Source organism: Priestia koreensis, from assembly GCF_001274935.1.
GTDB lineage: Bacteria > Bacillota > Bacilli > Bacillales > Bacillaceae_H > Bacillus_AG > Bacillus_AG koreensis.
In genome coordinates, this window is the sequence record NZ_LILC01000002.1 from 115,344 (window position 1) to 173,014 (window position 57,671).

Below are 57,671 nucleotides of genomic sequence, written 5' to 3' on the forward strand. Positions count from 1 at the left end.
GTGAAGGTCCACAAGATCAAAAAGAGTACCATATTTTATCACCAGCTCCCGTGACGATGACGGGTCTAACAAGAAAAGAACGTCAGCTTAAACAGCTGTTGTTCATGGCGCTAGATCAGCTTCATTCGTCTAATAATGCATCTCAAGTGCGCTATTGGTACACAGAATGGAATCCGAAAAATTACTCGGAAGTGCAGCGAATGGATTTTGAAGACGTTTGGCAAAAGCTTTATGATGAGACAACGAGCGGATGGTCACGGAAACATATTACGCTTTGTGAAAATCTCATCAAAGGACAGCCGTTTTTCGAAAAGCTGTGGGAGATGGAACAGGAACCAAAAGTGAATTGAAAAAAGACACCGTCATCGGTGTCTTTTTTTCTTATCGCTTGCGGCCAATTCCCATGGCATTTCGCATTTTGCGAAGCATATTTCCTGCTACTTTATTGGCTTTTTCAGCACCTTGGTCAAGTATATCGTCTAGTTCTGTCGAGTCAATAAGCTCATAATAACGTTCCTGAATAGGAGTAAGCGCATCAATGACTACCTGAGTTAAATCTGATTTGAAATCACCGTAGCCTTTTCCATCATACATCGTTTCAATTTCTTCTAAGGTTTTTCCGCTTAGAATCGAGTAGATGCCCATAAGATTAGAAATACCGGCTTTATTTTCTTTGTCATAACGGACAATTCCTTCTGAATCCGTCACGGCACTCTTAATTTTCTTTTCAATCGTTTTGGCATCATCAAGCATTGTAATAAATGATTTTTGATTTGGATCTGATTTGCTCATTTTTCTCGTTGGATCTGCAAGGGACATCACACGTGCACCAACTTTAGGAATGCGTACTTCCGGAACCGTAAAGATATCGTTGAACTTTTTATTAAAACGATCTGCTAAATCACGTGTTAACTCCAAATGTTGCTTTTGGTCTTCTCCAACAGGTACGAGATCTGTTTTATAAAGAAGGATATCAGCTGCCATAAGCGGAGGATACGTTAATAATCCTGCAGAAACGGCCTCTTTACCTGAAGATTTGTCTTTAAATTGCGTCATTCGTTCTAGTTCTCCAATATATGCCACACATTGTAACATCCATCCTGCTTCTGTATGGGCTGGAACTTCAGATTGAATAAACAGCGTAGACTTAGTTGGATCAATTCCAACCGCTAAATACAGTGCAGCAAGGCTGCGAATGTTTTTACGAAGCGCTAATCGATCTTGAGGTACAGTGATCGCATGCTGATCCACAATACAGAAATAGCAATTATAATCTTCCTGTAATTCTACGAACTGTTTAAGTGCGCCTATGTAATTTCCTAATGTAATTGTACCGCTAGGTTGAATGCCTGAAAAAATTGTTTTCATTGTTTTATCCTTTCACATAATACTTATTTTATTTTTGTAAAAAAATAAACGGCCCAAACATCCCTGTTGTCAAATAGGGACGAATGGACCGTGGTACCACCCTAATTATTTCATTGCTGAAATCACTCTGATCATACAAAATTAAAAGTATGTTTTTCGGTTAACGTCGAAAAAACGTTCAAGTATTTGGCTTGAAGACTCCAAAGTCCATTCCATATCCGTGAATATTTGCTCGCATCAACCGCAAATTTTCTGAAAAACAGCGTAATATGTACTATTCTTTTTCATTGTCTATAAAGGTATGAAATTGTACAGTTACCCTTTATTATAACGGATGAGAAAATAGAAATGCAAATTGAGATTTGAAAAAAATATTTGCTTTTTCAACATAATATGCTATATTTTTCATATTCTTATTGCAATTTCTATTTATTGGGTGTGTTCCACTCATAAAGAAAAATTGATGTAACTTTTTGTCAGGTAGGTCTAAAGATATACATTTAGCAAAAAATTACATTACGAAATAGTATTGCAATAAATTTTTAAAATATTTATAATAAACTGTAACAAGCATCTTTTTACAAAACTATTACAATACCTTAATTTTTCAGAAAACATAAAAAAGTGACAACATAAAGTCACCAAATGTTTTGAAAAGAAAAACACTTTTATGAAATTAACATGTACATACTTTATAAAAGGGGGTACATAACCATTTCTTATTAGGAACTTTTCATTCTACTAATTAGTTCGTATTTTTTTAACAAGAAAATACTGATTATTTAGATGATACAGAGTGTTGAAGAATTTAAGGTGTAATTAATTGTAAAAAAGAGTTTGTACTGTTTAAAACAAAAATGGGGGGTAATATCGTGAAGAAAAGATTATCCGTTCTTTTCAGCTTGCTACTAGTTTTCAGTCTTTTCTTAACTGCTTGTGGATTCCAAAAAGAATCTGGTGGTAGTAAAGAAACAGATGGAGACACAAAAAAAGGTGAGACTAAACTCGCTGACAAGCAAGAACTTCGTGTAAATATTAAAACTGAGCCATTCTCTCTAAACCCTGGTTTAGCGAATGATGCTACATCTGGTAACGTGTTACGTCAAACATTTGAGGGGTTAACTCGTATTGGTAAAGATAACAAACCAGAAAATGCGATGGCTTCTGATGTGAAAATTAGTGACGACAGCACAGTTTACACATTCAAGATTCGTGACGATGCAAAATGGTCAAACGGTGATCCTGTAACGGCGAACGATTTCATCTACGCTTGGAAATGGGCACTTGATCCAAAAAATGAATCACAATATGCGTACCAACTTTACTATGTAAAGAACGCTCAAGGAATTAACGAAGGTAAAATGAAAGCTGATGATTTAGGAGTTAAAGCAGTAGACGACAAAACGTTAGAAGTAACGCTTGAAGGTCCTACACCTTACTTCTTAGAATTAACAGCATTCTACACATACTTACCTGTAAATGCAAAAATCGCACAAGCAAATCCAAAATGGTATACAAACTCTGGTAAAGACTATGTATCTAACGGACCTTTCGTTATGACTACATGGAAACATAATGATTCAATCGTATTAGAGAAAAACGACACTTACTGGGATAAAGATTCCGTTAAGTTAAACAAAATTGATATGGCAATGATCAATGATACAAACACTGAGTTATCAATGTTTGATACAGATCAATTAGACTGGGCAGGAGCTCCTACTGGAGAAGTACCACCTGAAGCGATTCCTCAGCTAAAAGAAGAAAAGAAACTTAAAGTTAAAACAATTGCTGGTACTTACTGGTATAAATTTAACACTGAGCAAAAACCGTTAAATAACGTTAACATTCGTAAAGCATTAGCTTATTCAATCGACCGTAAAGCGATCGTAGAGAACATTACAAAGGGTGGACAAATCCCAGCAATGGCAGCTGTACCACCATCCATTTTTGAAGAAAACAAAAAAGGTTTCTTCAAAGATAACGATGTAAAAGAAGCGAAGAAATACCTTGAAAAAGGTCTTAAAGAGCTAGGCTTAAAAGATGCTTCTGAATTACCACCAATCAAGCTTTCTTTCAACACAAGTGAAAGCCATGCGAAGATTGCTCAAGCAATCCAAGATATGTGGAAAAAGAACTTAGGCGTTGACATCAAGCTTGATAACGCTGAGTGGGCTGTATACATTGAAAAATTACACCGTGGAGATTACCAAATCGGACGTATGGGTTGGTTAGGTGACTTCAACGATCCAATCAACTTCCTAGAATTGTTCCGTGATAAAAAAGGCGGAAACAACGATACAAACTGGGAAAATCCAGAATTCAAATCATTGTTAGCACAGTCTCAAAAAGAGCAAGATGCTGGAAAACGTGTTGAACTATTGAAAAAAGCAGAAAAAATCTTCATTGACGAAATGCCTGTAATGCCAATTTACTTCTATACAAACGTTTGGGTTCAAAAACCAACGTTAAAAGGTGTAGTAGTATCTGGTCTAGGAGATGCACAATTTAAATGGGCATACTTCACAAAATAAAAAATGTATAGCATTTAAACCATGAAAGGTATATGGAGGAAGTCCTCCATATACTTTTCTTTCTGATAGGGATTATATGTTAAATTATGGAGGTGTTGGCGTTGTTAAAATACATTAGTAAACGTATTGTGTATATGCTTCTATCACTCTTACTAATCGTAACAGCGACATTCTTTTTAATGAAATCTGCACCAGGTGGTCCGTTCACATCTGAGAAAGCAGTCTCTCCAGAAATTAAAAAGAATTTAGAAGAGTTTTATGGATTAAATCAACCGTGGTACAAGCAGTATACAGATTATTTAGGATCAATTGCGCAGTGGGATTTCGGCCCATCCTTTAAATATAAAGGTCAAACGGTAAACGATCTAATTGATCAAGGATTCCCTGTTTCATTTATGCTAGGACTAGAAGCATTAATTTTAGCAGTAGCTATAGGAATCATCCTTGGAGTTATTGCAGCTTTAAATCACAACAGGTGGCAAGATTACGGAGCCATGATACTTGCCGTGCTCGGCATATCCGTACCAAGTTTCATTATGGCGGCCGTATTGCAATACGTATTAGCAACAAAGTTCGGCTTGTTCCCTGTAGCAGGCTGGGATTCGTGGATCTATACGTTCCTTCCGGCGTTAGCGCTAGCGGCATCACCTATGGCATTTATCGCGCGTTTAACAAGATCAAGTATGCTTGAAGTATTAAGCAACGATTACATTAAAACAGCAAAGGCAAAAGGATTAAGTCGAAGCGTTATTACGGTGAAGCATGCGATTCGAAATGCGTTACTACCAGTTGTTTCTTACTTAGGACCTTTAGCAGCAAGTGTTCTAACAGGAAGCTTTATCATCGAGAAAATTTTCGGTATTCCTGGTCTAGGGGCACACTTTGTAACGAGTATCTCAAACCGTGACTACACAACGATTATGGGTGTAACAGTGTTCTTCAGTATTATCTTACTTGTATCCATTTTAATTGTAGATATCATCTACGGTTTGATTGATCCGCGTATTAAGCTTAGCGGTGGAAAGAAAGGAGCGTAACACATGCAACAGCAAATTCCTAAAAATATGTTTGAACGAGCAAGCGTTGATTTAAAAGAAGCAGAAAAGCTTTCAAAACCGAGTCTATCTTTTTGGAAAGACGTGTTCGTTCGATTTAGAAAAAATAAATTAGCAATGTTTGGATTAGTGTTATTAGCTATCATCGTGTTCATGGCGATTTTTGGTCCGATGATGACCAAGTACGATTATCGAACAAATGATTTAATGCATGCAAACTTAGCACCATCTGGTGATCACTGGTTTGGAACAGATGACTTAGGACGCGACATGTTTACTCGTACATGGAACGGAGCACGTATTTCACTATTCATCGGTTTAGCGGCGGCATTAATTGATTTATTCATTGGGGTAATTTGGGGAAGTATTGCTGGTTACCGCGGTGGACGAGTAGATGAATTTATGATGCGTTTCGCTGATATTTTATGGGGCGTTCCGTATCTTCTATTAGTAATCCTACTTATGGTTGTGTTAGACCAGGGGCTAGGAACAATGATCCTTGCGATGACGATTACGGGATGGATTAACATGGCTCGTATTGTCCGTGGACAAGTATTAGGACTAAAAAACCAAGAGTATGTTATGGCTTCTCAAACATTAGGTGCAAGCACATCACGTATTCTATTCAAACATTTAATACCAAACTCGATGGGTGCGATTTTAATTACGGTTACGTTATCCATTCCATCTGCTATTTTCACAGAAGCATTTTTGAGTTTCTTAGGTCTTGGTGTACCAGCTCCGAAAGCAAGTTGGGGGACAATGGCAAGTGATGGTCTTGCAGCGCTTCGCTACTATCCATGGCGCCTATTCTTCCCAGCGACATTTATCTGCTTAACGATCTTTGCATTTAACGTAATTGGAGACGGACTACGTGATGCATTAGATCCAAGACTACGTAAATAAGGAGTGAGAAAAAAATGAAACACTTATTAGAAGTAAAAGATTTAGAAGTCTCATTCCATACGTATGGAGGAGAAGTAAAAGCTGTACGCGGCGTAAACTTTCACTTGGATAAAGGTGAAACACTTGCAATCGTAGGTGAATCTGGGTCAGGAAAAAGTGTAACCTCTCAAACGCTTATGCGCTTAATTCCATCACCACCTGGTGTCATTAAAAACGGTGAAATTTTATTCAATGGCTACGATATTGCCAAAAAGACAGATAAAGAGATGGAAGCCGTTCGTGGTAAAGATATCGGAATGATCTTCCAGGATCCGATGACGTCATTGAACCCAACGATGAGAGTTGGAAATCAAATTACTGAAGTGCTAACCAAGCACCAAAAAATCTCAAAATCTGCTGCAAAGGAACGCGTTGTGGAACTATTCCGCCTTGTAGGCATTCCATTTCCTGAAAAACGTGTAAACCAGTATCCACATGAATTTAGCGGTGGGATGAGACAGCGTGTAATGATCGCAATGGCATTAGCGTCTAGTCCACAGCTTTTGATTGCCGATGAGCCAACAACAGCGTTAGACGTAACGATTCAAGCACAAATTCTTGAATTAATGAAAGACTTACAGCAAAAGATGGATACAGCGATTATTTTTATCACCCATGATTTAGGGGTTGTAGCCAATGTGGCAGATCGTGTAGCTGTTATGTATGCAGGTCAAATCGTTGAAACGGGAACAGTAGATGAAATTTTCTACAATCCAAAGCATCCTTATACTTGGGGACTTTTAGCTTCTATGCCAAGTCTAGATAGTAGTACACAAGCAGAGCTAACAGCAATCCCAGGATCACCACCTGATTTAACAAATCCACCTAAAGGTGATGCGTTTGCACCACGTAATCCTTATGCGATGAAAATCGATTACGAGCAGGAGCCACCAATGTTTAAAGTATCAGATACACATTACGCTAAAACATGGCTTTTACACCCGGATGCACCAAAGGTAGAGCCACCAGAAGCGGTCAAACTTCGCATGCGCCAATTATCAAACTCATATGCAAAACCAGTATTGGCGAAGGATGGTGAATAAGATGGCAGAAAAATTACTTGAAATTAAAAATTTGAAGCAACACTTCGATGTAGGTAAAGGAACAGTAATCAAAGCGGTTGATGGGATCACATTTGATATTTTCAAAGGTGAAACGCTCGGTCTTGTTGGTGAATCAGGCTGTGGTAAATCAACGACTGGACGCACAGTTATTGGTTTATACAAAGCAACAGACGGAGAAGTCATCTTCAATGGCGAAAATGTTCACGGTAAAAAAAATCGTGAGCAAATGAAAAAATTCAATCGTAAAATGCAAATGATTTTCCAAGATCCATACGCATCTCTTAATCCGCGTATGACCGTAGCAGATTTGATCGCTGAAGGTATCGATATTCATGGTTTAGCTAAAACGAAGAAAGATCGCCTAGCACGTGTTCACGAACTTCTTGAAACGGTTGGATTAAATAAAGAGCATGCAAATCGTTATCCGCATGAATTTAGTGGTGGACAACGTCAACGTATTGGTATTGCTCGTGCTCTAGCTGTAGAACCGGATTTCATTATCGCTGATGAACCAATCTCTGCACTTGACGTATCCATTCAAGCACAGGTCGTTAACTTAATGAAAAAGCTGCAGCGTGAAAGAGGACTAACGTACCTATTTATTGCCCATGATTTATCCATGGTAAAATACATTAGTGATCGAATTGGCGTTATGTATCGTGGTCGCATCGTTGAGTTAGCGACGAGTGATGAATTATACAGAAACCCTGTTCATCCTTATACAAAAGCACTTCTTTCGGCTATTCCGCTTCCAGATCCTGAAACAGAACGTACGCGTGTACGTAAGATTTATGATCCGGAAAGTCACCAATATAATGGTGAAGAGCCAGAGTTACGCGAAGTATCACCTGGCCATTTTGTATCTTGTTCAGAATCCGAATTTCTAACATACAAATCACAGGTGCATGCTTAATAAAAAGAAAGAATAACGATCTCCACTGGAGGTCGTTTTTTTTTTTGAAAGCTCCTAAACATACAAAAGTTGTCAGATCTTTTGACAACTTTTTTTAATTATACAGCAAGCGTAATAAAAATTCTATCTAAATTTTCAGAATAGAACATTTAAATAAAATTTTGCCAAATATGTATATTAATAGATAGGTAAAATGGCATATAATATAGGGTATGTAATTAGGAAATGTTACAAAGATAATGTGTGTAAATCGGTCAATGTATGGTAAGAAGTAACCGATTCTTCTAGAAACAGTTTTAAAAGTGGCGCACAGCTGACAGGTGTTCATATACAAACGTAGAAAAGCTTCATAGATTTGTATTCATCAAACATTTAATCGTTCTTTTTTCTTCAACGGGCAAGCGATTGAAAATTGATTTATCTATCATGTATCTAAAAGGCAGTGGTAAACATGAATTCAAAATATCAACAAATGTTTCTAAACAACCTTCAAGAAAAATGGGAGGACTTCCAAGAGCAGCAGTGGAATGTTGATACTGATGAGGTCGTCCGATTTTTTCATCAAATTGCTGGTACAGCAGGAACGATCGGATTAGAAGAAATCAGTAAAGCAGCAGCCGATAAATTAAGGAAGGTCGAAAAAGACCCAGAAAGCGTTCATTTCAAAAAAAGCGTAGAATGGCTTCTTCACATTGGAAATGTCACACAAACTGGTGTGCCTCAATCACTTAACATCTCGACGGTTCAAACGAGACAAAGAGGGGTGCTGTTTTTAGTAGATGAAGATCCACTCTGTTTACTTTATATGCGAGAGTCACTCGAACATATCGGATATCATGTGGTCGCACTAACAGACCCTGCTGCAGCTTTTGAACAATTTTACGACATAGAGCCGGACTGCATTCTATTAGATATGCAGTCTAACAGGGAGCATACGTTTGAAGCGATTTCTCAATATTTAGACGTGATGAATCAGCATTTTGTTCCGATTATACTAATGAGCTATGACGATTCCAAAGAAAATCGTTTATTGGCTTATGAATCAGGTGCTGATGATTTTTTTGTGAAAAACATTGAAGCTGATGAGCTTTCCCTTCGTATTAGTCGGCACGTTCAAAAAAAGACGATGATTAATCGTTATCGTTATATGGATGAATTAACGAAGGTTTACAACAAATCGTATACGGAAGTGGCCTACAATCAATTTTACTATGACTTGAATCAACACGAGACGTCCTTTTGCATGGTTCTTGTCACGATTGATCAATTTAAAGAAGTGAACGAGCGTTACGGCCATTTAAAAGGTGATCAGTTATTAATTACGGCGGCAGACTTTTTATCTGGTTACATAAATGGAAATGAAGTAATTATTCGACACGATGGAGCATCCTTTTTACTATTCTTACGAGAGAAGTATGCCAAAGGGGCGCAGCAACGCGTAAAGCAAATTATAAATGATTTTTCTGATCTGTGGGCACAAGGTATTTCAGAAGAACTTATTCTTAGCATGTCTAGTGGGCTTGTAAAGCTAGAAGAAAAGGAAAAGCAATTAGCATCAGCGCTTGAGAGCGTAACGAAAGCATTAGCCCATGCAAAACATCAGGGGGGGAACCAGCTCGTTGTTGCGGGTGATCATTTAGGAACCATTCAAAAAAAGATCAATATTGCCATTGTAGATGATGATGAAATTTTGCGAAATATTTTAGTGAGGCTAATTACGAAAATATTTGCCCAAAAAGATTATGACGTTCAAGTCGAAGCTTTTCGTGAAGGGATCTCATTTTTAGCAAGTGATAGCTATCAGCAGGATATTCCGTGCCTCGTTATACTAGACCGAATGCTGCCAAGATTAGATGGGTTATCGGTACTGAAAAGATTGAAGGAAAATCCGCTATTTCATACGTATGTATTAATGCTTACAAATCGGAAGAATGAAGAGGACATTATTTTAGCTCTTCAAAGTGGAGCCGATGATTATTTAACAAAGCCGTTTAAGTATGAAGACTTAGAGTCTAGAGTAGCTATGCTTGTGAAAAGGATGGTTTAGGAGCGATGGGCCTAACGGTTGGTATTATAACAGCTTTATGTATCTATGCCACTTTGTTTATTACGATACTATTTATTTATGTCATCGTAACGAGGCTCAGAGAAATTCTCCGAGATCAGCGGGTTCAACAATTAAAAGACTACTATCAGCCGAGTATCTTAGCCTATATTGAGAACCCGGATAGTGAAAAACTGATCTTACCTGAAAATCATCTCCAGTATGAAGCAATCGAATTAACGATGAGTGATATTGTGAATTATGTAAATAGTGAAGAGCAGCTCGTGACGATTTCATCTTATATGAATCAGCACTTCACGAAACGATACGAACAGGCGCTTCAAAGTAAAAAATGGAGTAAAAGGATGAATACCCTTTACTTTATTGGAGATTTTCGCATGAAGTCTTTAGAGGCTTCTCTCGTTCAACTTATTAATCGAGAAAAGATTACTGAAGATGAGCGGAATGAGATTTTAATTATTCTCGCCAAGTTTAACTATGAACAGTTGCTAGAGCAGATTTTAAAACAACCTAGTTTATCGATTTTTACGTATCAATTAATGCTCACTGCTTCAAATGACCAACTTTTAGAGACGTTCATAGACCATCATGAATCCCTACCGTACAAGATGCAACTTGGCCTAATTCAGGTCATAGGAGAAAGGAAACTCCTAAAATTCATTCCTTTTTTAGAGGAACGCTTAATGTCCGATGATAAGGAAGTACGAGTACGAGTGCTTAAGTCAATGTATGAGCTAGATTATATTCCAGAGCATTGTTATCAAGCATTTGTTTCATCCCCTCATTGGGAAGAACGATTATTTATTGCGAAAATGCTGGAAAAATGGATTGATTCAAAATATGTGCGGGATTTGCAAGTTTTAAATATGGATGAAAATTACCTAGTCGGAACAACGGCAGGACGTGCTTTATCGTTTTTATTTCCAGAAGACAAAGATTTAATGGAAAGTGCAATCGGAAGAGGGAGCAAATAGGATGGTTCATACACTTTTACAAATAATCATGTACGTTATTTTGATTTACACGCTCATCGTTATCTCGACTTACTCTGTTATGTTCATCATATCGTTCTTTTATGTGCGAAGGCTTCGTGATTTGCATCCGAAAAATCCATACGATGTGTTGGTAGAAACATCTTTTACAAAGCCCATCTCTATTTTAGTGCCGGCATATAATGAAGAAAAAGGAATTATCGGCAGTGTCAGTTCCTTGCTTAGCATTCAATATCCTGAATATGAAGTGATTGTTGTAAACGACGGTTCACGTGATCAAACGTTAGAAACGCTCATTGAGCATTTTGAATTAATCTTAATCGATCATGAGTATAAGCCGGAGTTACAAACGAAATCGGTTCATGCTGTGTATCGTTCCAAACTTAATCCGGCTCTCTATGTTGTTGACAAGGAAAATGGAGGAAAGGCTGATGCATTGAACGTAGGGATCAATTTGTCTCACTTTCCATACGTTTGTGCAATTGATGCAGATTCCGTGTTAGAGAGAGACGCATTTTTAAAAGTAATGAAGCCGATTCTAGATGAAGATGAAGAGGTCGTAGCAATCGGTGGCAGCGTCCGTATCGCAAATGGGTGCCGAATTGAAGGCGGAGAGGTAATGGAGATTGGGTTATCAAAAAGCCCTCTTGTCATTCTTCAGGTTATTGAATATTTACGTGCGTTTCTAATGGGGCGTATCGGATTAAGCCGAAATAATCTATTGCTCATCGTATCAGGAGCATTTGGTGTGTTTTCGAAAAAATGGGTGAAGGTTATTGGTGGCTACGGAGAGACAGTAGGCGAGGATATGGAGCTAATTGTGCGTTTACACCGCTACATTTGTGAAGAAAAGCTGAATTTGAAAATTGTCTATATACCAGAGCCCGTATGTTGGACAGAAGCTCCAGAATCTTTATCTATTTTACGTAAACAGCGAACACGCTGGCAGCGAGGGCTGTTTGAAAGCCTGTGGATGCACAAAAAAATGATTGGAAATCCCCGCTATGGAAAAATAGGAATGGTCTCTATTCCTTATTTTGTTTTTATTGAACTTTTGGGACCGATTATTGAGATGATGGGATACCTTTTATTAATTGTCTTTCTCATTATGGGAAATTTGTACGTAGATTTTGCGATTAAGCTTTTACTTTTGAACGTGTTATACGGTTCTATTCTTTCAGCATTTGCCGTTACGCTTGAAGAATGGTCGTTCCGAAAGTACCCCAAGCTTACACACATATGGAAGCTGTTTTTGTATAGCTTTACAGAATCGTTTTGGTATCGACCGTTAACCGTCATCTGGCGTTGCGAAGGACTGCTACAAGTCCTGTTTCGTAAAAAGGGATGGGGCGATATGGTGAGAAAAGGAGTATCATCTTAAAAAAGAAGCGCCTCGATTGGTTCGAGACGCTTCTTTTTCTATTTCTTTTTCCCGCCTACTTTGTTCCATCCTTCTTGGTTGCGATTAGATCGTACAACGAATTCATTTCGACGCTTATGACTAAGCAAACGTTCTCCAATTCCATTTAGCGTGACGCCCATGATTGCGGTAAAGCCGATTACCAACATTGCGACCAACAAAAAATCCACCACGTATCCTGTCATCGTCATCCCTCTTTCAAAGGTTTTTGATTGAACGCAAATCGCTAGAAAATAACTTCTTTTTTTAATTCCATTTTATAACAAGTTTCATCATAGGGAAAGAGTGGTAAAAAATAAAAAAGTACGTTATCTCCCCGCATGTCTCCTTTCTTTAAGTCATAAAAATTTCACGAACTGGAAACAGTAACAATAGCATTTGATAATCGTACGTTATATAGGAGGACCCCATGAACTGGTATGAAAAATTAAGCAAATACTTTCCTGTCGAAGAAATGAAAGCAAAAGAACACATGGAAGCCCTTTTAAAAGAGCGCTCTGATATTTATCGTAAAGATGAAGGTGAGCATCACGTACTCATGTATGTGGAATTTGATGATTTTATTTTTATCGATTATCTATTTGTTTCAGCTGCCTCTAGGGGACAAGGCCTAGGACATAAGCTATTAGGAAAGCTTAAGGAACGAAACAAACCGATTATATTAGAAGTAGAGCCCGTTGACTACGCAGATAGCGATTCTGAAAAAAGACTACGCTTTTATAAGCGAGAAGGCTTTCAACATGCAAAGACGATTGGCTATCGTCGTCGATCCTTAGCAACGAATGAAATCAACCAAATGGAAATACTTTACTGGTCTCCGAGTGAAGAAAGTGAAGAAACGATTTTAGAAAACATGAAGCGCACGTACGAAATGATTCATACCTATAAGGATAAGGAATGGTATGGTTCATCGTATTCGCCGTCTCATAAAGTACTCACCATTGATAAAGATCGTGAGGATGGAGATATTTTAGCTGACTTAAAGTGAATTTCGAGACTACCTTTTTTGATCAAAAAAGGTAGTTTCTTTCATTTTATCCTATTGTTTTTCGAAAAATATTTTTAAAAAATGAAACTTATTAATAGGTTTAATCGTATTATAGATGTGGTAAATAGTTAGTGAAAAAAATTTACATACAGGGAAATAAGAATCACCTTATCGCTTGACAAAGGGATACCATTCTTATCGTCTTTGTAGTATAATACAAATTGTAGATATTCCTTTTTTACACTAATTATAAAAAACTAGTGAAATTCATTATCAGTTCATAAAAACATGTTATATTAGTTATTGGATATGACATTCTTAGCTTATACTGCACACAAAGTTGTGCTATTCACCCATTTTAAAAGAGGAGTGAGTTAGTCTATGGTAACACTATACACATCACCAAGTTGTACTTCATGTCGTAAAGCAAAAGCTTGGTTAGAAGAAAACGAAATTCCATATACTGAACGCAATATTTTTTCTGAACCACTTTCAATTGATGAAATCAAAGAGATTCTTCGCATGACGGAAGATGGTACAGACGAAATTATTTCTACACGCTCTAAAACATTCCAAAAATTAGACGTGCAGCTTGATGCAATGCCTCTGCAGGATCTGTATGAATTAATTCAGCAAAATCCTGGGCTATTACGTCGACCAATTATCATTGATGAAAAACGTCTTCAAGTTGGTTACAACGAAGATGAGATTCGTCGATTCTTACCACGCAAAGTGCGTACTTTCCAATTACGTGAAGCACAACGTTTAGTAAACGGCTAAGAAGAACATCTACACTTTTAAATTATACGGACGTCACAGAATCATTTCTTATGTTTCTTGTGATGTCCGTATTTTGGTATTAAAACATAGTTATCTCTTGTTGAGAAGCAATTTGATTTGATTCAGTACATATCCCGTAAATAGAACGAGCGCCACGCTTCCACCGTGCACCACGATAAAAGCATGCGGAAGCTCTGAAAATAGTGGCTGAAGGTTTTTCTCGTGAAAAATCATCGTTCCTGCTGTGTAAGAAAGAATTCCAGCACCTATGTATACGAGAGATTTAAAGCGTTCCATTAAGTATAAAATTACTTTGCTTCCCCAAATGATGATTGGAACCGAAATCAGTAGTCCGGTCACCACAAGCAAAATGTTACCGTGAGAAGCTCCTGCAATAGCAATGACGTTATCGAGCCCCATGACTAGATCGGCAAAAACGATCGTTTTTACAGCTGTTCCCAACGTTTGAGCACCTTTAATCGAAGCCGTGTCATCATGATTACCCGTTAACAATTTGAACGCGATGAGCAGTAATAAAACACCACCGATCAGCTGTAAGTAAGGAATAGCCAGCAATGAGACGGCGAGGATGGTTAGCAAGATGCGAATGGTAACGGCTAGGCCTGTACCCAACAAAATTGCTTTGTTTCGCTCGGATTCAGGTAAATTACGGCTAGCTAAAGCAATAACGATGGCATTATCACCACCGAGTACTACATCAATTCCAACGATCATTAATATGGACGTGATTATTTCAACAGTCACTAGGTTGCCTCCTATAAAGTTTCGTATATGCTGGTTCAGTTGAACATAAGATAGTTCAACTAAAGAGTTAATTGTTATTCATGTATATTCAAAAAGCGTGGACAAATTCTTCCTTCGCGTAGAAAGGTGAAAAAACCGTAAGAAGATGAGCGCAATGGCTTCTAGATAAAGGATAAAATGGAGGTGAGTGGATAAATGTGAGTTTTTTTATTTCCCTTATTTCAATTTTTATCATAAAATAAATGTAACGACCTAGAACAGCTTGTTAAGTCGTATAAAAATGATTAGGATGGTTTACAAAAGGGTAAAGTACATGTACCATAGCTTTTAATATGGGAGCCTTGTAGTCCCTTCATTGATAAAGATTTACCTTCAATGATTTGTAGAAGGGAGAGAGTAAAATGGAAATAGAACGTATTAATGAAAATACCGTAAAGTTTTACGCTTCGTATATTGATATTGAGGAAAGAGGCTTTGATCGCAATGAAATCTGGTTCAATCGCGAACGAAGTGAGGAACTGTTTTGGGAAATGATGGATGAGATTCACCATGAAGAGCAGTTCGCCGTCGAGGGACCACTTTGGATTCAAGTTCAGGCGCTAGATAAGGGAATAGAGGTTGTGGTCACGAGAGCTGAAATTTCAAATGATGGAAAGAAATTTGAAGTACCAGTCGGTGAAAATAAGAAAGTCGATATTCCAGTGGATGAGCGCATCGAAGCACTGCTTGATGAGCAATTCAGTCAGCAAAAAGAAGGCGAAAAAGAAGAAGATTCCCTGCAGTTTGTCATTCGCTTCCAAGATTTAGAAGACATTATTGCACTCAGTCACCGCGTGGAGCTTTCTGAAGTAGCAAACCGCTTCTTCTCGTATGAAGGAAAGTATTATCTATACGTAGAGTTTTTAGAAGAGCATGAAGAGGATAAACAGTTGGATCATTTAGTAAGCCTCATGCTTGAATATGGCCATGAATCAAATGTTACGATTCACCGACTTGAAGAGTATGGGAACGAGATTATGCATGAAAACGCACTTTCTCAGATCAAGGGCTACTTTGCGCCAAAGAAATAACGCTTTCCTCGTAAAATGGTTTATAAAAGGACCGTCACAATCAGTTCTGAATGGTTCAGAATCACGATGACGGTCCTTTTTTCAAATGAGTTAAAATATGAATGATTTTCATCCTGAAAAATTTCAACTTAGAAGTTTAACTAGGAAGAAGATGTAGGTTAGGTGAATAAGTATTGAAGAATCGATTACAGCTTATTGTATTTCTACTTGTCTTGACAGCATTTTTTTATTTCACCAATGGGCACTGGACGGGCAAAGTAGTAGGAATCCTTAGTATCCTTGTGACGATTAGCGTAATCTTCATTGGCATTGTCATCTCATTAGAAAATCGTCATCCTACCCAAACCTTAACGTGGCTTGTCGTGTTAGGGAGCTTTCCTGTGTTTGGATTCATTTTTTATTTGTTGTTTGGTCGCAATGTTCGAAAGCGTCGTTTGTTTGAGAAAAAGGCGAAGCTTGATGAGCAAGTGATGCTAAAGCTTGAGGGAGATTATCGGATTATTGACGAGCACTTTGAAAAAATAGGTGATCATCAGCGTCAAATGTTTAAGCTTGCACAGCGTCTTGGAAAAACCCCCGTTTCTTTTTCAACGGAAACCCATGCCTTAACAAATGGGAAAGAGACGTTTGATGAAATATTGAATGCCCTCGAGCACGCGCAGCACCATATTCACATGGAATACTATATTGTCCGTCACGATGAGCTTGGGACGAAAATTAAAAATATCTTGCTACGCAAAGTGAAAGAGGGCGTTTACGTTCGATTTTTATATGATGCCGTTGGAAGCTTTCAGTTATCGGGCCATTATATCAATGAATTAAAGAACGCAGGGGTTGAGATGGTTCCATTTTTACCTGTACGAGTCCCCTTTTTAAACAATAAAATCAATTTCCGTAACCACCGTAAAATTGTGGTTATTGATGGAACGGTCGGGTTTGTTGGGGGTTTGAACATCGGAGATGAGTATTTGGGGCACAGCCGCCATTTTGGTTTTTGGCGCGATACGCATTTGAAGGTAAGAGGGGAAGCGGTGAGGTCCTTACAGCTCATCTTTTTACAGGACTGGTACTACATGACCGGACAAACGTTGCTAACACAAATTTATCTATCTCCTGATTTAATGAACATTGATATCGATAGCTGTGGAGGCGTACAGCTAGTTGCAGGAGGTCCAGATAGAGAGTGGGAAGTCATTAAGCAATTATTCTTTTCAATGATTACGTCTGCTAGAGAGTCCATTTGGATTGCTTCTCCTTATTTTATCCCAGATGAGGACATTTTTTCTGCGCTGAAAGTTGCTGCGTTAAGCGGAGTTGATGTACGATTACTCGTTCCACAAAAACCAGATAAAAAAATCGTCTTTTATGCGTCTCGCTCTTATTTTCCAGAGTTGATGAAAGCGGGCGTTAAGATATACGAATACAAAAAAGGGTTCATGCACAGTAAAATTGTCATTGTGGACAAGGAGCTTGCTTCTATTGGTACAGCTAATATGGATATGAGGAGCTTTCATTTGAATTTCGAAGTGAACGCATTCCTATACCGTACGAACAGTACCCAAAAGCTTGTCTATGAATTTTTACAAGACCTTGAAGAAAGCAAAACGTTAAATCTAGATGATTTCGAAAAGAGAGCGATCTGGTACCGATTATTTGAGTCCACATCGCGTCTACTATCACCGTTACTATAAAAAAGCATGGAGATCCATGCTTTTTTATTTTGTGTGTACAAAAGCAGGGGATTTACGATGAACAACGAAATATAGGAGGTAATGTCGAATGTAAAGGAGTGTAGTGATGTGCTTGTTGCTCAAACGAAAGAAGGAAAGCTGATATCATTAGGAAAGCATCATTCTGCTGAACGGCTTCGAGAAATGCGAAGTACGATTCCATTTTTTTGCCCCTCATGTAAAGAGTCCCTTCAGCTAAAGGTGGGAACAAAAAAAATTCCACACTTTGCTCATCTAAAACAACGATCATGTGAAAGTAGTCATGAGGGAGAAACGGATTACCATATGCTCGGGAAGAGGCGATTGTATGAATGGATTTCAAGCACTCATACTGTCGAACTTGAAGAATATATGGCTGACATCCGTCAGCGCCCTGACTTATTGCTACGAACCCCCTCAGCCGTTTACCCCATTGAGTATCAGTGCGCATCCCTTTCGCTAGCGATTTTTACGAAGCGGAATGAATCCTACGTTGAACATGATTACAGGCCCATTTGGATTATCGGAGCAAAGAGGCTAAAGCGCCTATCCACGCATATGATCCAGCTAAAATCACAGGACTGGCAGTACCTTTCTACGATTCCGCAATGCCCCACACTTTTTTACTTTTCTCCTGATGATCAACAACTTATAAAAGTTTCTCATTTGTATGCTTTTTCTTCGACCATTTGCTTTGGAACCTTTCATCATTCTTCTACTCGTCAGCTCACGTTTGAGGATTGGGTGCTAGGAGAGATTGAAAGAGAACCAGCTATATGGACGGCTTGGTTGGAACGAAAAAGAAAGTGGCGTACGACCTATATGATTTATTCGAACAAACAGACACGACCATTTTTAGAACTTCTCTATGCCCTTCAAATTCCTCCATCTCATTTTCCTGCAGAAGCAGGAATTCCACTCTCGAGCTCTTACCTTTTTGAAACGCCCTCATGTATTTGGCAAGCGTACATTCTATTTGATCTGTTTCGATATACGAGAATGGAGGAGGCAATCGCTTATGAGACCATTCGCAGCAGGCTAAAAAAACGCTTTAAGGAGGGGCATATCAAACAGCGATTTGAAAGAGAAGGAGACTGGGAAATCCCGCTACAGGAATATTTGCAATTCCTGTGCGACATTGAGCTGATAAAAAAAAGTAGTGAGACGTGCTACACCCTCAAACGAACCTATACCATTCCATATAAAATGAACGACGTCTTTCAGGCAGATTGGGATTGTTTATATGCTTGGTTAAGCAAAAGAAATGACATGTAATCTGAATATTTGTACAATGTGAAGAGTAAGAAGAATTTTTTAGTAAATGCGAACCAATCGTATACACTAATAACGATTACTGAGAAAAAGGAATTGTCTCGTTCATAGAGAACATGTTAATGAATGAAGAATTTTTAGGGGGTAAAGTCGATGGCTGAACAAACAAAAACGAAAAAGCTGCCGGTACGTAGTGATATCCAAGTAGAAGATACATGGAAATTAGAAGATATTTATTCATCCGATCAAGAATGGGAGAAAGAGTTTGAAGCGGTTAAAGCACTTCTTCCGAATGTAACAACTTATCAAGGGAAATTAGGCGAATCAGCCGATACGTTATATGCGGCGATGCAGGCTCAAGATGAACTAACAATGAGAGCGAGTCAGTTATACGCATATGCTCACATGCGCTACGATCAAGATACAGGAAATTCATTCTATCAAGGGTTAAATGATCGAATGAAGTCACTGTATACACAAATCGGGGGTGCTCTTGCTTTCTTTACGCCTGAGCTATTATCAGTAGAGGAAGAGAAGCTAAAAGGATTTTTAGAAGAGAAAGAAGAGCTAAAGCTTTATGCACATGCGCTCGATGAAATTAATCGTCAGCGTCCGCACGTATTAACAGCTGCTGAAGAAGCGCTATTGGCACAAGCATCAGAGGTGCTATCATCTTCTAGTAATACGTTCGGAATGTTAAATAACGCTGATTTAGAATTTCCATCGATCAAAGACGAAAACGGAGAAGAAGTTGAAATTACGCATGGCCGTTACATTCGCTTCTTAGAAAGCAGCGATCGTCGCGTTCGCGAAGAGGCGTTCAAAGCTGTATATGGTACATATGGACAATTTCAAAATACGTTTGCGAGCACATTGAGTGGGACGGTGAAAAAAGATAATTTTAATGCTCGTGTGCGCAAATATGATTCCGCTCGTCAAGCAGCGCTCAGCAACAATAACATTCCAGAAGAAGTGTACGATAACCTTGTGGAGACGGTAAATAAAAACCTTCATCTGCTTCATCGCTATGTGAAGCTACGTAAAAAAGTATTAGGATTAGACGAGCTACACGTATACGATCTTTATACACCGCTTGTAAAAGATGTGAAAATGGAAGTAACGTACGATGAAGCAAGAGACTATATTTTAAAAGGTCTTGCACCGCTTGGTGAAGAGTATTTAGACATTTTAAAAGAGGGCTTCGACAACCGCTGGGTTGACGTTCATGAGAACAAAGGAAAACGAAGCGGAGCATACTCATCTGGAACGTATGGCACAAACCCATATATCCTAATGAACTGGCAGGATAACGTGAATAACCTCTTCACGTTAGCACATGAATTTGGTCACTCTGTTCACAGTTACTATACGCGAAAAACACAGTCATATCCGTATGGTGATTATTCAATCTTTGTGGCTGAAGTTGCGTCAACATGTAACGAAGCGTTATTAAATGATTACTTGTTGGAAAACATTGATGACGAGAAGAAACGCCTGTATCTATTGAATCATTATTTAGAAGGGTTCCGTGGTACCGTGTTCCGTCAAACGATGTTTGCTGAGTTTGAGCACGATATTCATGTCCGCGCTCAAAACGGTGAACCGTTAACACCTGAGCTACTGACGAAACTTTATTATGAATTAAATAAAAAGTATTTCGGTGAGGATCTTGTCGTAGACGAAGAAATTGGTTTAGAGTGGTCACGTATTCCGCATTTCTATTACAATTACTACGTGTATCAATATTCCACTGGATTCAGTGCAGCAGCGGCATTAAGTAAGCAAATCCTTGAAGAAGGAGAGCCAGCTGTCAAACGCTATGTAGACTTCTTAAAAGCGGGAAGCTCGGATTATCCAATCAACGTCTTGAAGAAGGCAGGAGTGGATATGACAACAGCGAAGCCAGTAGAAGAAGCACTTGCGGTATTTGAAGAAAAGCTTTCTGAAATGGAACGTCTGTTAGAACAACTATAAGAAAAAAGGAAGAAGGCGAGAGCTTTCTTCCTTTTTATTTGAACCCTCGAAACTGCTTACGGGTGTTCATAAAATGAAGGTTCAGTAAAATGGTGACAAACAAAATGGGTGACGTTACGATAATGGGAGCCATATTCATTAATGCCATCGTGTGAAAACATAGCGCAATGACAAAGCAAGACAAGGCAATCAATAAGGGAAGGCGCTGTGTCATACGTTCACCTCCAAAATAATTTCTCTTGTACTATATGTATGGACACTTCGTATAAATTTGACAATTTTGTGAAGGTGTAAAAAAGTTTTGAAAAGCCCTTGCCAAAAGTCGACAACATTTGCTATTATAATTAACGTGAAGTTTATCACAAACAAACATATACCCCTTTGTTTGACCGTGAAAAATTTCTCCCATCCCCTTGTTGTCTTAAGACAAGCAAAAGGACTCGGCGTAAGCCGAGTCCTTTTGTATATGCAGAAAAGCGAATAAAATAAACGCCCTAGCGATTAGCCAAGGCGCTTGCTTACTCATCGATATATTTCCAAAACGTTCCGTGTTTTACCGGTACTTCTTCGACTTTTTGAAGGAGGCGTAGCTTTTTCATTTCTTTTTTTGCATCTTCCAAAGGAAGATCGTAAACAACGGCGATTTCCTTCGTAGCCACAAAATCAAAGTATCGTAAAAATACTTCAAGCGGTGGCAGAGGATGAGGTTCAGGCTTGCAACCAAGCATTTCATGGATAATTTCAACGTACATTTCGTACGGATAAGAACCTGAAATTTTAATTCCTTCTTCCTCTACGTCTTCATTAAAGAACACAAGTGTCGGAATTTCTTGAACATCCATTTCACCACTTATTTTTACGTCGCACTGAAAAGCCTTTACAGCGCTCTCAGAGTAAAGATCGCGCTTAAACTCTTCTACATCAAGACCAACTTCTTCAGCACACCCTAACAGCACGTCTTCATCTGAAACATTTTGCTTATCAAGAAATACATATTCCCGTAGCTTTCGTAAAAAGCGAATACCAGGACGTTTCCCTTGTAGCTCTGCTGCTTTGATCGCGATAGACGCTGCATAAGGGGTTTCAATCGGATTATCAATCCAGAGAGTGCCGTCACAGGACATTCCAGAGCGGCTAGCCGTCTTTTCCCAATACTGTGCCATGTTCTCAAATTTCTTTTTGGTGTTCAAATTTAATGAACCTAATCGACCACTTAAGATGTGTTTGAGCGTAAAATATTTTCCATATTCAATCTGAAGCTTCTTAAGGACAGGTTCCAATGCCCAGCACTGTGGGCATAATGGATCAATAAACAGATAAATTTCTAATGGTTTTTGGTTCGACCCCTGACATAGCTGAGACATATCTTGTATGGCTGGATTATTTACATCGTGTACACTCACTCTGAAGATCCTTTCTCATTTTCTGAGTCGGGTGTATTTACCATATGCTGAGCAGTTAATAGTAAACGGTGAAAAAGCTGCTCACGATGTTCACCTTCTAGTTCAATTTCATCCATTGCTTCAGCCATACAGGTCAGCCATGCTTTTGCTCGCGACGGTGTAATAGGGAACGGAAGGTGTCTAGCACGAAGCATAGGATGTCCATGCTCCTCCGTATATAATGCAGGTCCCCCTAAGTACTGTGTCAGAAATTGCTTTTGCTTTCGTGCTGTTTCAGTTAAATCAGCAGGAAATATAGGGGCTAATTCAGGATGCTCGCCTACACGTGTGTAAAAGGCATCGACAAGATTAGAAATAATATCAGCTCCTCCTATAGCTTCATAAGGTGTGTAAACTTGATCTGCCATAGTTATAACTCCTTTAAATGTATTTAAACGTTCCGCAGGTTTTTCGTCCTACGTCGAATCATAAAATGCTCTTTTTCCTTACACACTAAAAAGTGCGTTTATTTATACTTTTAATGTAAATTTATTTTATCAATGCTACGTACATATCTCAAATTTTCCGCCTTGTTCCTAAAAATTTTAAAGGTTTTTAGCGAAAAATGTCCAATTTTTTCTCTAAAAAGCTCCTCGTTAGTAGGATGTACGATAAAGAACTGAACATGAATGTTTTTTTTTGCACTTGAAACGTGATGTGCGAAATAAAAAAAAGACCGGCTATCCGAAGATAAGCCGGCCTTTTACGTTAAGACATGTACGTATTCATAATTTTTTGGACGTAGGATTTTGTTTCTTTAAACGGAGGAATGCCCCCGTATTTGTCCACGTTCCCTGGTCCCGCATTATACGCAGCGAGCGCAAATTGAACATTTCCATCATATTTTTCAAGCATTTGTTTTAAATATTTTGTACCACCAAGAACATTATCTCGAGGGTCGTATGCATCAGATACCCCTAATGCTCTTGCAGTGCTTGGCATGAGCTGCATTAATCCCATCGCCCCAACATAGCTTTTAGCATTTGCATTAAAGCTTGATTCGTGCATAATAACAGACTTGATCAGTTTAGGATCGACGCCATATTTTTCTGCCGCCTCCGCTACAATTTCTTCAATCTCTGTTTTAGAAGGTAACTTTTTAACAGGTATTGCGGAAACAACGTCCTCTACTTGAGAGAGCGAAGAAGGTGGAAGCGCAAAGCTCGTTCCTAATGATAATGGAAGGGAAGGTGATGATTCTTCCTTACCTTGTGCTGGAGTTGAAAGAAGCTGTTCAAACATATCTGCAAAAGAGGATGAAGACGGCGCGTTCATCCCTTTTGATGCAGTGGCAGAAAAATTGCGTAATGATTGAATTTGCATTATGGTTTTTAAAGGTTCAACATTCATGTTTATTCCTCGCTTATTTGTTTATATTTTTCCTTATAAAACCGACGAATTTTATTTTCTGTCGTTCGAGCTGGAATGGTTAATGATTGAAGGAGGTCTTTAAATTTCTTCTGACCTTCTGTAAAATCAGTCGCCTCATATTCAAGCTCATAGTCTTCTTTCTCAAGATAAAAGCTGTGATCGAGTACGAGTAACCCGCTCTTGTACGAGAATTCCGCTCTATTTGTTGCGAGTGTACCGAAATGAAGTAATGAAGACGTGCTAATATTCATATCGGCTAGAATAGTAACAATTTGACCAAAAATGTGTAGAGGATTTTCTAAAATATTCTCCGCTTGCTCCTTCGATAACGGTTCGTGTGTTTCGAGCAGTCCGTCTTTGACAGGTTGCTTTAAGGTAAGCGTGTACGTGCCTTTTTTCTGACGAATTCGAAGGGCTGCGCCGTGATTTTTTAGCTGAAAGTCTGCTGTGTCAAAATAATGATTTTCCTGTAGCTTAAAATCATTCTCTGTTAGGGTGAAGTGTTTTGTTAAACGAACAAATTCATCCTTTGTTAGCCTGTTTTTAAATTCGATTTCGAGTTCTTGGTTCATATGAGTCCACTCACTTTCTACTATATGATGAAAGTTTTTCTTTATTGAACACATCGTACGTTCTATGTGCCTGTTTTATTTAGGGAAAAGCTAATTTCTTTATTATTTCACGGAAGCAAAGGGTTATCAATACGAGAAATGTAAATAAATACTTGCTGTATGTGAAAAAAGAAGGCGGTTCGTTTTCTCATCATGAGGGGGATTATGTTAAAATTAAAAAGGGTATAAAGATAAGCTTGCATCGTTAGCACCGTAGAGTAATGATGCGTATTAAGTATGTGTTGCTGTTAAAACGAGTGACAATTAAAATAAAAGATGTCTTCAAGTAAAATGTATTGAATGGATTGGAAGGAGTTTATTTATGCAAAAAAGAATTGAAGTAAAGAAAAGTCATAGCGATCAAGATACGGTTTATTTAACATCGGAGTTATTTGATGGTGAAATTACGCAGGCATCTGCGACAGGTCAAATGATCACAGATTCTGATCATGTTTCGTTTATTTATTTAGTAGATATTAATGATCAATTTACATATGTAAGTCTCACAAAAGAAGTATGGCCTCATTTAAAAGAGGTATTAACACATAATAAAAACGTTAAATTAACAATTAACGATACAGAAATTGAGTTACCTGGTGTGAAGGAAGAGCTTTCCTATCTAGTAGAAAACATTGAAGGAAACGCTAACTACGGTGACGACATGGTTAACGAGGTTGAACGCGTATTTTTAGATAAAGAAGAGCAGTAATTTGAACAATGAGGGGGTATGTTAGCCATGGTAAAGCATTGGGATTTATTTTTGGCTCCATACAAACAGGCGGTAGAAGAATTAAAGGTAAAACTTAAAGGGATGCGCTCGCAGTTTGATATGAACTCGCTGCACTCTCCAATTGAGTTCGTAACAGGTCGAGTGAAGCCTATTCCAAGTATTTTGGACAAAGCAACACGAAAGGGAATTCCGCTCGATCGTTTAGAAGAAGAAATGCAGGACATTGCGGGATTACGCATGATGTGTCAGTTTGTCGATGATATTCGAGAGATCGTCGAGATGCTTCATAAGCGAAAAGACCTTGAGATTGTTGAGGAGCGCGATTACATCACGCAGAAAAAAGACAGTGGTTATCGTTCATATCATGTCGTCATTCGCTATCCTGTGCAAACCATTAAAGGGGAAAAGAATATTTTAGTGGAGCTTCAAATTCGTACACTTGCGATGAACTTTTGGGCAACCATTGAGCATTCATTAAATTATAAATACAGCGGTAAGTTTCCAAAAGATATTCAAGCGCGCCTAAAACGTGCAGCCGAGGCGGCTTTCCAGCTTGATGAAGAAATGTCTCAAATTCGTGGAGAAATCCAAGAAGCACAAGCTATTTTCTCAAGAAAGCAAGATAATCAAGAGGAATAGGATACTATGCAAATGGGGTGAAAGAATGAAATTTGCCATCACATCCAAAGGCGACCAAACATCAAATGCGCTGATGCAAAAAATGAAAACATACCTACTAGATTTTCATTTGGAATATGATGAAAATCAACCTGATGTCGTAATTTCTGTAGGCGGAGATGGGACGCTTCTTTATGCGTTTCATCGCTATCGCAACCGACTTGATAAAACGGCTTTTGTCGGGGTACATACAGGACATTTAGGCTTTTATGCAGACTGGGTGCCAGAAGAAATTGAAAAGCTTGTGATTGCGATCGCAAAAACACCTTTTCAAGTAGTCGAATATCCGCTTCTGGAAATCATTATTCGCTATATTGATGGAGGGAAAGAAGCTCGTTATTTAGCGCTGAATGAATGTACGATTAAGAGTGTAGAAGGATCACTTGTTATTGATGTTGAAATTAAGGGACAGCTTTTTGAAACGTTTAGAGGCGACGGGCTTTGTATCTCTACTCCATCTGGGAGTACGGCCTATAACAAGTCGTTAGGCGGTGCTATTTTGCATCCTTCACTTCAAGCCATTCAAATCGCAGAAATGGCATCCATTAATAACCGCGTGTTTCGAACAGTAGGCTCGCCGCTTATTTTACCGGATCACCATACGTGCATGTTTAAGCCGGTTAATGATGCAGATTTTCAAATTACGATTGATCATTTAACTCTTCTTCATAAGGATGTAAAATCCATTCAGTGTCGCGTGGCGAATGAAAAGATTCGTTTTGCACGCTTCCGGGCATTTCCATTTTGGCAACGAGTTCGTGAATCATTCGTTTGTGACTGAAGTGAGGAAAGAAAATGAAACAGCCATTTACGTTAGAATGGATAATTCCAAAAGAAGCAGAAGGACAGCTTCTTCGTGAGTTTTTAAAAGAGCACAATATTTCTAAAACCGCGCTAACAGATATTAAATTTAACGGTGGTTCAATTAAAGTGAACCACCAAGAGATGAACGTCAGGTATCGATTAAACGAACAGGATCTGCTGCAGATCAGCTTTCCACCAGAGGTTGCTAGTGATAACGTAAAGCCTGAGGCGATTCCACTTCACATTGTCTATGAGGATGACTATTTATTGGTGATTAACAAGCAAGCAGGGATGGCGAGTATTCCGTCCCGTCAACATCTGTCAGGGACGTTGAGCAATGCATTGTTACATTACTATCAAGAAAAAGGCATTTCCTCAACGATTCATCTCGTAAACCGCCTTGATCGCGATACGTCAGGACTGTTGATTGTTGCAAAGCATCGCTACGTTCACTATCTATTCTCAAAAGCACATGAAACAAAAATGATTAGGCGTACGTACCAAGCAATTGTTCATGGCTGTATTCAGCCGAGTGAGGGGACAATCGATGCCCCTATCGCGCGTAGTGAAGACAGCATTATTACGAGAACGGTTGCGGATCACGGGCAGCGTTCCATTACGCATTATAGCGTAGTAGAGCAGTGTAGTGACTACAGTTACGTATCCATTCAGCTAGAAACAGGGAGGACGCATCAAATTCGCGTTCATTTTTCCCACCTGAATCATCCGCTGCTAGGAGATGATTTATATGGCGGAAGAAGAGAGTGGATCGCTCGTCAGGCTTTACACAGCTATGAGGTTACATTCTATCACCCTATTTTGCATAAGGAACTTTGCTTTACGGCACCATTGCCTCATGATATGAAAGCCATTTTAGAAAGAGAAAGAACGATCTAATTCATAGGAAGGCAACTGAAAAACTTCAGATTTTTTAGGTGATCAGTAGAACGTAAGACAAAAAGCTGGATCCATTCCGTTCTTTGGAATCGATCCAGCTTTTTTCTTCATTCTTTTTAGGTTGACGGTGAAAATGGCTATTGCCCCTTACTTTTCCATGCCAACGAGAACCGAGGATGTGACTACATCGTCCCCGTGTCTATGCTTTCATTCGCTATTTTCCCCTTCGATTTTAGGACGTTCCTTTTATTTCTCCTTGATGCATGCTCCTTTTTAAAAAGGTGCTTGTTCCGTATGTTCTCTTAACTTCAATGAAACGGAATCATTGAAACCACCCTTCTAAATAAATGGATTTTCTTTATTATCAAGCAAAAAACGGCCAAGTTCCTTTCAAAATGGAAGCTTGGCCGTTCTATTTGATGCAGTCGCTCTAGGTTATTTGGAACGGAAGGTGCAAGACTCCTGCGGGATTAGCGTGACAGGTGAGACCCCGCAGAGCAACGAGGAGGCTCGCCGCACGCCCCGCGGAAAGCGAAGCGACCTTTAGTGGAAATCAACCGACTCCGTTATGAACGCAATCCTTTAAGGACTTTTTCAGTGGCCACATTCATAGGTCGTTCTTTTTTTGTGAAAAAATATAACTATTTTATATTTATATACATATTTTAGTTATATAATTCTAGATATCATTAGCGTTCCTTCCACTACGTGCAAACCCTTTGATTAAAAGCGTTTTGTTATCGTTAGGCCCTTTCCTTTCATTTTTCGATTCTTTTCTACAAAAATAAAATAAAACTAGCTCGATTTATAGGTATAAAAATAATAGTCTGAATATATTTACAATTATTTGTAGTTGTGATACGTTAAGAGTAACTTATATAACAATATATAAATAACAGACGAAAATTAGTTATACCGATGAAAAGCGGAAGGGATTTTTTGCAAAGGGGCTGGATCGATGATTATTCATGACGTTGAAACATACTCCAGAGAAAAAATGAAAGCGCTACAATTTTCTCGATTAAAGCAAACGATTAAAAGAGTGTACAACAACGTACCTTTTTACAATCGAGCGTTTCAAGAGCTTGGACTAACCGAAGATAAAATCCAACATATAAACGATGTAACCAAATTACCGTTTACGAAAAAAGGTGATTTGCGTGATCACTATCCGTTTGGTCTATTCGCTACAGATATGAAAGAGGTCGTGCGTATACACGCTTCTTCGGGAACGAGCGGTAAGTCAACGGTGGTCGGTTACACGAAAACGGACATTGAGAGCTGGGGAGAGCTTACTGCTCGTTCCTTAGCTTTAATTGGAGGAAAGCCTGGTGATATGTTGCATAATGCGTATGGATATGGCTTATTTACGGGTGGATTAGGCATTCATTACGGAGCTGAACGGCTTGGGATGACCATCATTCCAATCTCAGGTGGAAATACGAGTCGGCAAATAACAGTGATCGAAGATTTTGCCCCTACTGTTATCGCAGGAACTCCTTCTTACGTTTTGAAGATCGCAGAAGAAATGGAAGAGTTAGGGAAAGATCCTGCACGTTCGTCATTAAAGTTTGGGGTGTTTGGCGCAGAGCCGTGGTCAGAAGAAATGAGACGTGTTTTAGAAGCAAAATGGGGAATCAAGGCTTGTGATATATATGGATTGAGTGAGGTAATGGGACCTGGAATTGCAGCAGAATGCCACGAAGCTCAGGACGGACTGCATATCGCGGAGGATCATTTTCTTGTAGAAGTTATTGATCCTAATACTCTTGAACCTGTAGCGGACGGGATCGAAGGTGAGCTTGTTTTTACAAGCTTAACGAAAGAAGCGTTCCCTGTTATTCGTTATCGAACGGGTGATATTGCTTCCATTACACGAACACCCTGTAAATGTGGTCGCACAACCACTCGAATGTCACGTGTCAAAGGCCGGATTGATGACATGCTGATTATCCGAGGGGTGAACGTATTTCCGTTTGAGATTGAGCACTTTCTCATTCAAATTGCTGACATTGCGCCGCATTATCAGCTTCACCTGCGTCGTGAAGGCGTACTAGATGTTGTCGAATTACACGTTGAGGTGAACCAAGATATTTATTACGCATTAAATAGTGATATACAGCATCCGAAGCTGAATGAAATTATTCAAAAAATCCATCATTCGATGAAAAATAACTGCTTGGTGAGCATGAATGTTCAAATGCTTCCACCAAAAAGCATTCCGCGTTCTGAAGGGAAAGCGGTACGAATTATTGATGAGCGCAATGAAATGTTGCTGTCTTGATCAACAATCAGCATGACAAATTCAGAAGAAATGAGAGGCGAGGAAAGCATGTCAAACCTCAAGGATACGTTGACAGAGGAAGAGAAATTATCACAGTTCATTGGGAAAATTGAAGCCGGACAAAAAATTGAAGTAGATGATTGGATGCCAGAAGAATACCGCTTGACGCTTATAAAGCTGATTTCTATGCATGGAATGAGCGAAATAATGGGAGCGCTTCCAGAAAAAGAGTGGGTTCCAAAAGCACCGTCTTTGCATCGGAAGTTAGGCATTATGGCAAAGGTTCAGGATGAAATGGGACACGGACAGCTTCTTCTGCGCGTAGCGGAAGACTTGCTAAAGCCTTATGGAAAAACGAGAGGCGACTTAATGGATGACTTGTTTAGTGGAAAGCTAAAGTTTCATAACGTATTTCACATGCCGGCTCCTACGTGGGGAGATGCGGGATTAATTGGATGGCTTGTAGACGGTGCGGCAATCATTACGCAAACCGATATGCTTGGTGCATCCTATGGTCCTTATGCACGAGCACTTCAGCGCATTTGTGCGGAGGAAGTTTTTCACGCTCAGCACGGCGAAGCCATCATCATGGCGCTAGCGGAGGGAACGAAAGAACAGCGTGAAATGGTTCAAGAATCTGTTAATCGCTGGTGGGAATCACTACTCATCTTCTTTGGACCTGCTAGCAAGGACACAATGGGCACGTCAAAGCAGGATGTCACGATTAAGTATAAAATTCGCACGAAAACAAATGAACAGCTTCGTCAGGATTTCTTTACTAAATATATTCCACGCATTTTATCGCTCGGGCTTACGATTCCTGATCCGACCCTTCGCTATGACGAAGAGCAGAAGCTGTGGGTCTATGAGCAACCTGACTGGAATAAGCTAAAGGCGATTAGTAAAAATCAGGGGCCGAGATCACAGGCTCGCTTAAATCTACGTAAAACATCCTATGAAAGTAACGCTTGGGTACGAGAAGCACTAAGCGCAGCAATTAGCTAGTTGGCAGAAGGGAGTCGAAGCAGAAGATGGAGCCAAGTGATAAAACCTTTTATCAGGAATATGAAGTATTTAGCAAGCGCACACCGAACGCTGCGTTTCAGCACCAATTTAGTTTGTTAGCCCCAAATGCCGATATGGCGCTGATTATGGCACAGGAGAATTTCATGCGTCGCGAACCTGTAGTGGATATTTGGATCGTTAAGCGTTCCGATATACGAGGAATGTCACCAGACGAGAAGTTGATTCTACAGCGACTTGATAATAAAGATTACCGAACAACAAAGGGTTACGGCTATTTACGCAAAAAGTGGCGTCAATATGAACAAAAAATGCTCGATGAAAACGAGATTATGTCTTGGGGAGGTGACCAAAAAAATGAGTGAAGAAACAAAAACATTTTCTCCACAGCAAAAAGAAGCGCTCGTTCACTTGCTGTTTCAACTAGCCGATGATGACTTTCTCTTTTCTTATCGAGGCGCTGAATGGCTTGGATTAGCTCCTCATATTGAAGAAGACGTGGCGTCAGCATCCATTAGCCAAGATAGCATGGGACATGCGACGATGTTCTATCAGCTTTTACAAGAGCTGGACCTTGGAAAAGCGGATCATTTGGCACATGCTCGTCCAGCTTCGGAACGAAAGAATAGCATTTTAGTAGAGAGAGTGAATGGGCCAGGTCATTATATGGATGGCGCCGAGTACGATTGGGCTTATGCTGTTGTGCGAAGCTACTTTTATACGCAGGCAAAGAAAGTAAAAATTGAATCGTTAAAGCAAAGCACGTACGCACCTCTAAAAGAAGTAGCGGTACGAGTGAATATGGAGCTTTACTATCATCTGCTTCACTGGAAAACATGGTTTGTACAGCTTCTGACCACAACAGAAGAAGCGAAAAAGCGCATGTTAAAAGCGATCCAAATGGTCATGGACGACTGGAATGATACGTTCTCATTTGGTGATCATGCTGACGTTATGCACCAGGCGGGCCTTATTGAAGAAGCGAAGTCCCTGGAACAGAGGTGGCTAAACGCTCTTGATCCCGTGTTGACGTCTGTAGGAGTGACGTTACCTGCCCCTGCATCTCTGTCTCCTTTAAACGGACGAAGCGGTCAGCATTCCGATGATTTAGCAGAAGCGCTAGCAACGCTAGGGGAAGTTTACAACACTGACCCCGCCGCTTCTTGGTAAGAACTAATCATAGAAAAAGAGGTGTGAAGAATGATAGCACCCTTACCACTCACAAAAGAGCAAGTGCTACTTGCGTTAGAAGACGTAAAAGACCCTGAAATTAATACGGTTAGCGTCATTGATTTAGGAATGGTCGAGAAGGTCACGATTCAGCAGTCGAATGTTGAGATCGATATTTTACCGACATTTCTAGGGTGTCCAGCGCTAGAAATCATTAAAACCAATATCGTCAACGCTGTAAAAGCGATTCATGGCGTAGGGCAAGTAAAAGTAGCGTTTATTTACGCTCCCCCGTGGACCTCTGATCGCATTACCGAAAAAGGACGAGAAGGATTAAAGGCTTTTGGAATTGCGCCTCCACCGGTTTACCTGGAAGAGGATGGTTCTTGGCATATAGATTGTCCGTACTGTGGTTCAACATACGTGACGATGGAAAACATCTTTGGCCCGACAGCATGTAGAAGCATTTTGTATTGTAGAAGCTGTAAAAATCCATTTGAGGCAATGAAGCCAATTTCAAATCTAATGTAAAGTGAGGAAAACAGACATGGTTAAATTAATCGCGCTATACAAACATCCACAAAACAAAGAGGAGTTCGACAAGCACTATTTTGAGACACATGGTCCAATTACTGCAAAAATTCCAGGACTACGCAAAATGGACGTGACAAAAATTGTTGGCTCTCCAATGGGTGGCGAAGGCGATTACTACTTAATGTGTGAAATGTATTATGACGACCATGAATCATTAAAGCAAGGAATGCGTTCTGCAGAAGGAAAAGCATCTGGGAAAGATTTAATGGGCTTTGCGGCTGAGCTTGTCACGCTCATGATTGGTGAAGAAGTCGAGTAAATGCACCCCGTTCATTTTCAACTATTCACTAGGCTTTCTTCGGAAAGCCTAGTATTACAAAATGATAGGGAGGAACTATTCATATGTTTGAAACCATTCGTTACGAAGTAAAAGACGGCGTAGCATGGATTCGGTTAAATCGTCCAGATAAGCTAAACGCTTTTATTGCAAAAATGAACCATGAAATAAAGGATGCGATCGAAGAGTCTTCGATACATAATGATGTGCGTTGCATTGTCATCACAGGTGAAGGTCGCGCATTCTGTTCTGGTCAGGATTTATCAGAAGTTGACGAATCGATGGATCATGGGCAAGTGCTACGTGAGCACTACGGTCCAATGATGCTTGAGATGATGAAATGTGAAAAACCGATAATCGCAGCCGTGAATGGTGTGGCTGCTGGTGCAGGCTTCAGTCTTGCGCTTGCCTGCGATTTTCGAATTGCATCTGAAAAGTCAAGCTTCCTAAATGCGTTCGTTCATGTAGGGCTCATACCTGATTCCGGAAACCTCTACTATTTAACAAGATTAGTAGGAAAAGCAAAGGCAGCAGAGCTTTCAATCCTAGGCGAGAAGATTCCAGCCGATCAGGCGATGCAAATGGGACTTGTGACAAAGGTAGTGTCAGCGGATGCGTTGCAATCCGAAGTAGAACAGTTTGCTTTAAGGCTAGCGAAGATGCCAACAAAAGCAATTGGCTTAATTAAACGTCATTTGCAATTTGCTGATGAGCTATCCTTTGAATCCTATCTTGAAAAAGAAGCAGATGGTCAGCGTGCAGCAGGACGCACTGCCGATCATCGTGAAGGTGTTCATGCTTTTTTAGAAAAACGAAAACCAACGTTTACAGGAAGATAAAAGGAGTGTGTCTAATATGTCGACAGTTCAAAATCCAGCAGTAGAAAAGCCAGTGATGAAACGGAATTTTTATCATTTAATTATTAACGGTGAAAAAGTCGAAAGCAGCAATCATGGCACGTTTAAAACATACAATCCAGCTACTGGAGAGGTTATTGCGGAAGTAGCAAAAGCGACAAAGGACGATGCTGAAAAAGCTGTTCAAGCGGCACGAAATGCCTTTGATCACGGCAAGTGGAAAAAGTACCCGATTAATAAACGTTCTCGTATCATTAATAAAATTGCTTCGATTATGCGCGCCCGTTTCAATGAGCTTGTTGAGCTAGAGATTTTAGATACAGGAAAATCTCTTCAAGCGGCACAAGGGCAAGTCATGCAGGCAATCGAGGACTTTGAATTTTACGCTGGTGCGATTGTTGCGCATCGTGGCACGGTAAATTCAGTTCCAGGTCAGTTCCATAACTATACGGAGAAAGAGCCGGTAGGAGTGTGTGCTCAAATCATTCCGTGGAACTATCCGCTCATGATGGCAGCTTGGAAGGTGGCACCTGCTATTGCTGCAGGATGTTCAGTCGTCGTAAAACCAGCTACCCTTACACCGCTAACGGCGATTGTTTTAGGGGAAATCTGCCTAGAAGCTGGTGTTCCAGAAGGTGTTGTTAATATTGTTCCTGGTTCTGGTGCTGACGTTGGGAACTATTTAGTGGAGCATAAAAATGTTGATAAAGTAGCCTTCACTGGCTCTACACCAATTGGTAAAAACATTATGGAGCGTGCATCGCAAACGTTAAAACGCGTTACGCTTGAGCTTGGTGGGAAATCACCTAATATCGTGTTTGAAGATGCGGATCTAGATGCAGCTGTTGATGGTTCATTATTTGGGATTTTTTACAACACCGGTCAATCGTGTGAGGCTCGCTCTCGCTTGTACGTTCACGAGGATATCTACGATGAGTTTGTGAGCAAGTTCGTCGAAAAAACGAAAAAGCTAAAGCTTGCGAATCCTTTTGATAAAGATACGCACATTGGGGCAATTATTGATCAAGGTCAGTTAGATGTGATCGATGGATATGTAAAATCAGCGATCGAAGACGGTGCGACGATTTTAGCAGGCGGAAAACCAGCAAAAGTAGAAGGGTTTGAAAATGGCTTCTGGTATGAGCCAACTGTAATTGTCGATGTGAATCATGATATGAAGGCCGTGAAGGAAGAAATCTTTGGTCCGGTCGTTGTGATGATGAAGTTTAAAGATGAAAAAGAAGCGATCAAGCTTGCGAATGATACGGAATATGGACTTGGATCTGCGCTTTGGACGAAGGATGGAGCTCGTGCGACACGCGTTGGGAACCAAATTCAAGCAGGTATTGTGATGGTCAACTGTCCGTTCTCAGCTTTTCCAGGCACGCCGTTTGGGGGCTACAAGCAGTCAGGATTCGGTCGTGAGCTTTGCGTGGAAACACTCGATTTATATACAGAAACAAAAAGTATTATCTCGTATTACGGAAGCCGTCCATTAAATCCGTTCGGCGTATAACATGATTTAACAATGAGTACGAAGCGTTCGTCTTTAAGAGAACCATTCGTACTCATTTTCATAAGGGAAAAGGAGCGGATGTTCATGATTAATCATATCGTAGTGGTCGGATCAGGTGTGATGGGACGAGGAATTGCCTATGTTGGTGCACTAGGAGGATATACGGTTACGTTAGTTGACGTAAACGATGAAGCACTTAAAAAGGCGAAGGATGAAATCGAAAGCATTTTTGAAAAGGGATTGTCTCGTCAAAAATTAACGATTCAACAGGTAGACGAATCAAAGAAGAATTTATTTTATTCCACCAATTTGAGTCATGCAGTTAGCGGAGCGGACTTAGTAATTGAAGCTGTCCCGGAAAAAGAAGAAATCAAAAAACAAGTGTTTGAAACACTTGAGGAACATGCGCCTGAGCACTGCTTTTTTGCGACAAATACATCTACAATGAGCCCAACAGAGATTGCGTCCTATGCAAATCGTCCTGAAAAAACCATTGCGATGCACTTTTTCAATCCTGTACATAAAATGCCTCTCGTTGAAATTATTCGAGGGTTAGAGACAAGTGATGAAACGGCACAGGTTATTAAAGAGGTAGCGGAAAAAATGGGCAAAGAAACGGTCGTGATTAACGAATTTCCTGGCTTTGTGACAAGCCGTATCAGCGCTTTAGTAGGCAATGAAGCGTTTTATATGCTTCAAGAAGGGCTCGGATCTCCAGAAGATATTGATAAGGCGATTAAGCTAGGACTGAACTATCCGATGGGACCATTTGAACTCGTGGATCTTGTTGGGCTTGACGTTCGTTTAAATAACCTCCGCTACCTGCATAAAAAGCTAGGGGAGAAATACCGTCCTGCACCGCTTCTTGAGCAATACGTAAAAGCAGGGAGATTAGGCAGAAAAACCGGAAAAGGAATTTATGATTACACGACTACCGAGAAAGAGATGATGAAAAAATGAGAGAAGTCGTCATTGTTGATGCGGTTCGCACACCGATTGGTCGCTACAAAGGAGGGTTAAAAGACGTTCGTCCGGATGATTTAGGAGCGGTTGTCATTAAAGCGCTTCTTGATCGTAATCCTAACCTTCCTGCTGATCAGATTGAAGAAGTTGTATTTGGTAATGCCAATCAGGCAGGTGAAGATAACAGGAACGTTGCCCGTATGTCAGCATTGCTAGCAGGACTGCCGACTTCTGTGGCTGGTACGACAATTAATCGTCTATGCGGATCTGGACTCGATGCAGTTATGTATGCAGCGAGAGCGATTGCGGTTGGCGAAGGTGATATGTACATTGCCGGTGGTACAGAAAGCATGACTCGCGCTCCGTTTGTGATGGCAAAACCAAGCAAAGATTTTCCGCGTGGCAATATGGAAATGTATGATACGACGATCGGCTGGCGTTTTACAAATGCGAAGTTAGAAAAAATGCACGGAGCGGATTCAATGCCGCAAACGGCTGAAAACGTTGCAAAGCGCTTTAACGTGTCACGAAGCGATCAGGATCAGTTTGCGTTTGAAAGTCAGCAGCGAGCCAAAAAAGCGATGGAGACGAATCGCTTTGCAGATGAGTTAGTGGCAGTTACGTATAGAGATCGAAAAGGAAACGAGGTTGTGGTTGATAGGGATGAGCATCCTCGACCAGATACGACGCTAGAAAAGCTAGGTAAGCTAGCGCCTATTTTCCAAGACGGGACGATTACGGCCGGAAATGCTTCAGGAGTTAATGACGGTGCTTCTGCTTTGCTTGTTATGAGCAGAGAAAAAGCCGAGGAGCTAGGGTTAAAGCCGCTAGCAAAATACGTTGTAGGAGCAACAGCTGGACTTGAGCCGTCTATTATGGGAATAGGTCCTGTCTTTTCAACGAGAAAAGCGCTGCAACGTGCAAAGTTGACCGTAAACGACTTAGGTCTAGTGGAGCTGAATGAGGCGTTTGCATCTCAATCGTTAGAATGCATTCGTCAGCTTGAGCTTGATCGAGAGAGAGTGAACGTCAACGGTGGGGCAATTGCCTTCGGTCATCCGCTCGGTGCAAGCGGAGCGCGAATTTTAACGACGCTTGTTCATGAGATGAAAAAACAGTGCGTTCAATACGGTCTTGCGACAATGTGTGTAGGGGTAGGACAAGGAATTTCGATGATTGTAGAGAACGTTGAGGAATCAATTTAGAGAAGAATTGTCACAGAAGAACGTGCAGTATTAATAAAGACGATAAGGCGGATTGGATCGACCAGGAAGGAATCCAGCCAATCCGCTCCCTTTTTCCGTATTTTTAATTGTTGCGACAATTGTGAAGTATCAGATATGATAATAATAGATTTTTAGTTATTCAGCGGAAACAAGGTGCTGTACACATGGAAAGAGTGAATGCAAATGAGTACGAATACACAATCAATGATTTTTACAATTTACGGTGATTATATTCGCCATTATGGCAACAAAATCTGGATTGGAAGCTTGATTGGGTTGCTTAAGGAGTTTGGACATAATGAGCAGGCTGTTCGCGTGGCCGTTTCGCGTATGATGAAGCAAGGTTGGGTAGAGTCTGAAAAGCAGGGAAACAAAAGCTACTATTTCTTAACTCCACGTGGTGTGACGAGAATGGAAGAAGCAGCCAGACGAATATTTAAGCTAAATCCACATCAGTGGGATGGAAAGTGGCGTATGGTCATTTACAGCATTCCCGAAGATAAGCGGCAAATTCGCGATGAGTTTAAAAAAGAGCTTCTCTGGAGCGGATTTGGAAGCTTTTCAAGCGGCTGCTGGATTTCTCCGAACAATCTAGACAAAGAAGTGAATCTGCTACTCGATAAATATGATATTAAACCGTACGTGGACTTTTTCCTGATGGAATACAAAGGACCGAGCGAAAGCCAATCTCTTGTCGAGCGAAGCTGGTCGCTAGGTGAAATTGAAGAAAAGTACGAGCAGTTTATTACAACTTACAGCAAGCGCTACATCGTTCATCAAAGTATGATGCAAAGCGGCGAGATGACAGATGCAGAATGCTTCGTCGAACGAACAAACATCGTTCATGAATACCGGAAATTTTTGTTCGTTGATCCCGGGTTACCGGAGGAACTTTTGCCATCTCCGTGGAACGGCAATCATGCCTCACTGCTGTTTAGTCAGTATTATAAGCTTTTAGCGGAGCCTGCTAATCGGTTCTTTGAGGAGATTTTTCAAGAAGGAAATGATCTGAAGCAAAAGGATCAGCGCTATGATGCAAGCTATCATCCGCTAATTAGTGAACAGCGAACGAGAGATTAATAGAAAAGCCCTCCTGTTGGAGGGCTTTTCTATTAATCAAGGATTTCCTTAAACTCAATGCCCTTTTGAACATAGGTGCTAATGGAAAGGTTAATAAGCTCCACGTCTTTGTCGCCAATCTCCCGGACGACTTTTCCTGGAGAGCCTACGACAAGGGAGCGAGGAGGAATCTTTTTACCAGAAGGAATGAGCGTATTGGCACCAATAATGCATTCTTCTCCGATTTCTGCCCCGTCTAAAATAGTAGAACCCATTCCAATGATCGAGCGCTTGCCGACCTTACAACCGTGAAGAATAACGTTATGACCAACCGTGACGTCGTCTTCAATGAAAACAGGAGATCCTTCAAATAAGTGAATCGTGGCGTTGTCTTGAATGCTACAACGTTTTCCAATCACAATCGCATCTTCATCTCCGCGTAGAACGGCATTGAACCATACTGTTGACTGTTCTCCGATGGTAATATCTCCAATTAAATAAGCGCCTGGTGCCACAAAGACGCTCTCATGAATGCGAGGCGTATGTTCTTTATATGAAATAAGCATTGAAATCCTCCTTTTTAAATTTTCTTAATTGTTTTTCTTTTTACTCTATTATAACATTATTAAAAAGGGGAGGGGTAAAAGTGAAACATGTTTTAGAAAAATTTGGTCTAATCTATCCAATTATTCAAGGTGGGATGGGGAACATTAGTAACGCCCCGCTAGCAGCGGCAGTATCAAATGCAGGAGGACTTGGTACGGTCGGGTGCGGAACGATGACTCCAGAAGAGGTAGAAGGCATTATTTTAGAAACAAGGCGTAAAACAGAAAAGCCGTTTGCAATAAATATTCCTATTACAGTAACACCGTATCTAAACGAAATGATTCATCTGGTGATCAAGCATCAAATTCCGGTCGTTTCGTTATCGGCTGGAAACCCAGCGCCGTTTATCTCTATGTTTCATGAGCATGGGATACACGTCATTGCTGTGATCGCCTCGGTCAAACATGCAAAAAAAGCAGAGGAAGCAGGCGCTGATTTGCTAGTAGCTGAAGGATATGAAGCAGCTGGAATTAACTCTAGTCTGGAGCTAACGACGTTTACACTTATTCCACAAATTGTGCAGCAAGTGAAGGTTCCGGTCTTTGCAACAGGAGGAATTGGTGACGGAAAAGGGCTTGCGGCTGCTCTCATGCTCGGAGCAAGCGGTGTACAAATGGGTACGCGATTAATTGCAACGAAAGAGTCCCCTGTTCATAATACGTATAAGAAAGGATTAATAGAGGCAGCCGATACGGATACGGTGATTGTCGGACGGTCTGTTGGTAAAGTCAGAAGGGTGCTAAAAAACTCGTATGTTCATAAACTAGTGAAAAACGAACAGCATGGCATAACTAGTGAGCAGTATCAGGAGTTAACATCGGAAGCACAGCATGTTGAAGGGGCAATGAAAGGTGACTTTGAAAACGGATTTGTAAACAGTGGGCAAATAGCAGGACTTATTTCCAGCACGCCAACTGTTCAGCAGTTGTTTGACGAAATGATGGATGAAGCGAAGCAACAAATGATGAAAAGATTGCAAGAGCTCGGCTCATTTTCTTTATAACGATACTCCTTTTTACAGGGAGTATTTTTTATTTGTGGATGAAAATCAGAAACATTTATTTTAGGGACACATGCATATTTATAATATGAAGAAAATCATCATAAAAATTATTCAAAACATAACAAAAACAAGCATGAATTTATTCATTTTGTTATGTTGTAAATGTTTTTGATAAGGTAATATTAAAAGTGAATTGTTTTCTGAATAATTTAATTAATCTAATTAAAAAGATAATTTTTAGCGATGAAAGGGTGAGAACATGAAACGCGGAATGAAGGTGGGAGATGTAGCAACAGTGGTGGCAACAGTCACGGCCGAGCAATTTGCTCAGTTTGAAGGAAGTGTCGTACATCCAGCATACTCAACGGTTTCAATGGTGTATCACATGGAATGGGCCTCACGTAAAATCATTTTGCCTTTCTTAGAAGACGGTGAGGAAGGGATCGGCGCGGCTGTTTCAGTTAAGCACATAGCACCGACAGGAGAAGGAACGACTGTGACAGTAGTGGCGACCGTAACGGAAATTAAGGGAAGCATTATTGTGACGAAAGTAGAGGCGCGAAATGAGCGGGGGTTAATTGGGGTGGGGGAAGTGAAACAAGCAATTTTACCAAAAGCAGATATTCAGCAAAAACTCCTTGAGTCCATTCAATAATTCTACGAATATGTAAAACTAATTATGTAAGCGTTTTCTTTTTAGGAGGAGCATAAGAGATGATTAAACATATAGGGTACGAACAAGAAACGTTGTTAGATAAAATGCATGGTCATGAGCAGATTGTTTTTTGTAATGATCCATCGACTGGTTTACGAGCAATCATTGCGATTCATAATACAACGCTTGGTCCAGCGCTCGGTGGGTGTCGCATGTTTCCTTACAGTTCAATGGATGAGGCGTTAGAGGATGTTCTTCGTTTATCACGAGGAATGACGTATAAGTGTGCGGCTGCAGATGTTGATTTTGGTGGCGGGAAAGCCGTCATCATCGGTGATCCTTTGAAAGATAAGTCCCCTTCATTATTTCGGGCTTTCGGCCAATTTGTCGATTCGTTAAATGGTCGATTCTATACAGGAACAGACATGGGAACGTCCATGGAGGATTTTATTTCAGCCTCGAAAGAAACAAACTGCATTGTTGGCGTTCCAGAAGCGTACGGAGGAGGAGGGGATTCCTCTGTTCCAACAGCTCTTGGCGTTGTGTATGGGTTAAGAGCGACGAACAAAGTTGTCTTTGGAACAGATGATTTGGCAGGTCGAACCTACATTATTCAAGGACTTGGCAAAGTAGGATACAAGGTGGCTGAGCAATTGCTAGAAGCAGGTGCTGATTTGTATGTGAGTGATATTAACGAAGAGGCTGTAAAAGGAATTCAAGCACGAGCAAAAGAGCTTGGAGGAACAGCACAATTTCTTGAAAAAAACGACGTATACAAAGCTGAAGCAGATGTATTTGTTCCATGTGCGTTCGGAGGAATTATAAACGATGACACAATCGATCAACTAAAAGTCAAAGCGGTGGCTGGCTCAGCAAACAACCAGCTGTTACTCCAAAAGCACGGTGAGGCGTTAAAGAAAAAAGGTATTTTATATGCTCCTGATTACATCGTAAATGCAGGTGGACTCATTCAAGTAGCTGATGAGCTTTATACGTACAACAAAGAGCGCGTGTTAGCGAAAACGAAATCCATTTATACGTCACTACTGGAAATTTACAAACAGGCAGATCTAGATGATATCACCACGAGCCAAGCAGCGGATCGCTTCTGTGAAAAACGTATTCAAGATCGCAAGGAGCATAACAGCTTTTTTACGCACACGAAACGCCCAAAATGGGAGATTCGCAAATAATTTTTTATGAGGTGATAAGATGACGTCAGAATTCTCAATGTTTCAAGTTATCGGTGAAAATGGCCAATTAATTGATGAACGCTACAAACAAGATATGACAGAAGACCTGATCAAAACGTTTTATTATCATATGCTTCGCATTCGTACGTTTGATCGTAAAGCAATAAGCCTTCAAAGACAGGGACGCATTGGAACATATGCCCCGTTCGAAGGGCAGGAAGCCTCACAGGTTGGAAGTGCACTCGCACTTGGCAAGGATGATTGGGTATTTCCTACGTATCGTGACCACGGCGCAACGTTAACCTTTGGCGCGAATATGGCACGCACGTATTTATATTGGAACGGACGCGTTGAAGGATGTGTACCGGAAGAAGGGAAAAAAATCTTTCCTCCTGCTGTACCAATTGCAACGCAGCTTCCGCATGCGGCAGGTGCGGCGATGGCAGAGCAACGCAAAGGAACGAAAAATGCTGCGATTGCGTACTTTGGTGACGGTGCGACGTCAGAGGGTGACTTTCATGAAGGTCTCAACTTTGCGAGCGTGTTTAAAGCACCTGTCATTTTCTTTAATCAAAACAATGGGTTCGCCATTTCGGTTCCCATTCAAAAACAAATGAATTCGGATACGATTGCCCAAAAAGCAGTGGCTTACGGGATACCGGGTGTCCGTGTGGACGGAAACGACATTTTTGCCGTGTATTTTCAAGTAAAAGAAGGCTTAGAACGGGCGCGGAACGGAGAAGGACCTACGCTCATTGAAGCAATGACGTGGAGATACGGCGCGCATACGACCGCAGATGATCCTACGAAGTATCGTGATCAATCAGACAGCACATTAATTCGTGAAACGAGAGATCCACTGATGCGCCTTGAGCGTTATATGAAGGTCCATGATTTATGGGATGAAAAGTGGATGGAAACGATTGAACAAGAGATAGCGAGTGAAATAGACAGCGCGGTAAAAGAAATGGAAAGCTATCCACCGCCAAATGTTCATGATTTATTCGATTATACGTTTGAAAAACCGACCTGGACAATTGCTAAGCAAAAAGAGGATTATCTTCAATTTAGTAGGAGGGAAGGGTGATGGTAATGAATATGGATCGTCACGCAGACAGTAGCACGAAAACAAAGCAGCTAACGCTTGTTCAAGCGGTAACGGATGGTCTTCGAACAATGCTTGAAGAAGATGATCGTATCCTACTTCTTGGAGAAGACATCGGTAAAAATGGTGGTGTGTTCCGCGCAACAGAAGGCTTGCAGGAGCAATTCGGGGAAGATCGTGTCATTGATACGCCGCTTAGTGAATCAGGCATTATTGGAACGTCCGTTGGGCTTGCGGTTAATGGCTTTAAACCGGTGGCAGAAATGCAGTTTTTAGGGTTTATTTATCCAGCCTACGAGCAAATTATGACGCACGTCTCACGAATTCGAATGCGCACGATGGGAAGATATACGGTTCCAATGGTCATTCGTGCCCCGTATGGAGCGGGCATTCACGCACCGGAAATTCATTCAGATAGCGTTGAAGCATTGTTCACGCATATGCCGGGCATTAAGGTCGTTTGCCCATCTTCTGCTTACGATGCGAAGGGACTTTTAATTGCCGCGATTGAAGATCCAGATCCTGTTTTATTTTTAGAATCCATGAAAATTTACCGTGCCGTTCGTGATGAAGTTCCAGAAGGAAAGTATACGGTTGAGATCGGAAAAGGGAAAAAGCTAAAAGACGGAGATGACGTAACGATTATCGCATGGGGAGCTATGATTCCGGTTGCGATGAAGGCAGCGGAAGAAGCTGAAAAGCAAGGGATAACAGCGGACGTCATCGATCTGCGTACCCTCTATCCAATTGATAAGGATATCATTGCGGAATCTGTTCAAAAGACGGGCCGAGCGGTCATCGTCCATGAAGCGCACGAAACAGGAGGACTTGGAAATGACTTAATTTCCATTATTAATGATACGTCGTTTCTTTATATGAAATCACCCATTGAACGTGTCACAGGGTTTGACGTGCCTGTTCCATTCTTTGCACTCGAAGAACATTACTTACCAACACCTCAGCGTGTACTAAAGGCTATCGAAAAAGTCGTTCATTTTTAGGAGGGGAATACATTGGTTGAAGTGAAGCTTCATGATATTGGAGAAGGAATGACAGAAGGAGAAATTATTCATTATTTAGTAAAAGTGGGCGATACGGTGAAGGTGGATCAGCCCCTTGTCGAAGTACAGACTGATAAAATGGTCGCGGAGCTTCCGTCCCCAGCTGCTGGGAAAGTGAAAGACATTATGGTGGATTGCGGAAAAACCGTTTCAGTTGGTACGACGCTAATCGTGTTAATGGGAGAAGAACGCGACGAAAGAGTGGTCGAGGCTACACCTGTTAGTCAATCACCGTCCACGTCAGTTAGCGTTAAACCTCAAGCGGAAGCTCCTGTAAAAGGTGCTCGAAAGACCATTATTGCTGCCCCTTACACGAGGAAAATCGCTCGTGAATTTGGCGTCGATATTAACGAAATCACAGGAACTGGTCCAGTCGGACGAATTACTGTGAAAGATATTTATGATTTTGTGAAAGAACGAGATCAAAAAGCAGCACCTGCTGTCGAAAAAGAAAATGTACCTCAAGACCCTACACCAGCACCTAACGCTCATCAAGAAAAAGAACCGGTCGCTCAGCACGATGTGATTCCGTTTAGAGGCCGCCGCAAACAAATCGCGAAAAAAATGACGCAGTCACTTTATACGATTCCTCACGTTACTCATTTTGAAGAAGTCGATTTAACCGAGCTTCTTTCATACCGAACGAATTTGAAGACGATGGATATTCATCTTTCAGCTGTTGCCTTCTTCATAAAAGCATTAACCGTTTCATTAAAACAATTTCCAGTCTTCAATGCGAAGCTAGATGAAGACAACGAAGTCATTCGGTTGGAAAAGGAATATAATATTGGAATTGCAACAGATACGGAGGACGGTTTAATTGTTCCTGTTATTCACCGGGCAGATCAGCTGTCTATACGTGAACTGCATACAAAGCTAAAGGACCTGACGAAAAGAGCAAAAGAAGGAGCGCTTACGGTTGCTGATTTGAGAGGGGGCACGTTCACGATTAGCAATGTTGGCCCGCTCGGAAGCGTAGGAGCCACTCCAATTATTAATCATCCTGAAACGGCGCTTGTCGCATTTCACAAAACAAAGAAAATGCCTGTAGTGATGGAAAATGATGAAATTGCGGTACGTTCGATGATGAACATGTCGATGTCCTTTGATCATCGTGTAGCGGACGGAGGAACAGCCGTTGCGTTTACGAATCGCTTCAAGCAATTAATGGAAAACCCTTTGCTGTGGCCGGTTGAGTTAATTTAAGCATGTACAAACGTTCGTAACTCCTATAAGATGTATAGGAGTTACGAGTATTACATACTCAGTAACGATCAAGATAAAGGAGGACAAGCAATGGAGGATTCATCACTTCAAAAGAAGCTACTTCCACGACATATAAGCTTAATGGCCATGGGCGGTGCGATCGGTACAGGCGTGTTTAAGGGAAGCTCTGAAACCGTCTCGCTAGCAGGACCTGGGGTCATTTTTACGTATATTTTTGCGGGGCTTCTTTTATTAGTTGTTATGGGATCAATTGCAGAGATGGCGATTGTCTATCCAAATACAAATATGAAAGGGTTCGTGCAAAAGGCATTTGGAAAACGAACGTCGTTTGTGATCGGCTGGATGTACTGTTTTATGTGGCTTGCCGTCTGTATTATCGAGGTTGTCGTTGCCGGAAGCTTTTTACAGTACTGGCTCCCGTCGATTCCACTTTGGATTTTGAGTCTGGCTTGTGCAGTTGTCATTATTGGAATTAACACAATGAATGTGAAAAAATACGGAGAGTTTGAGTTTTGGTTTGCTGGAATTAAAATTGGCATGATTATGGTGTTTATCGTGCTAGGAGCCTGTATTCTATTCGGAATTATCCCAAGCAACGGTTCAAACTACATGCAAAACTTTACGGCGCACGGCGGGTTTTTCCCGAACGGCTGGATGTCGATTTTTTCTGCGCTATTAATTGTGATGTTCTCTTACGGGGGATCAGAGCTAATTGGCGTCACGGTAACAGAAGCACAGGACGCAGAGCGGGTGTTACCAAAAGTGATTAAAAGCTTTATTTTCAGAATAGTGCTATTTTACACGCTGCCAATTTTGATTATTTGCGGATTAATTCCGTGGGATAAGCTGGGTGATCAAGCGAGTCCATTTGTTCAAGTCCTAGCAACAACAGGCTTGCAAGGAGCCTCTCATATTATGAACGCCATTTTAATTACGGCTGTTTTATCGGCTGCCAACTCTGGTATTTACGGATGTACGCGAATGATGCATTCACTTGCTCAAGATGGTGAAGCACCAAAGGCGCTTGCAAAGGTATCTAAAAGTGGTGTGCCGGTTTATGGGCTTCTCATTAGTGGGGTCGTCTTAATTTGTGGTTCGATGATTGCGTACTTTGCGCAAAATAACGTATTTACCATTTTAATGGCCTTTCCAGGATTCGTTGTATCATTGGTATGGATCAGCATTTGTTTGGCACAGCTTAAGCTTCGCCCGACCTATGGGAAAATGCCAAGCTTTAAAATTTGGGGCTTTCCATACATTACGGCCATCACAGCGCTTATTCTAACAGGCATTTGTATTATGTTCTTATTTAATGAGGAGAACCGCGTTAGTATCATTACGTGTCTGATTTTGCTTGCTGTTTTAGTGTTACTATCCATCTTTAAATTTAGACATACAGATGAGAAGCATACAAATACAACAGAAGAAAAAATGGGTTAACGGTTTACTCGGCAAAAGGAGCAGGTACTCACACCTGCTCCTTGTTTTTGTTAATCAAACGAACGGAATTTTTCCTCTACATAAGGCATTGTAGACGGAACGGATACAGTGGTCATTTCTGGATATTGAAAAGCTGTCAGAGCACCACCAAACACAGCTCCGGTATCAATATTGATCGTATTGTTCATCTGTCTAGGCGTTTTGACTGGTGTATGACCGTACACCACAAAGGAATCACCGCTATAATCTTTTGCCCAATCCCTTCGAATCGGCATTCCTTTTTCATCGGTTTCACCTGTAATGTCCCCGTATAAAACGAACGTTCTCACCTTTTTGTCATAGCGTCCAATATAGCGCTCACGAATTCCTGCGTGAGCGATGATGAGCTTTTGGTCAAACAATTCCACGTAAAGAGGCGCCTTTTCATACAGTTCTGTAAACATGTGTTTAATTTTTTTCTTTTCAGCAGGTGAACTGCCTTCATATTCTGCAACCGTTGTTTCAAGTCCGTGCTTGTGCTGTACTTTATTTCCTTGAAAAAAGCGATAAAGCTTATCGCAGTGATTGCCCGGTGCGTAGAAGGCGATCTTTTTTTCTAGGACGAGCTGGTATACGATGCGAATGATTTTAAGTGAGTGTGGTCCTCTGTCTGTTAAATCCCCCACAAAGGCGAGCTGACGTCCGTTTGGATGAATAGGGAGGCCGCTTTCCCACATATAGCCCAGCTTTGTCGTAAGCTCTCTAAATTCTTGATAGCAGCCGTGAATATCGCCGATAATATCAATTTTCATTTGGATAACACCTACAGTATGAGTATTTTCGTTTGAAACGATAACTTGTTATTAAAATAACACATTTTTTGTGCAAACTATTCATAAGACGAGTCGTTTTGTTTTAAAAAGCAAGGGGTAGGAGCAGAAGATAAAGGCGTTTTTCCTCATTTGAGTAGTTAAAGGTTGAAACAAACAGCGTTTCATAATAAAGTAGAGGGAGTTTTTTTGAGAGGAGGAGGAAGCAATGAGTGAACAAGGAAAGGAAATGAACGAAGCCCAGCTGAACGTTCATCTTCTAGAGCTATTGGATTTAGAAGCGATTGATGATTTTCGTGATGAGTTTTTGGAGATGCACCCATATGATCAAGCGAAATTTTATATGCTGCTTATTCCTGAACAGCGCCAAAAGTTGTATCAATTTCTATCGCCTGAAGAAATGGCAGAGGTGTTTGAAAATCTAGAGATTCCTGAAGAGAATTACCAAGAGCTTCTATCTGAAATGCACCCGACGTTTGCGGCAGACATGCTTGGTGAAATGTATGCCGATGATGCGGTGGATGTGTTAAATGAGCTAGACAAAGAGCAGGTAGCGAGTTATCTGACCATCATGGACGGTGAGTCAGCACAAGAAATTAAAGATCTGCTTCACTACGAGGAGGATACGGCAGGAAGCATCATGACGACGGAATATGTGGCGATTCGTTCACATCAAACCGTTCGTTCTGCGATGCAAATTCTCCGAAAAGAAGCGCCTGATGCAGAAACAATCTACTATATCTTTGTTATCGATGAAGAAAAGAAGCTAGTGGGCGTCGTTTCTCTCCGTGATCTCATTGTTTCTGACGAAGAGACGATGATCTCTGACATTATGAATGAGCGTGTCGTCTCAGCCTCTGTTGCAGATGATCAAGAAATTGTAGCGAAAACCATGCGTGATTATAACTTCCTAGCCATCCCTGTTGTTGATTTTCAAAAGCATCTGTTAGGGATTATTACAGTCGATGACGTGTTAGATGTTATTGATGAAGAAGCATCTGAAGATTATTCAAAACTTGCCGGTGTCAGCGACGTTGAATCGATGAATACGAGTTCGCTACAGTCGGCTAAAAAGCGGCTGCCTTGGCTTGTTATTCTCCTGTTTTTAGGAATGATGACTGCGAGTCTAATTGGCCATTTTGAAGATACGTTAAATAAAGTAGCAATCTTAGCCGTATTTATACCATTGATTGCAGGGATGTCAGGTAATACGGGAACACAGGCGCTAGCCGTTGCGGTCAGAGGGCTTGCGACAGGTGATATTGAGCGGGAAGGAATTTGGAAGATGATCATGCGTGAGCTTGGTACAGGATTAATCGTTGGTACATCCTGCGGAATCCTTGTAACGGGTGTGGTATACGTATGGCAACATGACTTTTTTCTGGGACTGCTCGTTGGGATTTCCATTTTTGCTACGCTGATCGTGGCAACACTTGCGGGTGCACTTGTTCCGATGCTAATGCACCGCCTTAAAATTGACCCTGCGGTAGCTTCAGGACCATTTATTACAACGCTAAATGATTTACTTAGTATTTTGATCTACTTTGGTCTTGCTACAACCTTTATGAGCTACCTTCAGAAATAAACGTGCAACCTAGATTATACACAAAGAGGAGGAATAAAAATGAACCATGACGCATCCATTACATCACTTGTAATTGTCGTTATTGCCGCATTTTTAACGCCTATTTTACTTCATCGCTTTAAGTTGAGGATCCTGCCTGTGGTAGTAGCTGAAATTATCATGGGCTTAATTATTGGTAAAAGCGGGCTTGACATAGTGAAGCCCGATATGTGGATTGAAACGTTATCAAGCCTAGGCTTTATTTTTCTCATGTTTTTAAGCGGGCTAGAAATTGATTTTTCAGCCTTTGCTGGAAATAAGAAAAAAGAAAAGCTTCCGAGCGGAAAAGAAGCACCAAACGCTTTTTCGGCAGCACTGATTGTTTTTATGGCAATTTTCATCGTGTCACTGGCACTGTCTTATCTGTTCGTTTGGGCAGGCTTTATTGAAAATGCCTTTTTAATGACGTTAATTATTTCGACCATCTCTCTTGGGGTCGTTGTTCCGACATTAAAAGAAGAACAGATCATGAAAAGCTCCATTGGGCAAACCATTCTGTTAATTGCCGTTATTGCGGATTTAGTCACAATGATCCTACTAGCGGTGTTCGTTTCTCTTAATGATAAGGGAGGCGGCAGCACATGGCTATTGCTTATCTTATTCGGAGTTGGGGTTATCTTTTATGTGGGAGGTAAGGTGTTCCAAAACCGCTCCTTCATTGAAACCATGTCAAAGGGTACGATTCAAATCGACACACGAGCGGTATTCGCGCTCATCATTATTCTTGTGGGTGTGTCTGAAAAAATTGGAGCAGAAAACATTTTAGGTGCCTTTTTAGCAGGGGTGCTTGTTTCCTTGCTTTCTCCAAATGAAGAGCTTGTTCATAAGCTTGATTCCTTCGGATACGGATTTTTAATTCCGATTTTCTTCGTGATGGTAGGGGTAGACCTTGATGTATGGTCACTCTTTAGCGACAAAAAGGTCCTAATCTTAATGCCGTTACTGCTAGTTGCCCTTTTAATTTCTAAAATTATTCCGGTATGGATTTTGAAGAAGTGGTTTGATACGAAAACGGTTCTGGCTTCTGGATTTCTATTAACGTCCACGCTTTCACTTGTGATCGCAGCTGCGAAAGTAGGACAGAATTTAAACGTAATTAGCAGCCAAGTATCAGGAGCACTTATATTAGTGGCAATTATTACGTGTATTATTACACCGGTTATTTTTAAGAAATTGTTGCCGAAAAAGCAAATCGAAACCAATCGTATTCGAGTCAACTTTATCGGTGCAAACAACCTGTCACTTCCTGTTACGCGCGAATTAAATCCGATGTACTACGATGTGACGATGTATCATCCGAGACAGGAAAAGCTCGATCGAATGATGATCACCGATTCTTTGTTTGAAATTGTTGAAATTGATAGCTATGAGGCAGACGTAATTAAAAACAGTCGCGCCTGTGATACGGATATTCTCGTCATCACGACGGGTGATGAAGAACGAAATGCACGCGTCGCATCCGCAGCGAAAAGCGAAGGAATTGATCGTGTCATTGCTCGAGTAGAGCATCCTGATCTTATTAACGAGATGCGTGAGAAAGACATTGAAATATTTAGTCAGTTGTTATCTACAACGTCACTGTTCAAGTCACTCATTGAATCACCGTCCGTTCTGGACATTATTACGAATCAGGAAATGGCTCTTTATCAGGTGAACCTGAAAAACCATAAATATGATGGCATTCTTTTACGGAAATTCCCGTTCACGGGAGACGTCATTTTTGTTCGGATTTTCCGTGGAAACGACTCAATTGTTCCCCATGGTGACACGGAGCTAAAAGTTGGCGACGAGCTCATCGTGACAGGATCTCCCGAGTACGTAAATGAATTGAAGTTGGTTCTTCAATCTAGAGGATAAAGGAAAGCGGCAGACGACGGTCTGCCGCTTGTTTTATACAGGTCGTTTAGAGTATTGTAATGGTAATGGATTATGGTATACTGATATTAATACTAGGTACTAATAACTTGTGTTAAATAGGAGGATTACATTTATTATGAAAAGTCTATCCCTTGAAAATCGTAATGTAGTGGTTATGGGCGTTGCGAATAAACGAAGCATTGCTTGGGGCATCGCACGTAGCCTACACGAAGCGGGTGCACGCTTAATTTTTACATACGCTGGAGAGCGCTTAGAGAAAAACGTTCGTGAATTAGCAGATTCTCTAGATCGCAACGATTCAATCGTGTTACCGTGTGACGTAACAAACGATGAAGAAATTCAAAAGTGCTTTGCAAATATTAAAGAGCAAGTAGGCGTGATCCACGGTGTGGCACACTGTATCGCATTTGCAAACAAAGAAGATTTAGAAGGTGACTATGTGTCAACAAGCCGCGACGGCTTCTTATTAGCACATAACGTCAGCTCTTACTCGTTCACAGCTGTAGCAAACGCTGCAAAAGAGCTAATGACAGAAGGTGGAAGCCTTGTAACGTTAACATACTTAGGCGGAGAGCGCGTTGTTCAAAACTACAACCTGATGGGAGTAGCAAAAGCGTCTCTAGATGCAAGCGTGAAATATTTAGCATCTGACCTAGGTCAACATAAAATCCGTGTAAACAGCATCTCTGCTGGTCCAATTCGTACGCTTTCTGCAAAAGGAATCAGCGACTTCAACTCTATCTTAAAAGACATTGAAGAACGCGCTCCTTTACGTCGCACAACAACACCAGAAGAAGTTGGCGATACAGCGGTATTCTTATTCAGTGAATTATCTCGCGGAATCACAGGTGAAAATCTTCACGTTGATTCTGGATTCCATATCATGGCACGCTAATTGTTTGTGTACGAAGCCTCCCTTTGTCGGGAGGCTTTTTTGTTGTGTTGGCGTGTGGATCTTTGCTCGATTTAGCTCCTATCGCTCTGTTTTAGGCGGCAATCAATCGAATTGGAGAATCTATCGGTCACTTTTTAAACGCAATCGATCTATTTCTGCGAGTAATCGTTCACTTCGCTTCCTTACTTCATCTCCCGTATTCATTTTGAAAAAGTGACAAGTTTTTTTGTGAGCAGGCATACACTTTTAACAGAATCCATAAAATGGAGGGGTTTGTATGACTGAGTCACGTTCGAAATCGGAACGAAATGAGCCGTTAATGTATATTGTTCAACCGAAGATTCAAGAGATGAGTCGCTCTATGCAATACTATTTCCATTCTAATCAGGAGCAGCAGCCACAACAGCAACAGGCTACTAAAGCACTGAAACAGGAAGTGGAAAAGCAGGCGCCTGTGAAGGAAGCGGTGCCTGAGAAAAAAGTAGAGCCAAGCTTTGCGCTCATCGAGTCTGTTCCAGCTGGTGAAAAGAAGAAAGAAGAACAAAAGGGTCCAAACAAAATGTTTCAGCATATGTCAGTAGAAGAGAAGGCGAACTTTTTGCTTCAGTTTCCAAAGCACATGTCACAGCCCGTATGTGACGTTGAGACGAAAAATCAAACGTACCGCGGGACTATTGTGCAAATGACACAGGATATGATGTACATTATCATCCCACCTCATGCAGAGAAAACAGAGATTGCACTAAAGGATATTAAGCAATTATCGATTGTTAAAATTTAATGAAATTCTTTTGAAGCTAACATGAACATGGTCTGTGTGTTAGCTTTTTTTACTGTATTGAAACTAAAACAAGCAACATAAACAAGTTCTGTCACATAGTGTATTACAAGTATTCTTCACTATGTGCAACAAAATAGAGGAGGATGCTTTCCATGACGTGGCTTTATTTAGTTCTCTTTGTGTTTGCGACATTCCGTCTAACTAGGCTGATTGTATTTGACAAGATAACATGGTTTATTCGCGCTCCCTTTCATGAAGTAATCGAAGAAAAGCAAGAGGACGGTACGGTTGATACGTATCTTCATGTAAAAGGAAAAGGACTCAGAAAGTGGATTGGGGAGCTTTTGAGCTGTTACTGGTGCACGGGTATGTGGTGTGCCATCGCCCTGTACTTTGGCTTGGTGTATGCATCTGCCATTGTGCTTCCGATTGTGATTATTTTAGCGGTGGCTGGATGCGCAGGGCTGATTGAAAACATGATCAAATAGACAGAAAGGAAGGGGGGCTTTCAACAAGTGAAAGGCGTGATATTAGCAGCAGGAAAAGGCACAAGGCTTCGTCCTTTTACGCAGTATGTGAATAAGCACTTACTTCCCGTTGGACCGTATCCAATGATCTTTTGGCCGATTTATAAGCTACGAGAAGCAGGAATTACAGATATTTTAATTGTCGTCAACAATCGCGAGGAATTGATGTATCAAAGGCTGCTCGGAAACGGTGAGGGGCTTGGTGTATCCCTTCAATACGTCAAGCAAGGCGAGATTAGTGGTCTTGCTTATGCGGTTGGATTAGCAGAAGAATTTGTAGACGGTGAGAAGTTCGTCGTTCTTCTTGGTGATAACCTGTTTGAGGATTCCCTCACATCGTATGTGGAGAAATTTCGCTTGCAATCAGAGGGTGCAAAGGTACTTCTAAAAGAAGTAGAAGAGCCTGAACGTTATGGCATCGCTACTCTTTGCGAGCAAACACAATCGATTTTACACATTGAGGAAAAGCCTAGTAACCCACTGTCCAATTATTGCGTAACTGGTATTTATTTTTACCATGAGGATGTTTTTGAACGAATTAAAAACGTGTCTCAATCCGATCGGGGCGAGTTTGAAATTACGGATGTGAATAAGCAGTATGTGAAGGAAAAGCTTATGGAAAGTGAAACGCTACCGGGGTGGTGGCTTGATGCCGGGACTCATCGTTCGTTGTTTCAAGCAAATCAGCTTGCGTATCAATTTTTGCATGAAAGAGGCGACCTGACGTGAGGCGGATTCTTGTGACAGGAGGCGCTGGCTTTATCGGGAGCGAATTTATAAGGCAAATGATGAAGTACACGGAGGATGAAGTGACAAATGTAGATCTTCTCACCTACGCGAGTTCGGAGGAAGCGTTAAGGGAAGTAGACCGTCATCCGCGCTACCGATTTATTCAAGGAGATGTTAGTAAGAAAAGTGATGTCGAGAAAATCTTTGAACAACCTTATGATGTCGTCGTCCATTTTGCAGCGGAATCTCACGTAGATCGAAGTATTGAAAATCCGGAGCGGTTCTTAGAAACAAATATTATGGGGACGTATCAACTTCTCGAACAGATAAAAAGGTCACCTCAGACTATGTTTTTACAGGTTTCCACGGACGAGGTGTATGGAAGCTTAGGTGATGGGGACGCTTCGTTCACAAGCACAACGCCATTATCGCCTACGAATCCGTATGCGGTTTCAAAGGCAAGTGCAGATATGCTTGTGCTTTCCTATGTGCGGACGTATGGAATACAGGCGATGGTGTCTCGGTGTTCGAACAATTATGGCCCTTATCAGCACGAAGAAAAGTTTATTCCAAAAGTGATTCGAAATGCGCTCACTAATCAGCCGATTCCAATCTATGGTGATGGACAACAAATGAGAGATTGGTTGTTTGTTGAAGATCATTGTGAGGGTCTTCGAAAGCTGTTAGATGTAGGGAAGTCCGGTGAGGTTTATCACTTTGGTGGATTGCAGGAGAAGCGAAACATTGAAGTGGTGGAGCAAGTGTTAGCTTATCTTCAACAGCCACGGTCATTGCTTCAGCACGTACAAGATCGAAAGGGACATGATTATCGCTACAGCATGTGCTGGAAAGAGACGGAGAAGTCTATTCAGTGGCGTCCATCGACACCGTTTGATGAAGGGTTGAAGCGAACCATCAGGTGGTACGAAGAAAATATGAAGTAAAGGTAGGGGATGCTTATGAAAGTGATAATTACTGGTGGAACCGGTCAATTAGGCACCTATCTCACTCAATTACTTAAAAAAGATTACGATGTATATACTTATTCGAAGCAGGAGTTAGACATTACCGATCCAACGCATCTAGAGGAAAAAATGACTTCTATTCAGCCAGACGTGGTGTATCATTGTGCAGCGTTTACGAACGTCGATCAGTGCGAGGAGGAGGCGGAGCGTGCGTTTATGATTAATAGCTTCGGAGCCCGTTCTGTAGCAGCAGCTTGTCAAAGTGTAGGAGCAAAAATGGTGTACGTGAGTACCGACTACATTTTTGACGGTGAAAAGCCGTGTCCTTATCTTGAGACAGACAAACCAAATCCTTTGAACATTTACGGGAAAAGTAAATGGCTTGGAGAGCGCTTGGTGCAGTTAGAAAACCCGAACAGCTACATCATCCGAACGTCCTGGCTGTATGGGAAAAATAAAAACGGCTTCGTTGATACGATGCTTGAGTGTGCGCGAATGAACAAGGAAGTAGAGGTGGTACACGATCGCACAGGATCGCCTACCTACACAAAGGATCTTGCTCTTTTGCTACGGGATATTATTGAATTAAATCCTGGCGTGTATCACGTATCAAATACAGGGGCTTGTAGCTGGTATGAATTCGCCCAAGAAATTTTTGAACGAATTGGTCAAAAACGAAACTATGTGCGCCCGATTACGAGCAAGGATTACCGAGTGAAGGCGCTGCGCCCTGTTAATTCAGCGCTCCAAACGCACTATGACCTGCCGCTTCGCCACTGGAAAGATGCGCTAGATGCGTATATGAGCGAGGAGCTTTTCTGTGATTAGCGGTGTTAAGATTAAACCATTGCTGAAGCACTGTGATGATCGCGGCTTTTTCGCTGAGCTGCTCCGAAGCGACGAATCACTTTTAGAAGAGTTTGGGCAGGCGTCGCTATCGATGAGCTATCCAGGTGTGATTAAAGCCTTCCATTATCACGAGCATCAGGATGATTTATGGTTTTTTCCGAGCGGTAATGCACAGGTTGTTTTACACGATTTACGCCCGCATTCATCAACGTTCCAACAAACCTCTACTCATTATATGGGGGAGCACAATCCAATCCTGCTGTTGATTCCTAGAGGTGTGGCACATGGGTATCGTGTGTTAGGAGAAAATCCCGCCACCATTCTGTATTTTACGAACCGCCCGTATGATCCTAAAAACCCAGATGAGCATCGGATTGCGTGGAACAATGAGGAGATTGGGTACGACTGGACAACAAAATATCGGTAATTTTTTAATATGTGTTACGGATGAGGGCTGTCCATAGCACATATTTTATTTATGCGTACATATACATTGTTATAAAACAGAGAGGTGATCTGGAGATGAGTGAAAAAGTTACGGTTATCCTCACTAGCTATAACAAACCGCAATCTATCGGAAAATCAATTGAAAGTGTATTAGATCAGAGCTTTGAAGATTGGGAACTTTTTATTATGGACGATGGATCTAATGCGGATACGCAGAACGTGATTGCTTCTTATTTAGAAGATTCACGTATTCGTTATTACAATAGCGGAATTTCTGACTCGGACCGTTATAAAACAACGAGGTATGCAACACTCATTAACGAAGCTATTGAAAAATCTAGCGGTATGTATATTACATATTTGACAGATGATAGCTTCTATTTTCCAGATAGACTATCAGAAATGGTTTCGTATTTAAAGGAGCACCCAAAAGCAGAGGTCGTTTATTCAAATCAAGAGGTTCGTGTCATGAATCATCATTATAAAACGACTTCACAGTTCATTCGTAAAACAAGAGGTGTTATTCGTGATCCTCAAAATACGGTTGATCATTGCTCGGTGATGCATACGAGATCACTCGCGGAAAAGGTGAAGAAAGAGCATGGATCTTACTGGGACGATCATCCTCAATATTGGCATAATGGTGATGCGGCGTTTTGGGCACGACTCTCAGCGTTCGTGGACTTTTATCCGTTGCCACAAACGTTAGATGCTACGATTAAGACACCTGGTTCTTTTCAACGATTGAATCAATACCTTCCTCACCATCTTCCAACAGGAACGTTAATTAAAGGTCTTCGTGATGACGTGTACATGATTGATCACGAAAGGAGAAGACAAATTGAACAGGAAGCCTTTGAGGCATTAAAATACCGGATAGAAGATGTCGTAGAAGTACCAGATCCAACGCTGTATAAATATTTAGAGGGAATACCCGTTACGAAACAGTCATTAGGAGAAGCAGCTGTCTTTCCGACGAATCGTTTCGTGACGACGAAAAAGCGCTCCACCATCTACTATATTGAAGGCAACCAAAAGCGTCAGGTAGTCAATCGAAAAGTGTGGAAGAAATTTAGAATTCAAGAAAAAGAGATCCTACTAGTATCCGAACGCGTTCTAAACGAATTTCAAACAGGTGAACCGATTTTCCCAATTATTTCTGCTAAAAACCTCGTTCCAAATGGGTTTGTATTTAAGTACGAAACAAATCTGTACATCTCGGATAACCATCAGCTATTGCTCATCCCTCCACGTGTGGCACAAAAATTAAAGCTGTCAAAGCGCGTGCCGATTGAGCTTGCGCGCAGTGAGTTTGCGAGTATTCCGAAAGGTCAGCCCCTAGAGTGGAAGTTAAGTATGTTAATGCCATAAATGAAAAAGAGGACTATCGCGATGAGCGATGGTCCTCTTTGCATGTATTTATAAAGTCAATCATCGTTTGCACTCGGGCAAGAAAAGTAT

59 protein-coding genes and 1 other annotated feature (2 of these 60 cut by a window edge) are annotated in these 57,671 nt (G+C 40.9%); of the genes, 48 read left to right on the top strand and 11 right to left on the bottom strand.

Features of this window, described 5'->3' with window-relative positions; genetic code table 11:
• Positions 1–350, top strand: the 3' end of a protein-coding gene (locus AMD01_RS00580) for a YjbA family protein (RefSeq protein ID WP_053399441.1). 400 nt of this gene lie to the left of the window's left edge; the window shows 350 of its 750 coding nt (coding positions 401–750); its start codon lies beyond the left edge, outside the window; it ends in the stop codon at positions 348–350.
• Between the two features lie 31 nt (positions 351–381).
• Here AMD01_RS00580 and trpS read toward each other — a convergent pair whose 3' ends face one another.
• A complete protein-coding gene (gene trpS / locus AMD01_RS00585; protein ID WP_053399442.1) occupies positions 382–1,368 on the bottom strand; it encodes a tryptophan--tRNA ligase in 987 nt (328 codons plus the stop codon).
• 72 nt (positions 1,369–1,440) lie between these two features.
• Positions 1,441–1,665 (bottom strand) — a binding site (T-box leader).
• 575 nt (positions 1,666–2,240) lie between these two features.
• Between trpS and AMD01_RS00590 the strand changes: the two genes are divergently transcribed.
• The 8 genes from AMD01_RS00590 (at position 2,241) to AMD01_RS00625 (ending at position 12,317) form a co-directional block, all read left to right on the top strand.
• Positions 2,241–3,902 (top strand): peptide ABC transporter substrate-binding protein, encoded by a 1,662-nt coding sequence (locus tag AMD01_RS00590; RefSeq protein WP_053399443.1) that lies wholly within the window; start codon positions 2,241–2,243, stop codon positions 3,900–3,902.
• A gap of 101 nt (positions 3,903–4,003) precedes the next feature.
• Entirely contained in the window at positions 4,004–4,939 is a 936-nt protein-coding gene (locus AMD01_RS00595) for an ABC transporter permease (protein WP_053399444.1), read from the top strand.
• Between the two features lie 3 nt (positions 4,940–4,942).
• On the top strand, positions 4,943–5,863 hold the full coding sequence (locus tag AMD01_RS00600) for an ABC transporter permease (protein WP_053399445.1): 921 nt from the start codon (positions 4,943–4,945) through the stop codon (positions 5,861–5,863).
• A 14-nt stretch (positions 5,864–5,877) separates the two neighbouring features.
• Positions 5,878–6,945, top strand: a complete 1,068-nt coding sequence (locus AMD01_RS00605; RefSeq protein WP_053399446.1) for an ABC transporter ATP-binding protein — start codon at positions 5,878–5,880, stop codon at positions 6,943–6,945.
• Between the two features lies 1 nt (position 6,946).
• Positions 6,947–7,879 (top strand): ABC transporter ATP-binding protein, encoded by a 933-nt coding sequence (locus AMD01_RS00610; RefSeq protein ID WP_053399447.1) that lies wholly within the window; start codon positions 6,947–6,949, stop codon positions 7,877–7,879.
• 451 nt (positions 7,880–8,330) lie between these two features.
• Positions 8,331–9,926, top strand: a complete 1,596-nt coding sequence (locus AMD01_RS00615) for a response regulator (protein ID WP_053399448.1) — start codon at positions 8,331–8,333, stop codon at positions 9,924–9,926.
• A gap of 5 nt (positions 9,927–9,931) precedes the next feature.
• Positions 9,932–10,918 carry a hypothetical protein gene (locus AMD01_RS00620; RefSeq protein WP_053399449.1) on the top strand — a complete coding sequence of 329 codons (987 nt, stop codon included), beginning with the start codon at positions 9,932–9,934 and terminating at the stop codon, positions 10,916–10,918.
• A 28-nt stretch (positions 10,919–10,946) separates the two neighbouring features.
• A complete protein-coding gene (locus AMD01_RS00625; protein ID WP_245638857.1) occupies positions 10,947–12,317 on the top strand; it encodes a glycosyltransferase family 2 protein in 1,371 nt (456 codons plus the stop codon).
• A gap of 38 nt (positions 12,318–12,355) precedes the next feature.
• Here the strand turns inward: AMD01_RS00625 and AMD01_RS00630 are convergent, their stop codons facing one another.
• On the bottom strand, positions 12,356–12,541 hold the full coding sequence (locus tag AMD01_RS00630) for a hypothetical protein (protein ID WP_053399451.1): 186 nt from the start codon (positions 12,539–12,541) through the stop codon (positions 12,356–12,358).
• Positions 12,542–12,765: 224 nt separating this feature from the next.
• On the opposite strand from AMD01_RS00630, the gene AMD01_RS00635 reads away from it, so the two are divergent.
• Both AMD01_RS00635 and spxA read left to right on the top strand, forming a co-directional pair.
• On the top strand, positions 12,766–13,344 hold the full coding sequence (locus AMD01_RS00635; RefSeq protein ID WP_053399452.1) for a GNAT family N-acetyltransferase: 579 nt from the start codon (positions 12,766–12,768) through the stop codon (positions 13,342–13,344).
• 381 nt (positions 13,345–13,725) lie between these two features.
• On the top strand, positions 13,726–14,124 hold the full coding sequence (gene spxA / locus AMD01_RS00640; protein WP_053399453.1) for a transcriptional regulator SpxA: 399 nt from the start codon (positions 13,726–13,728) through the stop codon (positions 14,122–14,124).
• A gap of 90 nt (positions 14,125–14,214) precedes the next feature.
• Here the strand turns inward: spxA and AMD01_RS00645 are convergent, their stop codons facing one another.
• On the bottom strand, positions 14,215–14,859 hold the full coding sequence (locus tag AMD01_RS00645; protein ID WP_425415109.1) for a TerC family protein: 645 nt from the start codon (positions 14,857–14,859) through the stop codon (positions 14,215–14,217).
• A 431-nt stretch (positions 14,860–15,290) separates the two neighbouring features.
• Here AMD01_RS00645 and mecA point away from each other — a divergent pair, with 431 nt between their 5' ends.
• From mecA to pepF, 4 genes are all read left to right on the top strand, one after another.
• The gene (gene mecA / locus AMD01_RS00650; protein ID WP_053399455.1) at positions 15,291–15,959 is read left to right on the top strand and encodes an adaptor protein MecA; all 669 of its coding nucleotides are present in this window, start codon (positions 15,291–15,293) and stop codon (positions 15,957–15,959) included.
• Positions 15,960–16,132: 173 nt separating this feature from the next.
• Positions 16,133–17,650, top strand: a complete 1,518-nt coding sequence (gene cls, locus AMD01_RS00655; protein WP_053399456.1) for a cardiolipin synthase — start codon at positions 16,133–16,135, stop codon at positions 17,648–17,650.
• A gap of 81 nt (positions 17,651–17,731) precedes the next feature.
• Entirely contained in the window at positions 17,732–18,943 is a 1,212-nt protein-coding gene (locus tag AMD01_RS00660; protein ID WP_053399457.1) for a competence protein CoiA, read from the top strand.
• 150 nt (positions 18,944–19,093) lie between these two features.
• Positions 19,094–20,914: an oligoendopeptidase F gene (gene pepF, locus AMD01_RS00665; protein WP_053399458.1), complete on the top strand. Its 1,821-nt coding sequence runs from the start codon at positions 19,094–19,096 to the stop codon at positions 20,912–20,914.
• 34 nt (positions 20,915–20,948) lie between these two features.
• Here the strand turns inward: pepF and AMD01_RS00670 are convergent, their stop codons facing one another.
• The 5 genes from AMD01_RS00670 to AMD01_RS00690 all read right to left on the bottom strand — a co-directional run bounded on the left by AMD01_RS00670 (position 20,949) and on the right by AMD01_RS00690 (position 24,299).
• Positions 20,949–21,128, bottom strand: coding sequence for a hypothetical protein (locus tag AMD01_RS00670; RefSeq protein ID WP_053399459.1), 180 nt, complete (start codon positions 21,126–21,128; stop codon positions 20,949–20,951).
• Between the two features lie 304 nt (positions 21,129–21,432).
• Positions 21,433–22,278, bottom strand: coding sequence for a ClpXP adapter SpxH family protein (locus AMD01_RS00675; protein ID WP_053400083.1), 846 nt, complete (start codon positions 22,276–22,278; stop codon positions 21,433–21,435).
• A gap of 35 nt (positions 22,279–22,313) precedes the next feature.
• Entirely contained in the window at positions 22,314–22,724 is a 411-nt protein-coding gene (locus AMD01_RS00680) for a globin domain-containing protein (protein ID WP_053399460.1), read from the bottom strand.
• 340 nt (positions 22,725–23,064) lie between these two features.
• On the bottom strand, positions 23,065–23,706 hold the full coding sequence (locus tag AMD01_RS00685; RefSeq protein WP_053399461.1) for a lytic transglycosylase domain-containing protein: 642 nt from the start codon (positions 23,704–23,706) through the stop codon (positions 23,065–23,067).
• A gap of 2 nt (positions 23,707–23,708) precedes the next feature.
• Entirely contained in the window at positions 23,709–24,299 is a 591-nt protein-coding gene (locus AMD01_RS00690) for a CYTH domain-containing protein (protein WP_053399462.1), read from the bottom strand.
• Positions 24,300–24,660: 361 nt separating this feature from the next.
• On the opposite strand from AMD01_RS00690, the gene AMD01_RS00695 reads away from it, so the two are divergent.
• The 16 genes from AMD01_RS00695 to paaX all read left to right on the top strand — a co-directional run bounded on the left by AMD01_RS00695 (position 24,661) and on the right by paaX (position 38,437).
• Positions 24,661–25,047: a UPF0738 family protein gene (locus AMD01_RS00695; RefSeq protein WP_053399463.1), complete on the top strand. Its 387-nt coding sequence runs from the start codon at positions 24,661–24,663 to the stop codon at positions 25,045–25,047.
• Positions 25,048–25,074: 27 nt separating this feature from the next.
• Positions 25,075–25,707: a GTP diphosphokinase gene (gene yjbM / locus AMD01_RS00700; RefSeq protein ID WP_053399464.1), complete on the top strand. Its 633-nt coding sequence runs from the start codon at positions 25,075–25,077 to the stop codon at positions 25,705–25,707.
• A 25-nt stretch (positions 25,708–25,732) separates the two neighbouring features.
• Positions 25,733–26,527, top strand: coding sequence for an NAD kinase (locus tag AMD01_RS00705; RefSeq protein WP_053399465.1), 795 nt, complete (start codon positions 25,733–25,735; stop codon positions 26,525–26,527).
• Between the two features lie 14 nt (positions 26,528–26,541).
• Positions 26,542–27,447, top strand: coding sequence for an RluA family pseudouridine synthase (locus AMD01_RS00710; protein ID WP_053399466.1), 906 nt, complete (start codon positions 26,542–26,544; stop codon positions 27,445–27,447).
• Between the two features lie 403 nt (positions 27,448–27,850).
• The gene (locus AMD01_RS23790) at positions 27,851–27,994 is read left to right on the top strand and encodes a hypothetical protein (RefSeq protein ID WP_157052566.1); all 144 of its coding nucleotides are present in this window, start codon (positions 27,851–27,853) and stop codon (positions 27,992–27,994) included.
• A gap of 411 nt (positions 27,995–28,405) precedes the next feature.
• Complete coding sequence (locus AMD01_RS00715; protein ID WP_053399467.1) at positions 28,406–29,731, top strand: phenylacetate--CoA ligase family protein; 1,326 nt, start codon at positions 28,406–28,408, stop codon at positions 29,729–29,731.
• Positions 29,732–29,779: 48 nt separating this feature from the next.
• On the top strand, positions 29,780–30,736 hold the full coding sequence (paaA, locus tag AMD01_RS00720; protein ID WP_053399468.1) for a 1,2-phenylacetyl-CoA epoxidase subunit PaaA: 957 nt from the start codon (positions 29,780–29,782) through the stop codon (positions 30,734–30,736).
• Positions 30,737–30,762: 26 nt separating this feature from the next.
• Complete coding sequence (paaB, locus tag AMD01_RS00725) at positions 30,763–31,119, top strand: 1,2-phenylacetyl-CoA epoxidase subunit PaaB (protein WP_053399469.1); 357 nt, start codon at positions 30,763–30,765, stop codon at positions 31,117–31,119.
• The gene (gene paaC / locus AMD01_RS00730) at positions 31,112–31,924 is read left to right on the top strand and encodes a 1,2-phenylacetyl-CoA epoxidase subunit PaaC (protein WP_053399470.1); all 813 of its coding nucleotides are present in this window, start codon (positions 31,112–31,114) and stop codon (positions 31,922–31,924) included. The genes paaB and paaC overlap by 8 nt, the downstream gene beginning before the upstream one ends.
• Positions 31,925–31,954: 30 nt before the next feature.
• A complete protein-coding gene (gene paaD, locus AMD01_RS00735) occupies positions 31,955–32,455 on the top strand; it encodes a 1,2-phenylacetyl-CoA epoxidase subunit PaaD (protein ID WP_053399471.1) in 501 nt (166 codons plus the stop codon).
• Positions 32,456–32,471: 16 nt separating this feature from the next.
• Positions 32,472–32,777 (top strand): EthD family reductase, encoded by a 306-nt coding sequence (locus tag AMD01_RS00740; protein ID WP_053399472.1) that lies wholly within the window; start codon positions 32,472–32,474, stop codon positions 32,775–32,777.
• Between the two features lie 83 nt (positions 32,778–32,860).
• A complete protein-coding gene (locus AMD01_RS00745) occupies positions 32,861–33,634 on the top strand; it encodes an enoyl-CoA hydratase-related protein (RefSeq protein WP_053399473.1) in 774 nt (257 codons plus the stop codon).
• Between the two features lie 16 nt (positions 33,635–33,650).
• Positions 33,651–35,168 (top strand): aldehyde dehydrogenase family protein, encoded by a 1,518-nt coding sequence (locus AMD01_RS00750; protein ID WP_053399474.1) that lies wholly within the window; start codon positions 33,651–33,653, stop codon positions 35,166–35,168.
• A gap of 84 nt (positions 35,169–35,252) precedes the next feature.
• The gene (locus AMD01_RS00755; RefSeq protein ID WP_053399475.1) at positions 35,253–36,128 is read left to right on the top strand and encodes a 3-hydroxyacyl-CoA dehydrogenase; all 876 of its coding nucleotides are present in this window, start codon (positions 35,253–35,255) and stop codon (positions 36,126–36,128) included.
• Positions 36,125–37,336 (top strand): acetyl-CoA C-acyltransferase, encoded by a 1,212-nt coding sequence (locus AMD01_RS00760; RefSeq protein WP_053399476.1) that lies wholly within the window; start codon positions 36,125–36,127, stop codon positions 37,334–37,336. The genes AMD01_RS00755 and AMD01_RS00760 overlap by 4 nt, the downstream gene beginning before the upstream one ends.
• A 204-nt stretch (positions 37,337–37,540) precedes the next feature.
• Positions 37,541–38,437, top strand: a complete 897-nt coding sequence (gene paaX, locus AMD01_RS00765) for a phenylacetic acid degradation operon negative regulatory protein PaaX (RefSeq protein WP_053399477.1) — start codon at positions 37,541–37,543, stop codon at positions 38,435–38,437.
• Between the two features lie 32 nt (positions 38,438–38,469).
• Here the strand turns inward: paaX and AMD01_RS00770 are convergent, their stop codons facing one another.
• Complete coding sequence (locus AMD01_RS00770) at positions 38,470–38,982, bottom strand: gamma carbonic anhydrase family protein (protein WP_053399478.1); 513 nt, start codon at positions 38,980–38,982, stop codon at positions 38,470–38,472.
• 80 nt (positions 38,983–39,062) lie between these two features.
• Here AMD01_RS00770 and AMD01_RS00775 point away from each other — a divergent pair, with 80 nt between their 5' ends.
• The 7 genes from AMD01_RS00775 to AMD01_RS00805 all read left to right on the top strand — a co-directional run bounded on the left by AMD01_RS00775 (position 39,063) and on the right by AMD01_RS00805 (position 46,706).
• The gene (locus tag AMD01_RS00775; protein WP_083446358.1) at positions 39,063–40,025 is read left to right on the top strand and encodes an NAD(P)H-dependent flavin oxidoreductase; all 963 of its coding nucleotides are present in this window, start codon (positions 39,063–39,065) and stop codon (positions 40,023–40,025) included.
• A 259-nt stretch (positions 40,026–40,284) separates the two neighbouring features.
• Complete coding sequence (locus AMD01_RS00780; RefSeq protein WP_053399479.1) at positions 40,285–40,680, top strand: thioesterase family protein; 396 nt, start codon at positions 40,285–40,287, stop codon at positions 40,678–40,680.
• Between the two features lie 59 nt (positions 40,681–40,739).
• Positions 40,740–41,873, top strand: a complete 1,134-nt coding sequence (locus AMD01_RS00785) for a Leu/Phe/Val dehydrogenase (protein ID WP_053399480.1) — start codon at positions 40,740–40,742, stop codon at positions 41,871–41,873.
• 19 nt (positions 41,874–41,892) lie between these two features.
• Positions 41,893–42,960 (top strand): pyruvate dehydrogenase (acetyl-transferring) E1 component subunit alpha, encoded by a 1,068-nt coding sequence (gene pdhA, locus AMD01_RS00790; RefSeq protein WP_053399481.1) that lies wholly within the window; start codon positions 41,893–41,895, stop codon positions 42,958–42,960.
• The gene (locus AMD01_RS00795) at positions 42,960–43,979 is read left to right on the top strand and encodes an alpha-ketoacid dehydrogenase subunit beta (RefSeq protein ID WP_053399482.1); all 1,020 of its coding nucleotides are present in this window, start codon (positions 42,960–42,962) and stop codon (positions 43,977–43,979) included. The genes pdhA and AMD01_RS00795 overlap by 1 nt, the downstream gene beginning before the upstream one ends.
• Positions 43,980–43,991: 12 nt before the next feature.
• Complete coding sequence (locus AMD01_RS00800) at positions 43,992–45,245, top strand: dihydrolipoamide acetyltransferase family protein (RefSeq protein ID WP_083446359.1); 1,254 nt, start codon at positions 43,992–43,994, stop codon at positions 45,243–45,245.
• A gap of 90 nt (positions 45,246–45,335) precedes the next feature.
• Positions 45,336–46,706, top strand: a complete 1,371-nt coding sequence (locus AMD01_RS00805; protein WP_053399483.1) for an amino acid permease — start codon at positions 45,336–45,338, stop codon at positions 46,704–46,706.
• A gap of 50 nt (positions 46,707–46,756) precedes the next feature.
• On the opposite strand, the gene prpE is transcribed toward AMD01_RS00805, so the two are convergent.
• Complete coding sequence (prpE, locus tag AMD01_RS00810; protein ID WP_053399484.1) at positions 46,757–47,497, bottom strand: bis(5'-nucleosyl)-tetraphosphatase PrpE; 741 nt, start codon at positions 47,495–47,497, stop codon at positions 46,757–46,759.
• A gap of 226 nt (positions 47,498–47,723) precedes the next feature.
• Between prpE and mgtE the strand changes: the two genes are divergently transcribed.
• From mgtE to AMD01_RS00860, 10 genes are all read left to right on the top strand, one after another.
• Complete coding sequence (gene mgtE / locus AMD01_RS00815) at positions 47,724–49,100, top strand: magnesium transporter (protein WP_053399485.1); 1,377 nt, start codon at positions 47,724–47,726, stop codon at positions 49,098–49,100.
• A gap of 39 nt (positions 49,101–49,139) precedes the next feature.
• Positions 49,140–50,996: a monovalent cation:proton antiporter family protein gene (locus AMD01_RS00820; RefSeq protein WP_053399486.1), complete on the top strand. Its 1,857-nt coding sequence runs from the start codon at positions 49,140–49,142 to the stop codon at positions 50,994–50,996.
• Positions 50,997–51,132: 136 nt separating this feature from the next.
• Positions 51,133–51,912, top strand: coding sequence for an enoyl-ACP reductase FabI (gene fabI, locus AMD01_RS00825; protein WP_053399487.1), 780 nt, complete (start codon positions 51,133–51,135; stop codon positions 51,910–51,912).
• A gap of 277 nt (positions 51,913–52,189) precedes the next feature.
• On the top strand, positions 52,190–52,693 hold the full coding sequence (locus tag AMD01_RS00830; protein WP_053399488.1) for a CotO family spore coat protein: 504 nt from the start codon (positions 52,190–52,192) through the stop codon (positions 52,691–52,693).
• Between the two features lie 152 nt (positions 52,694–52,845).
• On the top strand, positions 52,846–53,181 hold the full coding sequence (locus AMD01_RS00835; RefSeq protein WP_053399489.1) for a DUF1360 domain-containing protein: 336 nt from the start codon (positions 52,846–52,848) through the stop codon (positions 53,179–53,181).
• Positions 53,182–53,208: 27 nt separating this feature from the next.
• Positions 53,209–53,949: a sugar phosphate nucleotidyltransferase gene (locus tag AMD01_RS00840; RefSeq protein ID WP_053399490.1), complete on the top strand. Its 741-nt coding sequence runs from the start codon at positions 53,209–53,211 to the stop codon at positions 53,947–53,949.
• Complete coding sequence (gene rfbB / locus AMD01_RS00845; RefSeq protein ID WP_053399491.1) at positions 53,946–54,893, top strand: dTDP-glucose 4,6-dehydratase; 948 nt, start codon at positions 53,946–53,948, stop codon at positions 54,891–54,893. Before AMD01_RS00840 ends, rfbB begins: the two co-directional genes overlap by 4 nt.
• Before the next feature lie 15 nt (positions 54,894–54,908).
• Complete coding sequence (gene rfbD / locus AMD01_RS00850) at positions 54,909–55,742, top strand: dTDP-4-dehydrorhamnose reductase (protein WP_053399492.1); 834 nt, start codon at positions 54,909–54,911, stop codon at positions 55,740–55,742.
• Positions 55,735–56,190, top strand: coding sequence for a dTDP-4-dehydrorhamnose 3,5-epimerase family protein (locus AMD01_RS00855; RefSeq protein WP_053399493.1), 456 nt, complete (start codon positions 55,735–55,737; stop codon positions 56,188–56,190). Before rfbD ends, AMD01_RS00855 begins: the two co-directional genes overlap by 8 nt.
• A gap of 95 nt (positions 56,191–56,285) precedes the next feature.
• Positions 56,286–57,581: a glycosyltransferase family 2 protein gene (locus tag AMD01_RS00860; RefSeq protein WP_053399494.1), complete on the top strand. Its 1,296-nt coding sequence runs from the start codon at positions 56,286–56,288 to the stop codon at positions 57,579–57,581.
• Positions 57,582–57,594: 13 nt separating this feature from the next.
• Here AMD01_RS00860 and AMD01_RS00865 read toward each other — a convergent pair whose 3' ends face one another.
• Positions 57,595–57,671 carry the 3' portion of a CgeB family protein gene (locus AMD01_RS00865; RefSeq protein WP_169775913.1) on the bottom strand. The gene runs 910 nt beyond the window's last position, so 77 of the gene's 987 nt are visible here — the last part of the coding sequence; the start codon falls outside the window, past its right edge — the gene reads right to left on this strand; it ends in the stop codon at positions 57,595–57,597.

Bases quoted from the DNA above. Each gene is read 5' to 3' on its own strand.
- AMD01_RS00635 (WP_053399452.1), top strand. From the start codon at position 12,766: ATGAACTGGTATGAAAAATTAAGCAAATACTTTCCTGTCGAAGAAATG.
- AMD01_RS00830 (WP_053399488.1), top strand. From the start codon at position 52,190: ATGACTGAGTCACGTTCGAAATCGGAACGAAATGAGCCGTTAATGTAT.
- AMD01_RS00755 (WP_053399475.1), top strand. From the start codon at position 35,253: ATGATTAATCATATCGTAGTGGTCGGATCAGGTGTGATGGGACGAGGA.
- AMD01_RS00760 (WP_053399476.1), top strand. From the start codon at position 36,125: ATGAGAGAAGTCGTCATTGTTGATGCGGTTCGCACACCGATTGGTCGC.
- AMD01_RS00715 (WP_053399467.1), top strand. From the start codon at position 28,406: ATGATTATTCATGACGTTGAAACATACTCCAGAGAAAAAATGAAAGCG.
- AMD01_RS00610 (WP_053399447.1), top strand. From the start codon at position 6,947: ATGGCAGAAAAATTACTTGAAATTAAAAATTTGAAGCAACACTTCGAT.
- AMD01_RS00680 (WP_053399460.1), bottom strand. From the start codon at position 22,724: ATGGCAGATCAAGTTTACACACCTTATGAAGCTATAGGAGGAGCTGAT.
- rfbD (WP_053399492.1), top strand. From the start codon at position 54,909: ATGAAAGTGATAATTACTGGTGGAACCGGTCAATTAGGCACCTATCTC.
- AMD01_RS00740 (WP_053399472.1), top strand. From the start codon at position 32,472: ATGGTTAAATTAATCGCGCTATACAAACATCCACAAAACAAAGAGGAG.
- AMD01_RS00745 (WP_053399473.1), top strand. From the start codon at position 32,861: ATGTTTGAAACCATTCGTTACGAAGTAAAAGACGGCGTAGCATGGATT.
- AMD01_RS00615 (WP_053399448.1), top strand. From the start codon at position 8,331: ATGAATTCAAAATATCAACAAATGTTTCTAAACAACCTTCAAGAAAAA.
- AMD01_RS00770 (WP_053399478.1), bottom strand. From the start codon at position 38,982: ATGCTTATTTCATATAAAGAACATACGCCTCGCATTCATGAGAGCGTC.
- AMD01_RS00670 (WP_053399459.1), bottom strand. From the start codon at position 21,128: ATGACACAGCGCCTTCCCTTATTGATTGCCTTGTCTTGCTTTGTCATT.
- paaB (WP_053399469.1), top strand. From the start codon at position 30,763: ATGGAGCCAAGTGATAAAACCTTTTATCAGGAATATGAAGTATTTAGC.
- AMD01_RS00630 (WP_053399451.1), bottom strand. From the start codon at position 12,541: ATGACAGGATACGTGGTGGATTTTTTGTTGGTCGCAATGTTGGTAATC.
- AMD01_RS00695 (WP_053399463.1), top strand. From the start codon at position 24,661: ATGCAAAAAAGAATTGAAGTAAAGAAAAGTCATAGCGATCAAGATACG.
- AMD01_RS00820 (WP_053399486.1), top strand. From the start codon at position 49,140: ATGAACCATGACGCATCCATTACATCACTTGTAATTGTCGTTATTGCC.
- AMD01_RS00705 (WP_053399465.1), top strand. From the start codon at position 25,733: ATGAAATTTGCCATCACATCCAAAGGCGACCAAACATCAAATGCGCTG.
- AMD01_RS00620 (WP_053399449.1), top strand. From the start codon at position 9,932: ATGGGCCTAACGGTTGGTATTATAACAGCTTTATGTATCTATGCCACT.
- AMD01_RS00600 (WP_053399445.1), top strand. From the start codon at position 4,943: ATGCAACAGCAAATTCCTAAAAATATGTTTGAACGAGCAAGCGTTGAT.
- AMD01_RS00685 (WP_053399461.1), bottom strand. From the start codon at position 23,706: ATGAATGTTGAACCTTTAAAAACCATAATGCAAATTCAATCATTACGC.
- paaC (WP_053399470.1), top strand. From the start codon at position 31,112: ATGAGTGAAGAAACAAAAACATTTTCTCCACAGCAAAAAGAAGCGCTC.
- AMD01_RS00660 (WP_053399457.1), top strand. From the start codon at position 17,732: ATGTCGAATGTAAAGGAGTGTAGTGATGTGCTTGTTGCTCAAACGAAA.
- AMD01_RS00625 (WP_245638857.1), top strand. From the start codon at position 10,947: ATGTACGTTATTTTGATTTACACGCTCATCGTTATCTCGACTTACTCT.
- AMD01_RS00750 (WP_053399474.1), top strand. From the start codon at position 33,651: ATGTCGACAGTTCAAAATCCAGCAGTAGAAAAGCCAGTGATGAAACGG.
- AMD01_RS00645 (WP_425415109.1), bottom strand. From the start codon at position 14,859: ATGATCGTTGGAATTGATGTAGTACTCGGTGGTGATAATGCCATCGTT.
- AMD01_RS00780 (WP_053399479.1), top strand. From the start codon at position 40,285: ATGAAACGCGGAATGAAGGTGGGAGATGTAGCAACAGTGGTGGCAACA.
- AMD01_RS00795 (WP_053399482.1), top strand. From the start codon at position 42,960: ATGGTAATGAATATGGATCGTCACGCAGACAGTAGCACGAAAACAAAG.
- paaD (WP_053399471.1), top strand. From the start codon at position 31,955: ATGATAGCACCCTTACCACTCACAAAAGAGCAAGTGCTACTTGCGTTA.
- AMD01_RS00785 (WP_053399480.1), top strand. From the start codon at position 40,740: ATGATTAAACATATAGGGTACGAACAAGAAACGTTGTTAGATAAAATG.
- AMD01_RS00805 (WP_053399483.1), top strand. From the start codon at position 45,336: ATGGAGGATTCATCACTTCAAAAGAAGCTACTTCCACGACATATAAGC.
- pepF (WP_053399458.1), top strand. From the start codon at position 19,094: ATGGCTGAACAAACAAAAACGAAAAAGCTGCCGGTACGTAGTGATATC.
- AMD01_RS00710 (WP_053399466.1), top strand. From the start codon at position 26,542: ATGAAACAGCCATTTACGTTAGAATGGATAATTCCAAAAGAAGCAGAA.
- prpE (WP_053399484.1), bottom strand. From the start codon at position 47,497: ATGAAAATTGATATTATCGGCGATATTCACGGCTGCTATCAAGAATTT.
- AMD01_RS00675 (WP_053400083.1), bottom strand. From the start codon at position 22,278: ATGTCTCAGCTATGTCAGGGGTCGAACCAAAAACCATTAGAAATTTAT.
- spxA (WP_053399453.1), top strand. From the start codon at position 13,726: ATGGTAACACTATACACATCACCAAGTTGTACTTCATGTCGTAAAGCA.
- pdhA (WP_053399481.1), top strand. From the start codon at position 41,893: ATGACGTCAGAATTCTCAATGTTTCAAGTTATCGGTGAAAATGGCCAA.
- fabI (WP_053399487.1), top strand. From the start codon at position 51,133: ATGAAAAGTCTATCCCTTGAAAATCGTAATGTAGTGGTTATGGGCGTT.
- paaA (WP_053399468.1), top strand. From the start codon at position 29,780: ATGTCAAACCTCAAGGATACGTTGACAGAGGAAGAGAAATTATCACAG.
- AMD01_RS00860 (WP_053399494.1), top strand. From the start codon at position 56,286: ATGAGTGAAAAAGTTACGGTTATCCTCACTAGCTATAACAAACCGCAA.
- AMD01_RS00605 (WP_053399446.1), top strand. From the start codon at position 5,878: ATGAAACACTTATTAGAAGTAAAAGATTTAGAAGTCTCATTCCATACG.
- yjbM (WP_053399464.1), top strand. From the start codon at position 25,075: ATGGTAAAGCATTGGGATTTATTTTTGGCTCCATACAAACAGGCGGTA.
- paaX (WP_053399477.1), top strand. From the start codon at position 37,541: ATGAGTACGAATACACAATCAATGATTTTTACAATTTACGGTGATTAT.
- trpS (WP_053399442.1), bottom strand. From the start codon at position 1,368: ATGAAAACAATTTTTTCAGGCATTCAACCTAGCGGTACAATTACATTA.
- AMD01_RS00690 (WP_053399462.1), bottom strand. From the start codon at position 24,299: ATGAACCAAGAACTCGAAATCGAATTTAAAAACAGGCTAACAAAGGAT.
- mecA (WP_053399455.1), top strand. From the start codon at position 15,291: ATGGAAATAGAACGTATTAATGAAAATACCGTAAAGTTTTACGCTTCG.
- mgtE (WP_053399485.1), top strand. From the start codon at position 47,724: ATGAGTGAACAAGGAAAGGAAATGAACGAAGCCCAGCTGAACGTTCAT.
- AMD01_RS00835 (WP_053399489.1), top strand. From the start codon at position 52,846: ATGACGTGGCTTTATTTAGTTCTCTTTGTGTTTGCGACATTCCGTCTA.